At 64.7% G+C, this 50638-nt stretch carries 34 protein-coding genes, 1 tRNA gene, 2 rRNA genes, 1 pseudogene and 1 CRISPR repeat array (1 of these 39 only partly in view); of the genes and pseudogenes, 14 read left to right on the top strand and 24 right to left on the bottom strand.

Going from position 1 to position 50638, the window contains the following annotated elements; genetic code table 11:
* Positions 1-123: 123 nt before the first annotated feature.
* The 3 genes from RRU_RS12175 (at position 124) to RRU_RS12165 (ending at position 3280) form a co-directional block, all read left to right on the top strand.
* Positions 124-2865, top strand: a 23S ribosomal RNA gene (locus RRU_RS12175).
* 128 nt (positions 2866-2993) lie between these two features.
* A 5S ribosomal RNA gene (gene rrf, locus RRU_RS12170) occupies positions 2994-3108 on the top strand.
* Positions 3109-3203: 95 nt separating this feature from the next.
* A tRNA-Met gene (locus RRU_RS12165) sits at positions 3204-3280 on the top strand.
* Between the two features lie 449 nt (positions 3281-3729).
* On the opposite strand, the gene RRU_RS12160 is transcribed toward RRU_RS12165, so the two are convergent.
* A complete protein-coding gene (locus RRU_RS12160) occupies positions 3730-5403 on the bottom strand; it encodes a TylF/MycF/NovP-related O-methyltransferase (RefSeq protein WP_011390104.1) in 1674 nt (557 codons plus the stop codon).
* 33 nt (positions 5404-5436) lie between these two features.
* Between RRU_RS12160 and RRU_RS12155 the strand changes: the two genes are divergently transcribed.
* Positions 5437-6402 carry a class I SAM-dependent methyltransferase gene (locus tag RRU_RS12155; protein WP_011390103.1) on the top strand — a complete coding sequence of 322 codons (966 nt, stop codon included), beginning with the start codon at positions 5437-5439 and terminating at the stop codon, positions 6400-6402.
* On the opposite strand, the gene RRU_RS12150 is transcribed toward RRU_RS12155, so the two are convergent.
* Together RRU_RS12150 and RRU_RS12145 are read right to left on the bottom strand one after the other, a co-directional pair.
* The gene (locus RRU_RS12150; protein ID WP_011390102.1) at positions 6363-7226 is read right to left on the bottom strand and encodes a class I SAM-dependent methyltransferase; all 864 of its coding nucleotides are present in this window, start codon (positions 7224-7226) and stop codon (positions 6363-6365) included. The two genes, RRU_RS12155 and RRU_RS12150, sit on opposite strands and share 40 nt — an antisense overlap.
* Positions 7223-12736 (bottom strand): tetratricopeptide repeat protein, encoded by a 5514-nt coding sequence (locus tag RRU_RS12145; protein ID WP_011390101.1) that lies wholly within the window; start codon positions 12734-12736, stop codon positions 7223-7225. Before RRU_RS12145 ends, RRU_RS12150 begins: the two co-directional genes overlap by 4 nt.
* 220 nt (positions 12737-12956) lie before the next feature.
* Here RRU_RS12145 and RRU_RS12140 point away from each other — a divergent pair, with 220 nt between their 5' ends.
* Genes RRU_RS12140 through RRU_RS12125 form a run of 4 tightly spaced genes read left to right on the top strand, consistent with a single transcriptional unit; the run spans position 12957 to position 17270 of the window.
* Positions 12957-14333 carry a tetratricopeptide repeat protein gene (locus tag RRU_RS12140; RefSeq protein WP_011390100.1) on the top strand — a complete coding sequence of 459 codons (1377 nt, stop codon included), beginning with the start codon at positions 12957-12959 and terminating at the stop codon, positions 14331-14333.
* Positions 14334-14381: 48 nt separating this feature from the next.
* On the top strand, positions 14382-15284 hold the full coding sequence (locus tag RRU_RS12135; protein ID WP_011390099.1) for a FecR family protein: 903 nt from the start codon (positions 14382-14384) through the stop codon (positions 15282-15284).
* An 18-nt stretch (positions 15285-15302) separates the two neighbouring features.
* Positions 15303-16334: a glycosyltransferase gene (locus RRU_RS12130; protein WP_011390098.1), complete on the top strand. Its 1032-nt coding sequence runs from the start codon at positions 15303-15305 to the stop codon at positions 16332-16334.
* Between the two features lie 51 nt (positions 16335-16385).
* The gene (locus tag RRU_RS12125; RefSeq protein WP_011390097.1) at positions 16386-17270 is read left to right on the top strand and encodes a WcbI family polysaccharide biosynthesis putative acetyltransferase; all 885 of its coding nucleotides are present in this window, start codon (positions 16386-16388) and stop codon (positions 17268-17270) included.
* A 385-nt stretch (positions 17271-17655) separates the two neighbouring features.
* On the opposite strand, the pseudogene cas4 reads toward RRU_RS12125, so the two are convergent.
* The 3 genes and pseudogenes from cas4 to RRU_RS20025 all read right to left on the bottom strand — a co-directional run.
* Positions 17656-18438: pseudogene (cas4, locus tag RRU_RS12120) on the bottom strand (CRISPR-associated protein Cas4); the annotation flags it as partial.
* Positions 18439-18700: 262 nt separating this feature from the next.
* Positions 18701-19036: direct repeats of the CRISPR family, unit length 37 nt; unit sequence GTTTCAATGAGGCCGAGGCATTACTGCCTCGGGAGAC.
* 129 nt (positions 19037-19165) lie between these two features.
* A complete protein-coding gene (locus RRU_RS12115; RefSeq protein WP_011390095.1) occupies positions 19166-20023 on the bottom strand; it encodes a hypothetical protein in 858 nt (285 codons plus the stop codon).
* Positions 20024-20051: 28 nt separating this feature from the next.
* Entirely contained in the window at positions 20052-20297 is a 246-nt protein-coding gene (locus tag RRU_RS20025) for a hypothetical protein (RefSeq protein WP_237703762.1), read from the bottom strand.
* A gap of 590 nt (positions 20298-20887) precedes the next feature.
* On the opposite strand from RRU_RS20025, the gene RRU_RS12105 reads away from it, so the two are divergent.
* From RRU_RS12105 to RRU_RS12085, 5 genes are all read left to right on the top strand, one after another.
* Entirely contained in the window at positions 20888-22699 is a 1812-nt protein-coding gene (locus tag RRU_RS12105) for an ABC transporter ATP-binding protein (RefSeq protein WP_011390093.1), read from the top strand.
* Entirely contained in the window at positions 22696-24444 is a 1749-nt protein-coding gene (locus RRU_RS12100; protein WP_011390092.1) for an ABC transporter ATP-binding protein, read from the top strand. Before RRU_RS12105 ends, RRU_RS12100 begins: the two co-directional genes overlap by 4 nt.
* Positions 24445-24650: 206 nt before the next feature.
* Positions 24651-25529 carry a helix-turn-helix transcriptional regulator gene (locus RRU_RS12095; protein ID WP_014626358.1) on the top strand — a complete coding sequence of 293 codons (879 nt, stop codon included), beginning with the start codon at positions 24651-24653 and terminating at the stop codon, positions 25527-25529.
* A 702-nt stretch (positions 25530-26231) separates the two neighbouring features.
* Positions 26232-28361: a TonB-dependent receptor gene (locus tag RRU_RS12090; RefSeq protein WP_162470621.1), complete on the top strand. Its 2130-nt coding sequence runs from the start codon at positions 26232-26234 to the stop codon at positions 28359-28361.
* Positions 28362-28401: 40 nt separating this feature from the next.
* Positions 28402-29676 carry an MFS transporter gene (locus RRU_RS12085; protein WP_011390089.1) on the top strand — a complete coding sequence of 425 codons (1275 nt, stop codon included), beginning with the start codon at positions 28402-28404 and terminating at the stop codon, positions 29674-29676.
* Between the two features lie 143 nt (positions 29677-29819).
* Here RRU_RS12085 and RRU_RS12080 read toward each other — a convergent pair whose 3' ends face one another.
* Positions 29820-30656: an AraC family transcriptional regulator gene (locus tag RRU_RS12080; RefSeq protein ID WP_011390088.1), complete on the bottom strand. Its 837-nt coding sequence runs from the start codon at positions 30654-30656 to the stop codon at positions 29820-29822.
* Between the two features lie 77 nt (positions 30657-30733).
* Here RRU_RS12080 and RRU_RS12075 point away from each other — a divergent pair, with 77 nt between their 5' ends.
* Positions 30734-31672, top strand: a complete 939-nt coding sequence (locus RRU_RS12075) for an NmrA family NAD(P)-binding protein (RefSeq protein WP_011390087.1) — start codon at positions 30734-30736, stop codon at positions 31670-31672.
* 129 nt (positions 31673-31801) lie between these two features.
* On the opposite strand, the gene RRU_RS12070 is transcribed toward RRU_RS12075, so the two are convergent.
* The 17 genes from RRU_RS12070 to pyc all read right to left on the bottom strand — a co-directional run.
* On the bottom strand, positions 31802-33079 hold the full coding sequence (locus tag RRU_RS12070) for a methyl-accepting chemotaxis protein (protein ID WP_014626354.1): 1278 nt from the start codon (positions 33077-33079) through the stop codon (positions 31802-31804).
* Between the two features lie 203 nt (positions 33080-33282).
* Positions 33283-33663: a response regulator gene (locus RRU_RS12065; protein WP_011390085.1), complete on the bottom strand. Its 381-nt coding sequence runs from the start codon at positions 33661-33663 to the stop codon at positions 33283-33285.
* Complete coding sequence (locus RRU_RS12060) at positions 33660-34373, bottom strand: hypothetical protein (protein ID WP_011390084.1); 714 nt, start codon at positions 34371-34373, stop codon at positions 33660-33662. The genes RRU_RS12065 and RRU_RS12060 overlap by 4 nt, the downstream gene beginning before the upstream one ends.
* An 11-nt stretch (positions 34374-34384) precedes the next feature.
* Positions 34385-34759, bottom strand: coding sequence for a response regulator (locus tag RRU_RS12055; protein WP_011390083.1), 375 nt, complete (start codon positions 34757-34759; stop codon positions 34385-34387).
* A gap of 14 nt (positions 34760-34773) precedes the next feature.
* Positions 34774-35553 (bottom strand): ParA family protein, encoded by a 780-nt coding sequence (locus RRU_RS12050; protein WP_011390082.1) that lies wholly within the window; start codon positions 35551-35553, stop codon positions 34774-34776.
* Positions 35550-35795 (bottom strand): hypothetical protein, encoded by a 246-nt coding sequence (locus RRU_RS12045; RefSeq protein ID WP_011390081.1) that lies wholly within the window; start codon positions 35793-35795, stop codon positions 35550-35552. Before RRU_RS12045 ends, RRU_RS12050 begins: the two co-directional genes overlap by 4 nt.
* A gap of 1 nt (position 35796) precedes the next feature.
* Complete coding sequence (locus RRU_RS12040) at positions 35797-38385, bottom strand: chemotaxis protein CheA (RefSeq protein ID WP_011390080.1); 2589 nt, start codon at positions 38383-38385, stop codon at positions 35797-35799.
* A complete protein-coding gene (locus RRU_RS12035) occupies positions 38382-38780 on the bottom strand; it encodes a response regulator (RefSeq protein ID WP_011390079.1) in 399 nt (132 codons plus the stop codon). Before RRU_RS12035 ends, RRU_RS12040 begins: the two co-directional genes overlap by 4 nt.
* A 5-nt stretch (positions 38781-38785) precedes the next feature.
* Positions 38786-39655 (bottom strand): CheR family methyltransferase, encoded by an 870-nt coding sequence (locus RRU_RS12030; protein WP_042440146.1) that lies wholly within the window; start codon positions 39653-39655, stop codon positions 38786-38788.
* Entirely contained in the window at positions 39652-40272 is a 621-nt protein-coding gene (locus RRU_RS12025; RefSeq protein WP_014626352.1) for a HEAT repeat domain-containing protein, read from the bottom strand. The genes RRU_RS12030 and RRU_RS12025 overlap by 4 nt, the downstream gene beginning before the upstream one ends.
* Positions 40253-41365 carry a chemotaxis-specific protein-glutamate methyltransferase CheB gene (gene cheB, locus RRU_RS12020; RefSeq protein ID WP_011390076.1) on the bottom strand — a complete coding sequence of 371 codons (1113 nt, stop codon included), beginning with the start codon at positions 41363-41365 and terminating at the stop codon, positions 40253-40255. The genes RRU_RS12025 and cheB overlap by 20 nt, the downstream gene beginning before the upstream one ends.
* Before the next feature lie 138 nt (positions 41366-41503).
* Positions 41504-43105 carry a chemotaxis protein CheW gene (locus tag RRU_RS12015; protein WP_011390075.1) on the bottom strand — a complete coding sequence of 534 codons (1602 nt, stop codon included), beginning with the start codon at positions 43103-43105 and terminating at the stop codon, positions 41504-41506.
* Positions 43106-43135: 30 nt separating this feature from the next.
* The gene (locus RRU_RS12010) at positions 43136-45064 is read right to left on the bottom strand and encodes a methyl-accepting chemotaxis protein (RefSeq protein WP_011390074.1); all 1929 of its coding nucleotides are present in this window, start codon (positions 45062-45064) and stop codon (positions 43136-43138) included.
* A gap of 734 nt (positions 45065-45798) precedes the next feature.
* Positions 45799-46719 carry a methylisocitrate lyase gene (gene prpB / locus RRU_RS12005; protein WP_011390073.1) on the bottom strand — a complete coding sequence of 307 codons (921 nt, stop codon included), beginning with the start codon at positions 46717-46719 and terminating at the stop codon, positions 45799-45801.
* A gap of 9 nt (positions 46720-46728) precedes the next feature.
* Positions 46729-47889, bottom strand: a complete 1161-nt coding sequence (gene prpC, locus RRU_RS12000; protein WP_011390072.1) for a bifunctional 2-methylcitrate synthase/citrate synthase — start codon at positions 47887-47889, stop codon at positions 46729-46731.
* A 15-nt stretch (positions 47890-47904) separates the two neighbouring features.
* Complete coding sequence (locus RRU_RS11995) at positions 47905-49404, bottom strand: MmgE/PrpD family protein (protein ID WP_011390071.1); 1500 nt, start codon at positions 49402-49404, stop codon at positions 47905-47907.
* 167 nt (positions 49405-49571) lie between these two features.
* On the bottom strand, positions 49572-50638 hold the 3' end of the coding sequence (gene pyc, locus RRU_RS11990) for a pyruvate carboxylase (protein ID WP_011390070.1). 2374 nt of this gene lie beyond the right edge of the window; the window shows 1067 of its 3441 coding nt (coding positions 2375-3441); its start codon lies beyond the right edge, outside the window; its stop codon occupies positions 49572-49574.

Here is a 50638-nt window from a genome sequence, read left to right as displayed (position 1 = left end):
GACATCGAGCCCGATCAGAGGGTCTGAAACTTCTGGCAAAATACAAACTTTCTTCGAATATGCTGAAAGTACGAGCATGGACCGTCCAAGCCTTAGGGCCTGGGTTGATCCCTGCGCGTGGTTTCTCAAGCAAGAGAAGGGCATCTGGTGGATGCCTTGGCGTCAAGAGGCGATGAAGGACGTGGCACTCTGCGAAAAGCCATGGGGAGCTGAGAGCAAGCTTTGATCCATGGATATCCGAATGGGGAAACCCACCCCTTATGGGGTATCCGTAGCTGAATCCATAGGCTACGGAAGCGAACCCGGCGAACTGAAACATCTAAGTAGCCGGAGGAAAGGAAATCAACCGAGACTCCGTTAGTAGTGGCGAGCGAACGCGGATCAGCCCAGTGGTATTTATGTCTAAACCGGAACCGTCTGGAAAGTCGGGCCATAGCGGGTGACAGCCCCGTACGGGTAGATGGCATTTATATCCTCGAGTAGGGCGGGACACGTGAAATCCTGTCTGAACGTGGGGGGACCACCCTCCAAGGCTAAGTACTCCTTGACGACCGATAGTGCACCAGTACCGTGAGGGAAAGGTGAAAAGCACCCCGATGAGGGGAGTGAAACAGATCCTGAAACCGGATGCCTACAAGCAGTCGGAGCCTTTTCGGAGGTGACGGCGTACCTTTTGTATAATGGGTCAGCGACTTAATCTGGCGAGCAAGCTTAAGCCGATAGGTGTAGGCGCAGCGAAAGCGAGTCTTAATAGGGCGTCGAGTTCGTCGGATTAGACCCGAAACCGGGTGATCTAGCCATGGGCAGGTTGAAGGTGGAGTAACACCCACTGGAGGACCGAACCCACGTCTGTTGAAAAAGACGGGGATGACCTGTGGCTAGGGGTGAAAGGCCAATCAAACTCGGAAATAGCTGGTTCTCCGCGAAAGCTATTTAGGTAGCGCGTCGGATGATTACCACCGGGGGTAGAGCACTGGATGGGCTAGGGGGCCGCGAGGCCTACCAAACCTAACCAAACTCCGAATACCGGTGAGTACAGTCCGGCAGACAGACTCAGGGTGCTAACGTCCTGGGTCAAGAGGGAAACAACCCAGACCACCAGCTAAGGTCCCCAAGTCACGGCTAAGTGGGAAAGGATGTGGGACGGCCATAACAACCAGGAGGTTGGCTTAGAAGCAGCCATCCTTTAAAGAAAGCGTAACAGCTCACTGGTCTAATAGCTATCCTGCGCCGAAGATGTACCGGGGCTCAAGCCGTGCACCGAAGCTGTGGATTCTTTCTTCGGAAAGAGTGGTAGCGGAGCGTTCCGTAGGCCTGTGAAGGTGTCTCGTAAGGGATGCTGGAGGTATCGGAAGCGAGAATGCTGACATGAGTAGCGACAAGGAGTGTGAGAAACACTCCCGCCGAAAGCCCAAGGGTTCCTGCGCAAGGCTAATCCGCGCAGGGTGAGTCGGCCCCTAAGTCGAGGGCGAAAGCCGTAGACGATGGGAATCAGGTTAATATTCCTGAACTCGTGAGATGTGACGCCTTTCGGACGTTGTTCCTCCTTATCGGATTGGAGGGGCAGGCAGGAAAGGCCGGGAAATAACCTCACGTATGAACCGTACCCCAAACCGACACAGGTGGGCTGGTAGAGTATACCAAGGCGCTTGAGAGAATGGTGTTGAAGGAACTAGGCAAATTGCCCCCGTAACTTCGGGAGAAGGGGGCCCTCGTGGTGGGCAACCATCATGGGGGGGCACAGACCAGGGGGTGGCGACTGTTTACTAAAAACACAGGGCTCTGCGAAGTCGCAAGACGACGTATAGGGTCTGACGCCTGCCCGGTGCCGGAAGGTTAAGAGGAGAGGTGCAAGCTTTGAATCGAAGCCCCGGTAAACGGCGGCCGTAACTATAACGGTCCTAAGGTAGCGAAATTCCTTGTCGGGTAAGTTCCGACCTGCACGAATGGCGTAACGACTTCCCCGCTGTCTCCAACACCAACTCAGCGAAATTGAATTCTCCGTGAAGATGCGGAGTTCCCACGGCCAGACGGAAAGACCCCATGAACCTTTACTACAACTTCGCAGTGGCATTAGGCGATGGATGTGTAGGATAGGCGGGAGGCTTTGAAGCATAGGCGCCAGCTTGTGTGGAGCCACCCTTGAAATACCGCCCTTCCGTCTCCTGATGTCTAACCGCGGCCCGTGATCCGGGTCCGGGACCCTGCGTGGTGGGTAGTTTGACTGGGGCGGTCGCCTCCCAAAGAGTAACGGAGGCGCGCGATGGTGGGCTCAGGCCGGTCGGAAATCGGCTGATGAGTGCAATGGCAAAAGCCCGCCTGACTGCGAGAGCGACAGTTCGAGCAGAGTCGAAAGACGGTCATAGTGATCCGGTGGTCCCGCGTGGAAGGGCCATCGCTCAACGGATAAAAGGTACTCTGGGGATAACAGGCTGATACTGCCCAAGAGTCCACATCGACGGCAGTGTTTGGCACCTCGATGTCGGCTCATCACATCCTGGGGCTGGAGCAGGTCCCAAGGGTTCGGCTGTTCGCCGATTAAAGTGGTACGTGAGCTGGGTTTAGAACGTCGTGAGACAGTTCGGTCCCTATCTACCGTGGGTGTAGGATACTTGAGAGGAGCTGTCCCTAGTACGAGAGGACCGGGATGGACATACCTCTGGTGTACCAGTTGTCACGCCAGTGGCACCGCTGGGTAGCTAAGTATGGACGGGATAACCGCTGAAAGCATCTAAGCGGGAAGCCTCCCTCAAAACCAGGTATCCCTATCAGGACCGTGGAAGACCACCACGTTGATAGGCCGGGTGTGGAAGCGCAGTAATGCGTGAAGCTAACCGGTACTAATCGTCCGATCGGCTTGATTGACCACGCGCAGCGGTCAGCCCAGACCTTGGGCCCCATGCGCACCTTCAGCAAAGCTTCGAAGAACCAACCGCCAGAACGAACCAACACACAACACACTACCCGTACCCCCAAAGGGGCCGTTTCGATGGCCTGGTGGTCATTGCGGGCTCGAAACACCCGATCCCATCCCGAACTCGGCCGTGAAAGAGCCCTGCGCCAATGGTACTGCGTCTTAAGGCGTGGGAGAGTAGGTCGCCGCCAGGCCTTCCAAACGACCCCTAAAAGGGCACAACAACACCACAGCAGGTTCAGAAAAATCCCTCTCACAATGTCAGCTCAAACGGCCCGTCTCCCTTTATCGCGGGGTGGAGCAGCCCGGTAGCTCGTCAGGCTCATAACCTGAAGGCCGCAGGTTCAAATCCTGCCCCCGCAACCAGATATCAAGCCGTTGATTCCAGACCGGAATCAGCGGCTTTTTGTTTTGTCGACCCCACCGCTTCCAGGCCGCCGTGGACGCGTCGTGGAAGCGCCAGAGGGAAAGCCCTGGCGCAAAATCAGCGCACCATCCGTTAAAAATTTTGTCCCCATCCGGCATAAACCAGCATAGCTGGCTATCCCTGATTCGTCGTCCCCGTGAGCAATTACCGGCGGTCGGCACAATCACTTTGGCAAAGCTCGGGGCGCGAATTCCAGCAGATCCGGCCCCCTCCGGTCAGGGCCGCCTTACGATTTGATCTGAGGCAATTTGGCATCGCTGCATGGGTCACAACGAAATGATGCGGCAAGGACATGGACGCTGAGGCGTCGGCCCCCTGCACGAGGACGACATGCCGGAAAGCCGGGGTATCGGCTTGGGGAAGTCCTTTGGCTGGATTGCGGGGACACTCATCGCCCGGACCGGTCGCGATGGGCGACAACGGTGAACATCGGAAACAGGCTGTCTCCGGGGCCGCGTTGGTGATGGATGGTGACCTCGGCGCGGGGGAACCCCAGGCAGGCCAGGGCCTGGAGGAAGAAGCGCGGCGAGAAGGACCACCAAGTGTCCACCGCCGTTCCTTCGGGGTCGGGGATCAGGCGCATCACCGGAAGCTCGCCCAGGGCGCAATCATAAAGATCGGTCACGATGATCGTTTCCTCCACCCGCGCCGCCACGCTTTCCAGGATGGAAAACGGCGATCGCGTGTGAAGCAAGATGGCGGCGAGAACGCCAATATCAAAGCGTCCGACCTCGGCCGGAATGGCTTCGGGAACGGTTTCGATCAGGCGGGCCTTCGAGCCCTGATGATGGTGCATGTACCAAAAGGAATTGCGGATGCGGATGATGCTTTGCAAGAAGGAGGCGCGCCAAGCGTCCCGGTCGACGCCCTGATGGGGAAAGATATCCCACAGGCGTTTGAGCGGAGGTTCCACGGCGGTGACGGCGGCCCCGGCCCGTTCCATGTGGAAGGTCAGATAGCCGCTGGCCGGACCGATCTCGAGCACGGTCTTGCCGGCGAAATCGACCGCGCCAAGATAGGCGTCGGTGGTGTCGCGCAGATCCCACTGCCCGGTCATCAAGCCATCGGGCGTTTCCATGGTGTGATAAAAGGCGCAAGCCGAGATCGGCGGGCACGGCCGTTTGATCTCGGTGAAGGGGGCCGTGGAGCACGACCGGAGCGGGGGGAGGCGCTCCCCCTCCTTGCGCCACGCCATGCCGGTCCAGTCGATCCGCTCCAAGGGGGCGGAAATCCCCCGTTCGGCCCGGAAATCCTCCACCGCCCGCCGGCAGGGCGGCATGGCGCCGCAATCGTCAACGATGATGAAGCCTCCGGGCGCCACCTTGTCGTAGAGGGCGAGCAGGGCGTCCATGGTCGATTCGTAAAGATCGCCATCCAGGCGCAGCAGGGCGATCTTGTCGATGGGCGCTTGCGGCAGGGTCTCGCGGAACCACCCCGGCAGAAATAGAACCTGATCATCAAGCAGATCGTAGCGGGCGAACAAGGCTTTCACCCGCTCCTCGGATATGGCCAGAATGGGTTCGAGGCTTTGGCTCAGATCATAGCCCCGATCCTCCTCGACCGAGGGCTCGGGCAGGCCCCGGAAGGAATCGGCGACCCAAACGGCGCGGTCGGTCACGCCATGGGCGGCAAGATGGGCCCGCATGAAAATGGTCGCCCCGCCGCGCCAGACACCGGCTTCGATCAGGTCGCCGGGGATGCCCTCGGCCAGCAGGGTGTCAAGGCAATGGTGCAGATGGTCCAGGCGCCGGCGGCCGATCATGGTGTGGACGTGTTCGGAAATATTGTGGGGGTCGTAGACTTGGCCCCCCGTCTCCGGCCACAGCACCCTGCCGCCCTCGTCGCGGGCTTGGCGCAGGTGGGCGACGATATCGGGGCGGTGCGCGGCGATATCGCGGATTATTCCCGGGTCGGCTTCCTCGCCCCGGCGCCGGCACAGCACCAGATAATGAAGAATGGCTTCCAGTTCCAGGTAAAGGTCGTTGATCAGGGATCGCTTGATCAGCCTCAAATAGCGATCGGCGGAAGACGCGTCTGAGCCAAGAAAGGGATAAAGTGACATCGCGGCCTTTCATGACACCCTCGGGGGGCATGGATGGTTGGGCGGGACAATGTGGAGAACACGGCAATGGGCGAGGCGCTTTCCCCAAGCCAGATCAGCGGCAGGGTCGATGCGGTATGGGGCAATCCGATGGCCTGGGAAGCCGCGGGTTGGCAATGGGAACGGCTGCCGGCGATCAGGCGCATGGTAAACCGCCATGTCACCGGCGACGAGGCGATCGATCCGCTGAGTTGGTTCTTCCAGCGCGTCGCCAAGGACCAGACCTTGCCGGTGCGTCGGGCTTTGGTGCTGGCCTGCGGCGCCGGCGGCCTGGAACGCCAATTGATCAGCCAGGGCTGGGTCAGCGAAGTTGTCGCCGTCGATCTTTCGCCCGGAGCGCTCGCCGCGGCCAGGGACGCGGCGCGCCAAGCTGGCATAAGCGGTATCGACTACCGCCAAGCCGACATGAACGCGCTTGATGTCGAGGGCCCCTTCGATCTGGCCGTCGGCAGCAGCGCCCTGCATCACTGCGAAAACCTGGAAGGGATCTTCGCCGTTGTTCGCCGGGTTCTGGTGCCGGGCGGCTGGTTCTTCTTGAACGACTATATCGGCCCCAATCGCTTGCAATACGACGCCGCCCAGGTGCTGGAGGTCAATCGCCTGCTGCAATGCCTGCCCGATCCTTTGGTGATGAACGCGGCGGGCTTCAGCCGGCGCGGTTTTCGCCCCGCCAGCCTTGCCGAGGTGATCGCCTTCGATCCCAGCGAGGCTCCGCGCTCGGCCGATATTTTGCGGGTCATGGGCGAGGCCCTGGAGGTGGAAACGGTTCGGCCCTATGGCGGCAATCTTTTGTATCTGGTCTTGTCCAACCTCGCGCAGAACTTCGATCCCGCCCAGTCGGGCGACGCCGCCGCGCCGGACTACCTGCGGCTTCTTATCGAAGCCTCCGATCATTGGCGGGCGACGCGGCATGGCCAGGATCATTTCGCCGCCGCCATCGCTCGCCAGCCCATCAGCTGATCCAGCGCGCCCTGGTCGTTGGCGACAAGGGCAAGCCGGCTGGCGAGGGCCGGGGCATAGGGCAAGGCGGCGAAAGCCTCAATGATCGCCTCGAAGCGGTCGCCCAGGACGCTCGAGGCCGGGTCGAGCCCGGTGATCAGCGTTAGGCCGGTCGGCGCGGCGGGAAGGGTGAGCAGGCGCAGATCGGGCCGGATCGCCCGCAGGCAGGGCACGATCTTCCAGGCATCGGCGGTGTAGAAGCCCGTTTGCCGCGATCGGCTGGCGGTAAGCGGGTCAAGGGGCCATGTGTCGTGCAAGGCGATCACCCCGCCCGCCGCCATATGGGCCTCCAGGGCGATGAAATCATGTAAGACGCTGGCGAAGCGATGATCGCCGTCGATGAAGGCGAAATCGATGGGGCCGGGCAGTTCGGCCACCGCCTGGGGATCGGCGAAGAAATCCTGGCTGGTGCGGGCGATGACACGGGCGTTGGCGGGCAGGGCCGGGCAGGGCCCGGTGGGCGCGGCGGGATCAATGCCCAGGCAGCGGGTCTCGGCGCGGGCTAGGCCCAGGCTAAGCCCGCTTTCAACGCCGATCTCCACATAAAGTCCCGGTCGCAGAACCCGGTGCAGGCGGTGCAGCCAGTCCAGATAATCCGGGCCCGGCCTTTGGGCGAGGGCCAGCCCCAAATGGGCTTCGGGCAGATTGGCCTGCCGACGAAGGGCCCGGGTGAAGCACTCCGCCGCGCCCTCCCTGTCGCCCAGGCGCAGCGCCCGCCTGCCTTCGATAAGCAGGCGGCGGAGCGGCAAGGGCCAGGGATGGGTCAAATGCGGCGGCTCGATCATCCGATCCCCCTCCCCAGAACGGCCTCGCGCAGCGTGTCGCGGAAACGGTCGGGGGCGTTCTCGGTGCTCACCCGGGCCAGGGCGCCATCGCGGATGCGTCGCCACAGCGCGCCGTCCGTGTAAAGGGCCGCCATGGCGGCGGCGAAGCCCTCGGCATCGCCGGCGGCCAAGAGGTAATCCCCGGTGCTCCAGCCCAATTGCCGCGCCAGCAAGGGCGTCGCCACCACCGGCAGCCCGGCGGCGGCGGCCTCGATCACTTTGAGGGGGATGCCGGCGGCAAAGCGGGTCGGGGCGACGAAGACCGCCGCCTGATCATACCAGGGCGCCGGGTCTTCCACCCGTCCGACCAAGCGAACCTGTTCGCCGGCCAGGGCGGCGATGCGCGAGGAGCGGCATTCGCCGAGGATGCTAAGATGCGGCGGCGGTCGGGGTAGGCGTCGGGCCAGAGCCGGCAGAACGCTCTCGACCAGCCAAACAAGGCTATCCTCGTTGGGACTCCCCGGCGTCAGGGCGCCCAGGAACAGGAATCCCGAGCGTCCGTCCCGTCCCGGCGGGGCGGGATGGGCGGGCAGGGCGTGGCTGACGAGATGAACCTTGGCCGCTCCTCCGGCGGAAAACAGCCGGGCTTCGCGTCGGGAAACGGCGAGAACCGTATCGGCGCCGGCGGCAAGGTCGAGTTCGTCGCGCAGGCGCCGGCGGGCCTCGGTGCGGGGGAGCGGGCGGGCGGTGATCGCCGCCTGGGCGATGTCACGCAGGGCGAACAGCGCCTCGGCGTCATAAACCAGCCTCATCCCCTTCAACAGGTCGGGGCGGCGGCGGCCGATGGCCTTGACGATCGCCATGTTGGGCGGGCGGCTGACCACCAGCACATCATAGAGTCCCTGGCGGTGGTCGAGGAAGTCTTCCAGCGTGGTCGCATGCTGATCGAGCATAACCTCGACCTCGGCGCCAAGGGTCCGATAAACGGCCGCCCAGTCGCTTTCGCGGACCCACATGGGAAAGAAGGTGACATGACAGCCCGCCAGGGCCTCGATCATCAGGCGGGCCCGGGGATTGCCCGCGCCCCCGGCGCTATGGGGCACGCCGTTGTCGATGACCAGAACCCGGGGCGCCGGCGCGGGCGCCCAGCGATCGCGCAAGGGCCGCGCGGCCGCCGGTGACGGGCGGGAGCGCAAGGCCTCGGCGTGGCGGGCCAGGAAGGCGCCGCGGTTGCGGCGGATCATGGCGGCGGCGGCGTCCGAGGTGACGGTGCTGCCCCCCTCCACATGGGTGAGGACGACGGCGGGATCATAGACCACCCGGAAGCCGGCGCGATGAACCCTGAGGCACAGGTCGGTATCCTCGTAATAGGCTGGCGCCAAGGCTGGCTCGAAGCCGCCAAGCGCCCGCCACAGGGCCCGGGGCAGCATCAGGAAGGCCCCCGAGACGTAATCGACCTCGCGCAGGAAGCGGAATTCCGCAAGGTTGGGATCCTCGCCACGCCCATAGCCGGCGGTCGAGCCATCGTTGAAAACCATGCAGCCCGCCTCTTGAAGGCTGCCGTCGATCAGCACCACCCGGCCACCGACTACGCCGATGGAGGGGTCCGCGCGCAGGCGGCGCAGGGCGGCGGCGAGGGCGTCGCGATGGAGGAAGACGTCATTGTTCAAGAAGACGATGTGCTTGCCGCGCGCCACGGCCGCCCCCTGATTGGCCGCGCGCAGAAAGCCGATGTTGTCTTCGTTGCGCAAAAGGGTGGCGCCGCGCACCCGGGCCAGCAGGGCCGGCGTTTCATCCGTCGACGCGTTGTCGACGATGATGGTCTCGAAGCGAACCCCCTGCTGATCGGCCAGGGCGATCAGGGTTCGCAGACTAAGCCCCGCCTGATTGTAAAGGACGATGACCACCGAGAGATCGGGCGCGTCATCGGCGCCTTGCGAAGGTGGCAGAGTCAGCGAGCGCTCGCGCCCAAGCCAGACCGCCAGATCCCGCTTGGCAAGCGCCTGAGAGCGGCTTTTGAGATCGGGAGCGGCGGTGATCCCGGCCATGGCGTCGCGCGCCTTCAACCAAGCCGCTTCCAACTGGCTGGTGATGCGGCGCGCATCGAGCAAGGGCGAGGCGCCGAGCCGGTCGCGCAGGGTGTGCCGGATCAGGGCCAGGTCCTGTCGATCGCCGGCCAGCTTGCGGGCGATCGCCAGATAGTCGGCGGGGCTGCGGGCGATCCAGTCGCCACAATCCGCCGCGGCGAGAAGCGAGGCCCCCTGGCGTTCGGCCAGCAGACCCGTTCCGGCCAAGGTGACCACCGGCACGCCCATCCACAAGGCGTCGGCAAGGCACAGGCCGCCATTGGCCGGGAAGGTGTCAAGGGCGATGTCGATGCCGGCGAAGCTGTGCAGATGGTCGGCGTAAGCTTGCTGAAAGCGATAGACCACGCGCTCGGGCGCGATGCCGCACGCCTGGAGAAGACGGGAGAAGCCGGCGCGGAATTCCCAGTCATGGGCCTGACGCCCCAGAATCATCAGGCGCGCGTTGTCCATGCCGGCCAGCAGATCGGCCCAGGTTTCCAGGCAGCTTCGGCTGATGCGGAAGCCGCGCACCGCGCAGCCGAAGGTGATGATGCCGGTTTGCGCCGAGGGCAAAGGGCCGATGGCCGGGGCGACGGCGGGCGGCGTCCAGCTCCACTGGCCCCCGGCGAGGGCCAGGATATCCTCGTCGTGATGGTCGGCGGCGGCGGGCAGGGCGACGGTATCGGTGATCAGACCATCGAAAAGGCCGCTTCCCGGCCCCCAACCGCCAAACCAGCCCCATTGCGATGGCGCGAGGCGGCGGCGCAGGAAGCGCAGGACCTCGGCCTGCCCGTGAAAGGGGTGCAGGCCGACGGTATCGACGACGACATCGATGCCATTGGCGGCACAGGACGCCGCCAGATCGACACCGCCCAGCGGGTGGACGATGACCCGCGAGCGCAGATCGGGCGGTAGAGCCTCGGCGTCATCGGTATAGAGATGGGGCACGACAACGGCGCGATCATGCGTCGCGAGAATGCCGCTCAGCAGGGCATGGTGATAGCGCGAGGCGAGATAGGCGACGTGGAGGGGGCGACCGGGCGTGGCGGCCAGCCGGGGGCGGGGCGGCAGGGGGCCCCAGGACTGGGCGTGCTCCAGGCCCCACTGCCGCAATTGGCGGGCGGTGTCGGCGGCGGGCGCCTGTCCGGCCATGGTTTCCAGATAAAGGCAGGCGATGGTCAGGTCGCGATCTTCGGGAAAGGCCGCCCGGGTCGCCCGGGTCAGGCGCGTCGCCTCCCGGGCATTGCCAAAGCCGGTCACCCATTCCAGGCCTTCGCGCAGGACGCGGCGATGCAGGGCGCTTGGCAGCAGCGCCACCAGATCGGCGGCGCGCGGTTGGCCGGCGGCGGCCAGCCGTACGGCGACATGGGCGGCGGCGAGGTGGCTGGGGTCGCGGTAAAGCAAGGTGGCGGCGCACCGGGCGGCCTCTGCCCAAGCCGTATCGCCGTCGCCCGCCTCGATATGCCCCCGACTGAGGTGGATCCTGGCCAGCAAGGCTTGGGCGGCCAGCGGCGAGGGACCGAGATCCCGGGCCCGGGTGGCGGCGATGATCGCCTCGGCGGGGCGGCCGGCCAGGGCCAGCATCTCGGCCTGTTCCAGCGCCCGCTCGGCGCTCTCGGGCGTCAGGTCGCAGGCCTTGCGCATGACGATCAAGGCTTCGGGCAGGCGGTCGTCCATCACCAGAACCCAGGCGAGTTGCCCCAGCACGTCCCCGCGTCCGGGCGCCAGCGCGTGGGCGTTGTGCAAAGCCTCCTCGGCCTCGGCCAGCCGGTTCTGGTGATGGCGCAGATGGCCAAGGCACCTCCAGGCCTCCGCGTCCTTGGGGGCCAGGGCGATCGCCTGTTCGGCATGGCGCTCGGCCGCGACCAGCCGGCCCGAGGCTTGATGGGCGAAACCGGCCATGATGTGGGCGGCGGGCAAGGTCGGGGCCAGATGCAGCAACCGGTGGCACAGTTCCGACGTCGCCGAAAGATCGCCCGCCTCCAGTTCCAAAGCGGCGCCATGGCGCAGGGCGTCGCAGTCGGTTGGCGCGAGGCGTCTGGCCCGGCGGGCGGCAAGGCGGGCGGTGGTCAGCCGGCCCATCTGGTGGAGCGCCGTTGACAGGGCCGTCCACAACTCGGCGGCCCGCGGCGCGCTTTGCAACAAGATGTGGATCTGCGGACGGGCGATCGCGCCCTTGCGCTGGCCGATCAGGGCCCAGGCCAAGTGCTTGCGGGCGGCGGGATGGCCGGGCGCCTCGCGCAACAGATCCTCCATCAGCCCGGCCGCCGCCTCGGCCCGACCCAGCCGCAGCAACAGACGCGAGCGTTCCAAGATGGCGGCGATCAACGAGGGATCGCATGCCTGCGCCCGGGCGAAGCAGTCCAGCGCCTCTTCATCCTGGCCGTCGTCGCGCTTGATCTGGCCGCGCAGAAACCACCCTTCGCCCCAGTCCGGCCAGCGCTCGACGATCTGCGCGGCGATCAGGGCGGCCTGGGGATGGGCGCCGCCGTCGCGCAACAGCGTCGCCTGTCGCAGGGCCAGCCGGCGCTCGTCGGGAGCGGCGGCAAGGGCGGTTTCGATCAGGGTCAAGGCCTCCCTGCCACGGCCGGTGCGGCTAAGCGCGGTGGCGAGGTCGGCCGTCGCGGCCCAATCACCGGGCCTCTCCGCCGTGGCCCGGTCAAGCAGGACCAGGGCCGCCTCGTATTCCCCTTTTTGCGTCAGCAGCCGCCCAAGGTGGGCGAGGTGGCGCGGCGCGGGATCGCGTCGGGCGGTGTCGTGGGCGAGGGTCAGGGCCTCGTCAAGGCGCCCGAGATCAGCCAGCACCCAAGACAGGCTGGCGGCGATCTCGCCGTTGGGCGCGTCGGTGTCGGCCGCCAGGGCCAGGGCGTGGCGCAACAGGCGCTCGGCCTCGGCCAGTCGCCCCTGGCGGGCGCAGATATGCCCCAAATACCAATAAGCCGTCGCCTGTCGCGGGTGGCGGTCAACCGCCGCACACAGCGTCCGCGTCGCCGCCTCTCCCCGGCCGGCTTCCCAGTACAGCCAGCCGAGCGTGGTCGCGGCCTCGGCATCGTTGGGGGTCGCCTGGACCGCCCGTTCGGCCCGGTCCACGGCGCCGCAGCGGTCGCCCCGGGCGTAGCTGTCCCAGGCCAACGCCAGCGACGCCTCGGCGCATCTGGGGTCGAAGGCCAGGGCCGTGCGGTAGAGGTCCGCCGCCAGCGGGTCATTGCCGGCGGCCCGGGTCTCGCGGGCGATCTGACACAGGCGGGCAACGACGGCACTCGGGTCGCCCAGGCTTCTTTTCAGGGAATAGCTTGGCAAAAACGCTCCGCCCGGCGGGGGAGGGGTTTCGGGGCAGCGGCCCTCGGCCAAGGTTTGGGTGAGAAGGCTCGCGGGGGTTTCCTTTTGGGAAAGCGCCCGCCGAAGGGCGTCCCAGTCACCGGCTTCAAGGTGGGCGACAAGGGTGAATGCGGGCGTATCGGGCATAAGTCTTCGGAATCCTAGGGGGATGAGGGGATTTCTCAATGCCAGGGAAGACGAAAGCCTCCCAAAGTCGCGGGAGGTCTCTCCAATCGCGTTATCACCTTGACTCCGAAGCGGAGTATCTCGGATAAACTAATCTTCCAACAAGGGTAAATCCAGACGCGTCATGGACCGGCTGATGGAAAGCGGGATGGCGGACCGTCGGTAGGGGAGTACCTCGGTGATGCCGCGTCTTCGTCTCATGTCCAGCGCGCTGGTGGGTGGCCTCTTCCTGGGGGTGGCGCCCGTTTTGGCGCAGGAGGCACCGAGGGCCAATATCGACGCGCAGATCGATCAGGCCTTTGGCGCCGTGCTGGGCAATCCGGCCAACCTGCAGATCGGACGGACCTACGCCGGTCTTCTGGTCGAAGGCGGCAATTTCGAAGGCGCCATCGCCGCCCTGGAGCGGCTTCTGCTTGATCCGGCGGCCGATCCCTCCATCCGGGTGGAACTGGGTATTCTTTACTACCGCGTCGGCTCTTATGGCATGGCGGAAAGCTACCTGACCACGGCCCTGGCCGATCCCCGGGTGTCCGGGCAGGTGCGCGACGACGCCGAGAAGCTTCTGCGCGACGTGAAGCGGCGCAACGCCCCGGGGGGCAAGCTGAGCGGCGCCGTCTCGATCGGCCTGCGCGGACAAACCAATCCGACGGCCGCCTCATCGGCCGGAAGCCTGAGTTATGGCGGAACCCGGGTGGCGATCCCGGAGCAATCGCGCCGCAACGGCGACTTCGACGTTTTCCTCAACGCCGGGGCCAACCATGAATGGGATCTTGAAACCCAGAACAGCGCCACCGTGGTGACCACCGGCGCGTTGTTTGCCAATCACTACGGCAATGCCGAAGGCTATGACAGCGACAGCGTGAAGAACGACCCGCAGGATCTGGTGGCGCTCAACGCCACCACCGGCATCCGTTTCAAGCCGTCGCCGGCCGATGTGCCCGATCTGACCTTGCGGCCTTATATCGGCGCCTCCGAACTGCTGCTCAGCGGCAATCAGTACATGGCCTCAGCGGGGGGCGGTCTGGATATCGCCTATGCGTTCAATGGCGGCGCCACCCTTGTGGGCGCGACCTATGATATCCGCCGCACGTTTTTTGAAGAGCGGGCCGATATCTCGGAATCGGGCGGTCAAAGCGGCTATGAGCAGTATCTGCAACTGAACGCCGTGCAGGAAGTGGCGCCGCTCAACATCGTTTCGCTCAATCTCACCTTGCGCGACCATAACGCCGATCGGCCCTATTTCGACTATCAGGGGGTTGAAGCCCGGGTGAGCTATGGCCTGAGCTACCGCAATCCGCTTGGCTGGGACGAGGGGTTCTGGACCTCCAGCGTCTATGGCGGCCCGGTTTGGCGCGCCTACCAGGGCCCCGATCCCGTGGTCGATCCCGCCAGAACCCGCAAGGATGTGGAATGGCGGGTGGGGGCCAGTCAGGCCGTGCCGATTACCCAGGCGGTTTCTTTCTTGTTGGGCGTGGAATACACCACAACGGACTCTAATCTGCCGAACTACTCTTATAATAACTTTATGGCCTCGAGCAGTTTCGTTTTCAATTTCTGACGAAACGGCGCTTTCCGGTGGAAGCCGGAACCGGGTGGAGCAAAACAGATGACGCCGGCAGATTCCAAAGACTGGCTTTTCGCCGCGGTCGCCCTGACCACCGCCGCCACCCATCCGGCGGTGGCCGCCGAAGGTCCCAAGGTCGGGGTGGTCACCGGCGCGGTATCGTCGACCCGGGGGGTGAGCGGCGCGCCGACCAATACGACGGCGGTGGTTCTGGGTGATGGCGTTCAAGCCGGGGAGACCCTGCGCACCGGTCCCAACGGCATCATTCACATTTTGTTTCTCGACCAATCCTCGGTGACCCTCGGCCCGGGGTCCAGCCTGACCCTTGACAGTTTTTCCCATGATCCGTCCACGCGCAGCGGCAAGATCGCCATGACCCTGCACGAGGGCAGCTTGCGCGTCGTCGGGGGAATGAACAGCAAGTCCAACGAGACGGAAGTCCGCACGGCTGGCGGCACGGTTGGTATTCTCGGCGGCATCAGCATCGTTGAAAGCCGTGGGCAAAGCACCTCGGCGACCTTCCTCTTCGGCCAGCAGATGCGGGTGACCGACCAAAGCGGCGCCACCCAAACCGTGCTGCGCCCTGGATTCTCGGTGACGAGTTCCCAAAACGGCGTGGGATCGCCCCAAAGCGCCCCCCCCCAGCAGCTTTCCAGCCTGACCAGCCGCTTCGAGGGGACGACGGGGCAGGGGGGCGGTGCCCCTGCGTCAGCGGCGCCCCCCTCGGCGCCCTCGGCGCCGCAAGCGCCGCTGATCGCCACCAGCGACCGGCCGGCTGGCCAGGGTGTGCCGACCTCCGGCCTAGCGCAGGATCGTCTGAGCAACCCCAATTCCGCCCTGGTTGGCGCCGCCATGGGCTCCAGCCGGCCCGATGCCGTCGCCGATGTCGATAGCGCCCCGCCCATCAACGCCGTGCGGACGACGCCCCCGGTCGCCACCTCCTAGGGGGGGGTGGCGCCCTCCATGCGCATTCTTCTGTGTTCGTCCTATCCGCATCATCCGCAAACGCGCGGAGGCTTGCAAAGCACCACCGACGAGCTTTGTCTGGCGCTTCTCGACAAAGGGGTCGAGGTTATCGTGCTCTGCGGGGGCGGTGCGCCGGGGGCTCCGGGCGGGATCACCCATGACCGCGAGCTTGGGTATCGGGTGATCCGGGCGGCCGATCCGGTCGCCGCCCTGCCTTTGGTGGCGGGCTTGCTCGACCCCTCGGTTATCCTGGTGCAGAGCAGCCACCTGCTGGCGGCGCTTTTGGCCTCCGCCCTGGAAACGGCCATTCCCACGGCGGTTTATCTGCATAATGTGGAATTCCATCGGATCGGCGGCGTTCTGCCGGTGCATCCGGCCCTTTTATACTTCGCCAATTCGCTGTTCACCGCCCAACGATGGCGGGCGGTGTTCGGGATCGACTGCCGTATTCTGCCGCCGGTCATCGATGCCAAGCGCTATCTGGCGCCGTCCACCGGCGATCGCGTGCTGTTCGTCAACCCGGTCCCGGAAAAGGGGCTGGAGCGTTTGCTCGACCTGGCCCTGGCCAATCCCGATGTGCCGTTTCTCGCCGTCGAGGGCTGGGCCGCCGGAGAGTCCTGGCGCGACTGGCTGGACCAGCGCTTCCGCCGCTGCCCGAATATCGAGTGGCGGCCGGCGACCGCCGATATGCGCGCTCTCTACGCCGAGGCCCGCTTCGTGCTGATGCCAAGCGTTTGGGAAGAAGCCTATGGCCGCACGGTCATCGAAGCCCAGATCAACGGCCTGCCCATCCTCGCCAGCACACGGGGGGCCTTGCCCGCCACCGTCGGCGCCGGCGGACTGGTGCTCGATCTCGAGGCGCCGCCCGACCAGTGGAGCCAGGCGCTCCGCCGGCTTTATTTCGACATCACGCTTTGGCAGGCGCTTTCGGACGCGGCCAGGGCCAATGCCCAAAGCGTCATGCTCGACACCCAGCGGGCCCTTGATGATGCCCTGACGCGCCTGGGTCTGCATGCCCTTGGCCGTTAGCGACGAGGCGAAAACGGCCGCAGCCGCCCCTATCAAGGAAGGTCGTCATCCGTGACCCCCTTCGTTTTTGGCTCCCTCGCCGCCGAGGCCCCCCAGGTCGTTTTATACGGCAATTGTCAAATCCTGTGCATGGCGCCGCTGCTGGCGGCCGCCGACGACCGCTATCAATATGTCTGCCTGATGAGCTATAGCGCGCCCCATCAGCCCCTGCGGCTGCCCCAGCCCGAAGACCTGCGGCGGTGCGTGCTGTATCTGGAGCAATTCGACTCCAAGGAGGACGACCTGCTGCCGATACGGCGGGCGCTGCGCGCCTTGATGCCGCCGTCCTGCCCCCGTCTGATCTTTCCCAGCTTCATTTTCCGGGGATTCTGGCCTTTTGAGACCAAAGATCCCCGCGTAACTTCGGAAGAAGGCTACCTGTGGGGGCGTTATCCCTATGGCGATCGCCTTGTGCAGAAAATGGCGGGAACCGGCCTGAGCGGCGGGGCCGCCTTCAAGGAGTATCTGCATCGCTCGATGGTCGCCATGCCCGATATGGCCGGCAAACTCGCCCAAGAAGAGCAGCGGATCCTCCGGCGTGACCAAGCCTGCGACGTCGCCATCGGCGATTATGTGCTCGACGTCGTCCGCCGCCGTCATTTTTTCTGGACGAGCGGCCATATCACCCCCGATGGCCTGGGCGTTCTCGCCTCCCGCCTTTATGGGGCGGCCCAGGCTTTCCTGGGCGGCGAGCCGCGGCGGGGGCAAGGGCGGCTTCAGGCGATGGCGGCGGATTTGCCGCCGATGGGACCGCTGCAGGTCCCCATCCACCCCTATGTCGCCGAGGCCGCCGGTCTGGCCTTCTGGCATCCCGAGATGCGCTATCGTTGGTACGACAACCTTTGGACCTTCGAGGAGTATATCACCCGCTATCTCGCCTATGACCGGTCCTGGTGACGGACGACGCGCGCCTTGACGACAACGCGCCGGGCCGGGCTGAACAAGCGGGTGCGGCTGAAACTGAGCCGGCCCCGGCCGAAGCCGGAGCGGCCGTACCCCGTTCCCCGCCTGACCGCTGTTTCTTTCCGGTAGCTCGCTAGGACGCGCCAGCGTGCGGGCAGGGTCATCGGGCGGCGTAGCACGGGAGAGAGCGACGAACAGGCCGTCTGAAGGCGGTCGGAAGACGGAAAGATCGCGCACTGGCCCCGCCATCGGCATGTCGCGCGACGGATGGGTGGGATGCCCCGGAGGCGGTGTTGAGCATCCCGATGGCGGCGTAACAAGGAACCGGGCGAGAGCTTAACCAAGCCGCCATTCTGTCCAAACAGACGGAGCCTCCTCTGTCTTTCTTGCCGATGCGGGCCCCGGGGGTCTGTCCGTAAAGCGGCAAGGCCGGAGAAGCCGGGGGCGGAGGGGTGCGCGCGATCGATCCCTTGCGGAACCAAGCGATTTCATCGGGCAGGCAGATCGGCAAAAGCGAACAGCGGGGGCATTTGGCCGAATGATCCAAAGGCGGTGGCAGCCGGCCGCTGGCCACGGTCAAGCGCAGATCCGATGTGGCGACCAGGGTGGCGGTGACCAACGCCTCGGTCAGATCCACCGTTACACGCTCGCGGCTTTCGGCGAACCACAGCGCTCCTTCAAGGCAGGTGTAGCCCGCCTCGCGGAGCAAAAGGGCCTGGGCGCAAACCTGGGCGCGTTCGGGCAGATAAGCCCCCTCGTCGACGGAGGGGCGTTTGCCGACCTTGATCTCGACCGGGATCACCACCCCCTCTTCGACATCGAGAAGATCAAGCTCGGCCGTCAGCCCAAGGCGCTCCGAAGACAGCGATAATTTGCGGGTTTTCAGGCTTTGGTCTTCTCGCAGGACCATGGGATCGGGGAGGGCGGGAGTCGGGCCGCTTTCCGTGGCTTGATGGGCGCGCAGGCCGGCGATGAGATCCACACTGCGGGCCTTTTCGCCACGCCCCCATTCCAAAACAGCCAGCCGGGGACAATAGATCCAGGCGTTGACCATGCTGGCGGGCACCAGGGCATCCTCGGCGGTCGCCGGTGGGGCGAACAGGGCCAATTCGCCCTGGGAGGGGAGATCTTCCGCAGAAGGCGGTGTGTCGGAGGGGGCCATCGGGGCGTCTCTCCAAAACCGATCTGGTGGGGTTAAAGGCAGACAGGGATCTGGATACCTTGAAGCAAATGGGGACGCCGCTTTTAGAGAGAACCCCCCATGAGTAAAAAATCCCGGAAAGGAGAGCTTTTAACGGCGTAACCAGTTCCGATCTTCCCGGCTGTGGCAGCGCTGCTTCAATCAGCCGAGGCATCAAAGAGATAAAAAGGGGTTTAACCCCTTTAATCTCGGCAAGGCGGAGACAGCGGCGCGGGTCAGAGGAGTTTCAATGAGGCTGAGGCATTACTGCCTAGGGAGACCCCGTCGCCTCGCTCGAAGAGGCGAAAGAAATCGCGGTGTTTCAATGAGGCCGAGGCATTACTGCCTCGGGAGACGGGTACGAGAGTGCCCTGAAGTATCTGAAGCTGCCCGTCCGGTTTCAATGAGGCCGAGGCATTACTGCCTCGGGAGACCCTTACGACCACGGGTAAGATCTATGGGAATACGAAGTTTCAATGAGGCCGAGGCATTACTGCCTCGGGAGACCCCACAACCCCAGTCGTTGAGACTCCTGTAACACCTGTTTCAATGAGGCCGAGGCATTACTGCCTCGGGAGACGGCCCCCTAAAATAGCATAATGGGGGCGGGGGGATAGGGGGTGATTTGCGAGGGGTCGAAAAAAATGGCTTGAAAAGGGCTGTCCTCAAGCCGGCCATTCGAGGGGCGGTGTCAAAAAGAACGGGAAAATCAAATGATTGGTTCATTGCGAGCGCTCCGCGAGTCGTTTGAGTCAGCGGACCCCTCGCGCGAGGGGAGGCCCTCTTCGGCCAGGGGCCGCCGCACCGCCCCAAGGAGGAAGACACCGCCCCCCCGGTGGGCGTCCCGGCCAAGCAGGATCGGTCCGCTTACCGGCTTGGGGAAGGTCAAATGGGCCAGGGCGGCCAGACCATCGCGGGCGCCGCGGCGCAGCGAGATGATCTTGATGGCGGGGAGGGGCAGGGCGCGGGCCAAGCACTCCTTGGCGATCAAGGCGGTTAGGAAGGCTTGGGGATCATCGCCGCGCTTGGGGTGGCGGGGCGGATGAAAGGCTGTCGCCGATCGCCAATAAAGGCCGGATCCGAGCACGGGGTCGGCAGGCGACGGCCGATCCTGGGTGTGGAGGGTGAAAACGCCATCGGCCCCGGCGATCAGGTGGGTCATTCCGGCCAGGGCCTTGACCAGGGTTTCGCGATGGCCGCATTCCTCGGGCGACGGCGGGCGATGTTCGGCATGGCTGGGGGGAACGATCAGCACCCGCGCCGGCGGGCCGGGATCGGCCAGGAAAAACAGGTGGTCATGGTGCCCCGGCCGCACCGGGGCGCCATCGCTCTGATGACCACAGAAAAAGGCGGGCAGGCCATCCTGGGGGCCTAGCCCCAGGGTATCGCGCACCCGCGCCATCACCGCCCGACGCAGGGCGCCGGCCAAGCGCAGGCATAGGGCGGGGGCAAGCGCCGGGCCGTCCAGGATGAAGCCATGGACAGCGGGAGGGGTGGCTATCGTCGCAGGGAGGGGTGTCGCGCCTTTTGCCGTCGGCGCGTGCCCTATCGTTTCGCTTCGTTCCATCGGTGGGGCTCCCCCAGGTCGCCAGAGATTATAGGGGCGGATCGCCTTTGGCGAAGCGCTCGTGGTTGGTTTTGCCCAAAGCCGCGAAAATCCGTGTTGCGTCAAGGGGGGCCGGGTAGCCCCAAAAGCCCTGGGAGGGGAGGGCGCCGCCGAACCAGCCACCGGGAATGGCGTGATTCAAAGCCTGGATCAGGGGGGCGGCGCCATAAAAATTCGTTTCCTCCGGAGAAAGGATCAGCACATTGGCTGGCGATCCCGGTGGTAAACGATCCATGACCACGGCCGTGCGATTATGGGGTAGGTGCACCAAAAGAAGGTCGTCAAACGGCCGCTCGGCGCGGGATAGCGCGTCGCGGCCCGCCGCCTCTTCGGCTGGGGAAAGCGGTCGCCCATCGTTGCCGCTTTTATCGGGACAGCTTTCGCGCAAAACGACGAGGCTTCGGCTCGGAGATCTCGAAAAATTCCGAATAGGTTAAAGACAATGCCGCTGCGGGGAGCCGGTGCGCGCGACCGCTTGTAAAGTCCGCTCGGGATTTTAAGCGATAATCCGACGCACTCTCAAACTCCGGGGGCCAGGGATGAAGGCCGATGGAGGGGAGGGTCTGGCGGGGGCGGCTGGGTCTTCAGCCGTCTCGCTTCATGGGTTGACTGGAGGCATGCCCCTATGAGCGCCGCGATTCTGGTGAGGACTTTCGAAAAACGGGCTAGGGAGCGGATTTCCGGTCTCCATCGGGTCGGTGAATTCCGGGGGCCGGTCGGCTATTTCCGGGAGGGTGACGTACCGGGGAACCACTTCGGCGCCGTTGATCCATCCCCCGTGCGGACCCTGATCGCCCCTTCGGGCGCCCTCTGGTGGGGCAAGGCATGACCATGCCGGGAACAGCCGAACTCGCCCGACTGCGTCACCCGGTGCGCAGGCTGATCGGCGTGGGGGTCTGTCTGGGCGGTCTGGGCGCCCTCGGGACGCTGGTGCCCTTCATCGGACTTGCCGAACTGGGGCGGATCCTGCTCGCCGGCGGACCCGTTGACAGCCTGGGCATCGTCGCCGTCGTGGCGGCCGTGATCCTGGGTCTGATCCTGTCTTGGGTCCTTACCGGGGCGGCGCTGTGGGTGACTCATATCGCCGACCACCGGCTGCAAGCCACGCTGCGTCGGGCTCTTGTTCGGAAACTCGGCCGCGTGCCCCTGGGATGGTATTCTGATAAGACTTCCGGATTGATCCGCAAGGCGGTCCAGGGGGATCTCAAGGATCTCCACCATCTGGTGGCCCACCACGATGTGGACTTGGCCGCGGCGATCGTCCTGCCGATCGGCGGGCTGGCCTATGTGATCTGGTTGGACTGGCGGCTTGGGCTGCTGGCGGTCGCCACGCTGCCGGTCTACCTGATCGCCTATGCCTGGATGATGCGCGGCTTCGCTGACAAGATGACCGAACTGGACACGACCTTCGCCCGGGTGAACGCGGCTATCGTCGAATTCGTTCAGGGGATCGCCGTGGTCAAGGCCTTCGGACGGGTGGGGAAGGCCCACGAGGGATACCGCCAAGCCGTCACCGCGTTCAGCGACCGCTATACCGCCTGGGTCCGCCCGCTGCTGCGGCTGGAGGCCTTGACCTCCATGGCCGTGTCGGCGCCGGTGATCTTGCTCGTCAGCCTGTCCGGGGGCGCTTGGTTCATCTCCCGGGGCTGGGTCGCGCCCATCGATGTCCTGGCCGAGGCTCTGGTCGCGGTGGTGTTGCCCCAAACCCTGTTGACCCTGACTCAGGGCCTGACGGCGCACCGCAAGGCGGTCGCCGCCGCCGGACGCATACTGGACCTGCTCGACGCCCAGGACCTGCCGGTGGCCGACCGGCCGCGCCGGCCCGAAGGCGGCACGGTGAGCTTCGATCATGTGTCCTTCGGTTACGCCGCGGACCGCCCGGTGCTGCGCGATGTGACCCTGACCTGCCGACCCGGAACCGTGACCGCCCTGGTGGGGCCGTCCGGGGCGGGCAAGTCGACCTTGGCCAAACTGGTGCCCCGCTTCCACGACGTGACCGCCGGAAGCCTGCGGGTCGGTGGCGTGGATGTGCGCGAGATCGCCCCCGATGTCCTTTACCGGCATGTGGGGTTCGTTTTGCAAGACGTGCAACTGCTGCATGGAACGGTGGCCGACAACATCCGTTTGGGACGCCCCGACGCCAGCTTCGACGCGGTGGTCGCCGCCGCCCGCGCCGCCCGCATCCACGATCGCGTCATGGCCCTGCCGCGACAGTATGACTCGGTGCTCGACGAGGATGCCGTCTTCTCGGGAGGGGAGGCGCAGCGGATCTCCATCGCCCGCGCCCTGCTCGCCGACACGCCGGTGCTGATCCTCGACGAGGCGACGGCCCACGCCGATCCGGACTCCGAGGCGCGGGTTCAAGAGGCCCTGTCGACGGTGGCCCGGGGGCGGACCGTCCTGGTGATCGCCCATCGGCTGGCGACCATCACGGCGGTCGATCAAATCGTCGTGGTGGACGACGGCCGGGTGAGCGAGGTCGGAACCCATGACCATTTGGTGAGGGCGGGCGGTCTCTATGCCCGCCTGTGGAAGGAGGCGACGGGGGAGGCCGAACCTTGGGGCAGGGAGCCTCCGGCGGGCTCTGCCCGGCGGGCGGCCGCCGGTTTCCAGGGCGCGGCGGAGGTGATGCGATGATCAGGGACTTGGCGACGATCCTGGGGCCACGGCATGCCGGCGCATTGCGTCTTTACTTGGCTTGGCTGGTGGCTTACGCGGTCTTGGAGGGGGTGGCCATCGCCTTCCTGGCGCCGGTTCTGGCGGCCTTGCTGACCGGTGACGGAACCGGCGCCTCGGTTTGGTTGCTAGGCATGGCCGGGGCTGTGCTGATGGCTTGCGTCGCCCGCTACCAGCAAGCGATGAAGGGGTTTTCCCTCGCCCTGGTGGTCCTCACCACCGTGCACGAGCGCTTGGGGGACCACGTGGCCTCGCTCCCGCTGGGCTGGTTCTCGTCCGAAAAGATCGGTCGCCTGTCCCAAAGCGCGACCGATGGCACGACCATGGTCACCAATGTCTTCGCCCATTTTCTGACCCCGGTGGTTACCGGGGTGCTGACGCCGGCGACCCTTGCCGTGGTCATCGCGCTGACCGACTGGCGCCTGGGCTTGGCGGTGGCGGTTTGGGCGCCGTTCATCTATTGGGCCCACCGTTGGTCGTCCACCTGGATCGGGCGGACGGAGGAGGCGGTGGACGCCGCCGGCGCCACCGCCAGCGCCCGGGTCGTGGAGTTCGCCCGGGCCCAACCCGTGCTGCGGGCCTTCGGCCGGACGACGGACGCCGGCTACCAGCCGCTGGAGGACGCCATCGAGGCCCAGCGGCGCGCCAATGGATCGGTTCTGAGCACGACGTTTCCCCGTCTCCTGGTTGGTGGCCTCTCCGTTCAGGTCGCCTTCGTCACGCTGATCTCCGTTGGCGTCCTGCTGGTCCTGGGCGGGACCCTGGACGCGGTCGCTTTGGTCGCCCTGCTGGCGCTGGCCGCCCGTTTGGCCGGTCCCCTGGCCGAAGCCGCGGCGCGGAGCGGTTTGCTGCGCATGGCCAATAACGACCTGCGGCGGCTGGCGGCCCTCTTCGCCGAAAAGGGGTTGCCCGAGCCGATACAGCCGGCGCCTTTGACGGAACCCGGTCGCATTGAATTCGATCAGGTGGCGTTTGGCTACCGGCCGGGGGCGCCGGTGCTGCGCGATGTCTCCTTCCGCGTCGATCCCCGGACGATGACGGCGATCATCGGGGACTCCGGATCGGGCAAGACGACCATTATCCGCCTGATCATGCGCTTCTTCGACGTGGATGGGGGAAGCGTGCGGGTCGGCGGCCGCGACGTTCGTGAGCTGGACGGGACAACGCTCATGGGCCAACTCTCCCCGGTCATGCAGGATGTCTATCTGTTCAACGATACCTTGGAGGCGAATATCCGCGTTGGGCGGCCGGACGCCACCGCCGAGGAGGTTCGCGAGGCGGCCCGTCTCGCCGGGGTGGAGGATATCGTCGCGCGCCTGCCGGAGGGGTGGAACACCCCGGTGGGCGAGGGCGGCGCCCTGTTGTCGGGAGGCGAGCGCCAGCGGGTTTCGGTGGCGCGGGCCGTTCTGAAGAACGCGCCCATCGTGCTGCTCGATGAAGCCACGGCGGCGCTCGATCCGGCGAATGAACGCTTTATCGAGCAAACGATGCGCGGCCTCAAGGCGCGGTCGACGCTTTTGGTCGTCGCCCACAGGCCGCGAACGATCGTCGCCGCCGATCAGATCCTATTCCTCCGGGGCGGTCGCATCATCGACGTCGGCACACATGACGGGCTGCTGGCGCGGAACGCGGAGTACGCGCGGTTTTGGCACGATCGTCATCGGGCGCAAGGGTGGCGCCTGATGGCGAAGGAGGAGATCGCATGACGATCGCCATCCTGGAGGGAGGGGGCGAGGGAGGGGCGCTTGTCGGGCGCATTTCAGCCGTGCGCGGGCTGTGTATTGAAAATAAGACTTAGTTTCATATAGACTGCCCCTTGTTCAGTGGGTTTCTTCTGTCGTTTTAGGGAGGGGTGGGGATGGAGAGGATACGCCCATCGAGTGGACACCCCACGGGCGAGGCGACGACGCGGATGTTGGGTCTTTGCGAGGACGAGCGCGAAGCGGTGGGGACACTCTCGGGACTGCGGTCCCGCTGTTTCGATCTCCGTCCGGGACTGGCGGTCACGTTGTATGGCGGGAATGGGCGCGACGAGATCCGGGCGACTTTGCGCAATACCAGCGAGAACATCCACTTCTGCTGTCTCCTGCGCGGAGCATCGGAAGCGGTCATCCGCAATCACCTAGCGGCTCCCGCCGTGGGCGAGGGCTATGTCGTCTTCGCTCCCGGCGAGGACTTCTCGGCCCGCTATGGTCCCACCTACCGCCATATCGATCTGATGGTGGCGCCGGACGTTCTCGCCGACCTCGTCGGCGATGATTTCGACCAAATCCGGCCGGAGGTGGAAAACGGTTTCATCATGCGGGCGCTGCATGCGGGGCACCGAACCGTGGGAGCCGCCGCGGAGCTCGCCAGCCAGTTGGAGGAAGAGCACTCCGAGCGGCTGTTTCTCTATGCGGCGGCCCTGAAATTCCTCGGGGCGCACTTTTGCGGCACCAGGGGGGGGGCCCTCAAGCCAACCCTGTCCCCGCGCGAACGACAACGGTTGCTCGCCGCGCGCGACCGTCTTTTGCTCGATCTGAGCGCGCCGCCCACCATCGCCGAATTGGCCCGCGAGATAGGATTGAACCAGCTCAAGCTCAAACAGGGGTTTAAGACCCTGTTCGGAACCAGCATCTACGCCCTGTTTCAACGGCACCGCATGGAGCGTGCCTGCGCTCTTTTGCGTACGCATAGCGTGACCGAAACGGCCCTGACGCTGGGCTACAGTAATCTGAGCCATTTCAGCACGGCCTATCGCAAACAGTTCGGCGATCTGCCCCGGAACGAACGTAAAAAATACGTCGCATAGGGTTTTGCCGCCGCGAGGATCGGCGCCGGACGAGCCTGCTCCAGGCCTTCCTCCGCGGTCCCGACGGCCCTCCCATGGGGATGTCCATGGGCTTTCTTCCCGGTTTTCCCGTCAGTTCCCGACGCGCCCTCTCCTCTGCATGGGGAGAGCGCGGCTGGTCGCCCTTGGTGAGTCCCCCGGCACGCCCCCCGCCTTCAGAAGCTCCCGATGGGGGTGTTTTTTTATACCGAAGCGGGGGGCGGTCTGTCCCAAAAGTAATAATGATACTCACTATCACGTTGCGGCGATCGGTCGTGTTTTGGCGGGCGAGGACGGAGCAGGGCCGAACAAGGGAGCGTGCGGGCTCATGGAACGGATGGGGCGGCGGTGGTCCGACTTTTGGTCGGGGTGGACGGACCGCTGCCCGCCGCGTGGTCCTCCAGTCCCTATGGATATCGGCTCAGCCACCGGGCTTGCCGGGGTGGCTCGGTCTCCGTGCCCGGCGGTCCGACACCGTCGAAGGGGGAGGCCGGCGGGGTTTCCCGGACGGCGGCGCCTTCGAAAGGGGATCGATCTGATCGGCACGGTTCTCGGATTCCAATCCTTCGCACCAATCGGAGAGTAAACATGCCCTCTTGTTACCCTGTGTCTTCCGGTCGCTCCGACGGCCATGCCGAACCCCATCCCCTTTATCGCAAACCCCGGACGACCGGGATGGTCGCCATGGCGCTTTCCCTGGGGGTGTCCCTGCAGGCTGGTCTGGCGTCGGAGGCCAAGGCGCAGCAAAACCAAGGCGGTTCGGCTTCGGAGGACTTGGTTGGAACGCAAGGGCGGGCGATCGCCTTGCCGACGATGACGGTCACCGCGCGGCGAATCGAGGAGGATCCCAAGGACATTCCCTTCTCGGTCACGGTCCTGGACGGCAAGGAGATCGAACAGAAGGGAAATTACAGCCTTGAGGAAGTGCTGCGCAGCACCCCCGGGGTGAGCGTCAACACCTCGGGCGGGGCCAATGTGTCGTCCATCTCCATTCGCGGTGTCGGCGCCCTCTATCCGCTGAGCATGGATGATGCTTCGGTCGTGGTGAACTTGGACGGCAGTCCGGTTAATCCGCGTAACCTCTCCCTGGGAATTCTCGACCTGGAACAGGTCGAGGTGCTCAAGGGGCCGCAAGGAACACTCTTCGGCGGCCTGGGCGGCGCCGGCGCGATCAATCTGACCACCCGCAAGCCGACCCGCCATGTGGAGGGCTATGTTCAAGGCGAGTACGGCGAGGATCATCAGCATCGGATGGCCGCGGCCGTCGGCGGCCCCTTGTCCGAGCAGTTCAGCGGGCGGTTGGCCGTTCAACAGTCCGCCTATGATTATCCGATTACCAACCGGCAGACCGGCGAGCCCCTGTCCGAGCCGGATTTCCTGGGGGTCCGGGGCAGTCTGCTTTGGGATATCCAACCGGAAACATCCGCGTTGTTTTCCGTCGAATACGATCACAGTCGCCACATGGGCGAGAACATCGTTCTGAAGCCCTATGGCGACGACCCGGAAATCGATCTCACCCCCGGTGTGTACGACTATAGCAAAAAAAATATGAAGCGGTACTCCCTGGAGGTTAATCACGAATTCGAGAACAGTCAGATCACGTCTGTCACCTCCTATTCCGATACGTATAATATCTCTCCCGTTTTCTTTGATCGGATGGTTTATCAGTCGATGATGGGCGTGCCGTCGGAGTATTGGCGGGATCAGGAAGTATCGGAGAATGTTTTTACCCAGGACCTGCGGGTCTCGTCTCTGCCCGGAGCGAATTTGTTCTGGGTCGCCGGGGCGAGCGCGCTTTATTCGGAGCGCGGCTACGATCATCCCCGCGTCGGGGGAGCCTCGGGTATCGTTTATCCCGGCACCTCCCAGTACCGGGACTTCACGACCCAGCGCTATGGCGTGTATGGCGAGGTGACGGTTCCCGTCATCGAGGATTTGAAGGTGACGGCGGGGGTTCGCCATACCTTGGATCTTAAGACCTACGATGCGACCTATACCGCCAGGGGCGTGAGCGTCCAGGACAGTGGGGACTTGAGCGACAATTTCACCACGGGCCGCCTGGGCGTGAGCTATGCCGTGACTCCCGAGGCGAATATCTACGCGACGTTCTCGCGAGGGTACAATCCCGGCGGATACCAGGACTATGCCGAGACCGCGGGAGACGCCGAGTACAAGGCCGGGAGCATCTATTCCGGAGAGGTCGGCATGAAATCGGAGTTCCTGAACAAACGGCTGCGGTTGGACGCCTCGGCCTTCGTGACGAAGGTTCAGGATAATTACATGATCGATAGCAAGGGCGTGTCCTCCTTCGTCCTGAACGCCGACACGCGCAGCGTGGGCGGCGAACTGGCGGCGAGTTGGCGGGTGGCCGACGCCCTGACCCTGGAGGGGGGCGTGAGTTACATCAGCGCGGTCATCCAGGATGACGTGAACGCGACGCAAGGCGGCGCCGTCAAGGCGGGCAACCATGTGCCCGACGTGCCGGAATGGTCGGGCAAGGTGTCGGCGATTTTCAACAAGTCCCTGCCGAGAATCGGCTTCCTGCCCTCCCCGGAATTGAACGCCCGTCTCGACTACACGTATGTCGGTGAGCGGCCGGCGGACGTGCAGAACCACTACGACCTTGATGCCTACCACAAGGTCGATACGCGCATCGGAATCGCCCAGAGCGGTGTCGAACTATACGTCTGGGGCCGGAATCTGGTGGGTGACCACTATGATCTGTATGGATTTTACGATGTCGCCTCGGCGACGAAATACGGCGCTCCGGCGCCCGGCCGCGCCTTTGGTCTCGGTTTTAGCGCCACGTTCTGATCGTCGTCCTCGGCGTCCGGGGGCTTGAAGGGTCATTTCCATGACACACATGCCGCGTTCCACCTGGCTGTTGCTGGGCAGCCTCTACACGACCCAGTTTCTTGGCCTGGGATTCCTGGTCGTCGCCCTGGTCGCGATCATGCGCGACCAGGGGGCGACCCTGGACCAAGTGGGCATGGTCTACATGCTGGGCATGGTCTGGCCCTTCAAGGTCCTGTGGGCGCCGATGATCGACAAGATTCGGTTCGGCCGGTACGGCCACTACCGTGTGTGGTTGTTGCTCATGCAGGGCGGTCTGGCGCTGGTGCTGCTCGCCATGGGCTTTTTGGACGTGATCGGGGATTTCCCGATCATCTACCTTCTGGGGGCCCTGATCGCCTTCCTGTCCGCCTCCCAGGACATCGCCGTCGATGGTCTCGCCTGTCGGCTGTTGTCGCCCGATCAGCGGGGGATGGGAAATGGCATTCAGATCGCCGGTGGTTTGCTGGGCAACATGCTTGGCGGGGGCGTGGTGCTTCTGACGTATCCTTGGCTGGGCTGGCAGGGCAGCCTGCTCCTCCTTGCCGCGGGCACGTCGGTCTCCTTTCTTCAGGTGCTGTGGTACGACGAACCGGCGCGGGCCATCGTGCGGGCCGAGGGCGCCACGCTGTTTCGATGCGTCGCCGGGTTCTGGACGCGGGCCGGCGGGCGGTACTGGCTGATGCTCCTCATGCTCAATCCCATCGGGTGTGGCTTGGCCTATGCGGTGACCATTCCCGTTCTCGTCGATCGCGGTTGGGGCATGGATCGGATCGGTCTGATGGTCAACGTGTTCGGTTCGATCGCCGGTATCGTCGCGGCCTTTGTGACGGGGAGCCTTCTCCATCGCTTCTCGCGCCGCGCGGTCCTGGTCGGCGCCGCATTCTTCCAGGTGCCGGGAATCGCCGTGATCTTGGTGCCGGCGGTCTGGGGCTTTGGCGACGGTGTCGCGACCCTGGCGGTTATCCTCTACTTCCTTTGCTACAACCCGGCCGCCACGGTTCTGGCTACGTTGATGATGGACCACGCTTCGCCCCGGCGACCGGCCACCGACTATACCTTCCAATACAGCCTGAACATGGGGTTCGCCATGGGGGCGATGTCGCTCGCCGCCGCCTTGGCACAGAGGATCGGCTATGGGGGCGTGGTGATCTTGGGCGCCGCCGTCGCGGTGCTGGTCGCCTTGCTCTCCATGGGCTATCGCTCGCCCTCGTCTGATCGGGAAGGGGAGGGGGCGGCGGGATCGCTTGGCGTGGCCGCCGCCCCCATGGCCCTGGCCCGGGAGAAGGGGGCGTGACGGCGAAGGGTCTCGCCCCGGCCCCCCCATCCGCGCGCCTGCATGCGGCTGCTTTGTCTGCCCCAAGCCGGCCCGTTTCTCGCTGTCTAGCCGAGTTTCTGAAATCGCTCCCGCCAGACCTTATCGGCAGGATCGATCCTGTTTCAGCCGTCACCCAGACCTTCCTGATCGGGACTGCGATTGGGAAGATATCGGGCCGGTGTTGTTCCTAGCGCCTTTTTGAACATCACAATGAATGCCGTGGCGGACTCATATCCCAGGGAGAGCGAAACACTTTGCACCGAAGCGCCGCTGGCCAGTTCGCGTAACGCGACGATCAGATGGAGTTGCCGTCTCCACCGACCAAAGCTCAGTCCGGTTTCTTGGATCATCAACCGCTTCAAGGATCTCTCGCTCATGGCGACGTGGCTTGCCCACTCCATCAAGGTGCGACGATCTCCCGGCTGGGCCGCCAAGGCGGACGCGATCATCGCAATCTTGGGATGATGGGAGACGGGTAGCTTAAGCCCCCCTGTTGGCATCAACGCGAGTTCGTCCAGCATGACCCGCACAAGGCGGCCACGATGGTCCTTCGGCTCATCGTGGCCCGATGCGTCGGCGAGACGCAGAATCATTTCACGAAGCATCGGCGAGACGGAGAGCGTACAGCAGTCCTGCGGCAGCAGCGCGGCTTCGGGTTCGACGAACAGGTAGGACAGCCGAGCGTTGGCGGTGACCTGATTGCTGTGTGAAACGCCCCCGGGGATCCAGACCGCGGAGCCTGGCGGCACGATCCAAAGACCGTTGGCAGCCGTACACGTCACCGCCCCATGCAAGGCCATAATGAGTTGTCCTTGCCGATGCCGATGGTGTGGCACTTCGGCTTCGTAGTCGCTGAAGTCGACATGCAGCGCGACCGCCGGGCCGTCCCAGTGATCCGGATCGAAGTCGGAGCTGCAGGGACGGACGCTCTTTTTGGATTGGCCCAATTTAGAGATCATTAGGCATTATATCCAAATGCGCCGAAGCCACAATCCGCTACCGTTGGCGATCGATCATAACGACATTGGAGATTGTCATGCGGATTGCTGTTGTCGGCGCGACCGGAAGGATCGGCTCAAAGCTTACTCGAACCCTCCTCGGCGCGGGTCATCAGGTGAAGGCTCTGTCGAGAGGCGGGGCCGCCCTTGAGGCGCTGGTGGAGGCCGGCGCCGAACCATTCCTTGGCAGCTTTGATACGGGGGCCGGGGCGCTCGACACCTTCTTCCAGGATGTCGAAGCCGCCTTCCTGATGGTAAAGACCGATTGGAACAACATCGAAGGCCATTATCCGGCGGTCGCGCAGCGCTTCGTGGACGCGCTGCGCGGCTCCCCGGTCAAGCTGGCCGTCAGCCTGTCGGCGATGGGGTCGGACGTGGACGGGAAAACTGGCCACTTCGAGTTGTTCCATCATCTCGACCAAAGGCTCAATGAACTGAACGACATCGACATGGTGCACCTTCGTGCCGCCTGGTTCATGGAGAACACGCTGGCGTGGACGGCTTCGGTCGCGAAGTATGGACGCCTCGCCTGGTTTTACGAGCCGGACCTGAAGATGCCTTGGGTCGCAACCGACGATATCGCCGGGCTGGCCGCCAAGGAACTGACCAATCCGACCGGCGACCATCGCGTGATCCGGGAAACGGGCTCCGAAGATCTTACGATGAACGAACTGGCCGCGATGATCGGTCGCGAGATCGGCAAGCCCGTCGAATACCGTTTCATCGACCGAGGCCGAAAGGAGATCGAAAACGAGTATCTCGCCCGGTTCGGTACGCCGGAACATTGGCTGGACGATAGCCGATCGGCTGACGCATTGAATCACGGCGTGGTCAGGTTTCAGGGCGGCGATGACGTGCGGCCGGTACTGCCGACCACGATGGAGGCATTCCTCAAAACCATATGGACGCCTCGCTACCTTGAAGCGCTGGCCAGCGAAGGTAAGCCCGAGACTTTTGAAATGTGGTGCGCCCGTTAGGGCCTTTATTTCCTGTGACAGCGCCACAGCTACGCGAGCGACGGCCGCGCCGCTGTGGCGGACAGGTAAAAGCCGCCGAGGGCATCGACACCCTCATCAGGACTGTCTTGTCCGGTCGCTCTCGGTTCTTCAGAAAAGCTCGATCAACGACGGGGTTTTTGCCGATTTCGCGGTGTGTTCGTCGTGGCTGTTTTCCAGCTGATCGATGGCGAAGCTGACCATTTCATCCATCTGGCGCCGGGATCGCCTGTTCATTTCGTCAAGGCTGGAGATCGATGGATCGGATATCTCGGTGGCCGAGGAGGCGATGGCGTCGGAGATATGGCCAAAACAGGTCACCAGGGCCTCCATGCGCCGCTTCACCACGTCCTGGAACTGGATCGAGCCGATCATCTGCAAGATCGGCGTGGCCAATCGCTCGTTTTCATAGCGCACCTTGGTCAGGGTGTCGTGTTGCTGGCTGATCAGGGTCTGCAGATTTTCGGTCAGCTCCGTGACCGCTTCGGACATGACGGCGAAACCGCTTTCCTCCTTGGCGATGCGTTCGCCGACGATGGTGTCGAGGCTGGTTTGCACCGCTGTTTCCAGCCGGGAAATCCCCTCGCCGATGGCGATCGCCGCCTGATCCGATCGCAGAGACAGGTCCTTGACCTCGGCGGCGACGATGGCGAAGCCGCGACCGGCCTCGCCGGCGCGGACCGCCTCGATGGTGGCGTTCAAGGCCAGCATGCGGGTTTGGCGGGCGATGCCGCGGATGGTTTGAACGGTCTTGCTGAGTTCGGACACCACCTGTCCGATGTCGCCCATGCCGGCCTTGACCTTGATCGTGTCCTCTTCGCGGTCGCGGGAGAAATCGGCGATCAGCGTCTGGCTCCGCACAAGCTGGCTCTCGGTTCGATCGATGATCTGGACAACCCGCTCGTTCGACCCGGTCGCGGTGATGAACTCAAGGAGCGCTTCAAGGCCGTTTTCGACCTCGCGTAAATGCGTCATCAGGTCAACGGCGTTCCGGTCGGTGTCATGGATGATTGCGGTGGTTTCTTTTTTCATCCTCTCGGAAAAATCGGCGAAGCCCGCCATCGTGTCGGAAAGGCATCGTCCATAGTTCAGGGCGTCGAACGCGGCGGGCGGCGCCTCCACCGTCGCCGGCGGATGATCGGGGCCGCTTGGCGCGGCGGGGGAGGCTGGCGCGGCGGGCCGTCGCTTTCGAGAGGCGGCGACGAACAGCACCGTCGCCACCGACAGCGCGACCATCAGACGAAGAAGCAAGGGGGGAGGACCGTTCAGCGAGGGCAGCAGGAAAACCAGCCCCTCGCCCAGCAAAACCGCGACGATGACCAGGGCCGGTCCGACGAGGGCGGCGAGCGGAAAACGCCTCCCCGGTTGTCCGCGACGTCGCCGCTTCACGGGATCGATTCTGGAATGGGTCCGCGTGACAGGATCCCCGTTTAACGGCGGGTGCTCTCGGCGACGGGACGCGGTCGATCCGCTGGATCCGCCCGGAGTCTTTGTCATCGCTTCCTCCATACCCGCGGGGTCTTTCTTTTGGCGAGGCGATGAACGCCTGCGCGGTTGGTTTTCACGGTCTCTGCCACCGCCGATCCCTTCGCTCATCGCCCGGCCTCGGCCAGCGACCGCTCGATCGCGTCAAGCAGGTCGGCCTTCTCGATCGGCTTGGTCAGAACGATCACCCCCTCGACCGCGCCGGCGGCGGCCAGCGAGGCCCCCAGGCTGGTGTGGGGGGTTCCCCCGCTCATCGCGATGCGGGCGATGCGGGGATGGCCGGATTTGATCCGGCCCAGCAAGGCGATCCCGTCGCCTTCCGGCATCCACAAGTCGGTCAACAGCACCTCGATCGGGCGGTGGGCGACGATATCCAAGGCCTCGACGCCGCTTCCCGCCTCGTACACACTATGGCCGGCCTTTTTGAGGATCCGGGCGAGGACAAGGCGGACCACCGGAACGTCATCGACAATCAGGATCGCGCTCATGGCGGCGCTCCGTCGGTGAACAACTCGACCGCCGGACCGCTGGCCTCGACCACATCCACTCCACTCGCGCCGTGATGGTCGTTGCGTTGCGAGGTCATCACCGTGTCTTCGAGGGCTTGGTCGAAGAGGTCTTTGAAGCGGGGGGCGTGGTCGACCGATCGGCGATCGCCCAGCACCTCCGCCATGTCCTCCACATGCCGGTCGAGCAGGATCGAAAGCCGCGATAGAAACATTAATTGCTGGCGGGTCACATCCTGGAATTGCAGCGTGCCCAGCATCGGAACGAGCGGGCGGGCGATGGCGGCGACCTCATCGCGAAGCTGGACGGGGTCGGCCCCGCCCTCGATCCCGGCGAGGGCCGCGCTCACCCCGGCGTCCATCTCCTGCAGGCCGGACCCCAGGGTCAGGGCCGCCTTTTCGGTCATGTCCGAGATGCGCAGCCCCTGATCGCGCAATACCTTGGTAAAGGTGCGGTACTGGAGCACTTCTTCGGCGACGCGCGCCTGTTTGCGCTGATGGAGGCGGGCCTGCTGCTGCGCCGAGTGACGGTGAGCGTAGAAAAAGGCGGCGGCCGCGGCGATCCCGGCGCACAGCGGTCCGAACGGGCCGGCCACCGCGGTCGCCAAGGCCGCGACGCACCCGGCCGCCAGGGCGATCCTGGGGAACGGCGTGGACGGCGAACCTTCGCGCGGCGGCTTGGACTGATCCATGTCTGGCGCTTTCAACCGTTGGGAAGGATCTGCTTGACCACCTTCAACAGATCGTCCGGCTGAACCGGTTTGACCAGCCAGCCGGTGGCCTTGGCCGCGCGCGCCTCATCGCGCTTCGATTGCTGGGATTCGGTGGTCACCACCAGAATCGGAATGAACTGGAAGCCGGCCATGGTGCGGACCTTGCGGATCAGATCGATGCCGTTCATGCCCGGCATATGGATATCGGTGATGATCAAGGCCGGCTTCAGTCCCTTTTCCAACTGGGCGAGGGCATCCTCGCCGCTGCTGGCCTGGGCGATGGTGAACCCGGCCCGGCGCAGGATCGTCTCCATGCTCATGAGGACGGTGGCCGAATCATCGACCAGGAATATCGTGCTCGTCATTTGAAACCCTTTTCTTATGAAGCGGCCAACGATCCCGGCCACAGCTGGGGAAGTTCGTCGGCAAGGAGGAAATAATCCATCGCGCCGCGCGATCGCGGCGCGTGAACCCGGGCCGGCTTTCCGGCGGCGAACGCTTCGGCCAGGGCGATGTCGGTGCGGATGCCGCGCAGAACCCGCTCCGGACCGAACTGGCGGGTTACCTCATCGAGGACGGACTGGTGATGGTTGATGCGGGAATTGAGGGTCACCGGCAGCAGGCCGACCAATCTCAGGCCGGGATTGGCGGTGGTGGCGATGCGGTAGAGCAGCCGGGTCAATTGCTTGACCCCCTCGGCCGACAGCGCGTGCGGCAGCATCGGGATCACCACGCCATCGGCGGCGGCCAGGGCGTTCATCAAGAGGAAATCGAGCGAGGGCGGCGTATCAAGGATGACCACATCGAAGGCCTCGGCGATTGCCGGGCGCCGGAGCTGCCGGGCCAGGACGTCGAGGCCGTGAGGACCTTCGGCCTGGAACAGGGGATCGGCCGGGGCGCAGGCGAGGCCGGCCCAGGCGCTTTCCACCACCGCCGTTGACAGATCGAAGGTCGGGTCGCGGAAGATATGGTGGGCGGTCGGGGCGCCTTTGGCCACGCTGATCCCCAGCCCCAACCCGGCATGGCCCTGGGTATCGAGGTCGACGACCAGGACGCGCCGATGCCGGGCCGCCCATTCGGCGGCGAGGTTGACCACCGTGGTGCTCTTGCCGCTGCCCCCCTTGCGGTTGGAAACGGAGAGGACGAAGGGGGCGGTCATCGCCCGTCCGCTTTCAGCGCCGGCGCAATCCAGCGGGCGAGGAAGGGCTCCTCGGGCAGCGAGAGGAGGGGCGGTCGCAGCGCCAGCAACACCTGCAAGGCGGCGCTGTGCAGATGGGTGCAGGTTTTCAGCGCCACCTTGGCCTTGGGGGTCGCCTGCAACGCTTCGAGCAGAGGCAGGGCGTCCTCGACGGTGCAGGCGCCTTCGATCGTGATGGTGGTCTTGCTGGTCCGGATCGGCATCTCAAAACAGCTCCTTCAGATTGAGCACCAGCAAGACCCGGCCATCGCCGAGCAGCGCGGTGCCCGAATACCCGGGAAGGCCGGCCAGGATGCCATCGAAGGGCTTCAAAATGATATCCATTCCCTCGCGGAAATGGTCGACGACCAAACCGGTCAGGGCATTGCCGACCCGCACGACCAAGACCGCGTCCTCTTGCGACTCATCGCCGAACCAGACAGGGGGGGCGAGGCCGAGCAGGGTGTCGAGCCGCACCAGTGGCACGATGGCGTCGCGCAGGACGAAGGCTTCCGACTGCTTGATCCGGCGGACCGCCTTGCGCGGGATCCGCACCGTTTGGGCGATATGGTCCATGGGGATGCCAAACAGCATGCCGCCGCCGGCCTCGACCATCATCACCCGGGTCACCGCCATGCTCAGCGGCAGCGACAGGCGGACGGTGGTGCCGAGGCCCGGGGTCGAGGACAGGCTGACCACGCCGTTGGCCTTGTCCATCGTGGAGACCACCACGTCCATGCCGACGCCGCGCCCCGACAGGTCGGAGACCTGGCCGGCGGTTGAGAAGCCGGGAAGGAACACCAGATTGACCGCCTCCTGGTCGCTCAGCCGGGCGGCTCGCTCGGCCTCGATCACGCCCTTGGCGACCGCCGCGGCGCGGATCTTGACCGGGTCGATGCCGCGGCCATCGTCGGAAACCTCGATCACCACCTGATCACTGTCGTGGAACGCCTTGACCAGGACGCGGGCCGTCGGCGGCTTGCCGGCGGCCTCGCGCTCCTCCGGCGATTCAATGCCGTGATCAAGGGAATTGCGGATGATGTGGAGCAACGGGTCTCCCAGCATCTCGACGATCGTCTTGTCGGCGGCGGTATCCTCCCCCTCGATCACCAAGTCGATGTGCTTGCCCAGCTTGCGGGCGATGTCGCGCACCAGCCGGGGGAAGCGTTCGAAGACCTCCGAGACCGGCAGCATGCGGACGGCCATGATGGCGGCCTGCATCTCCTGGGCCAAGCGGTCGACCACGGCGAAGGTGTCCTTGATCTCGCGCCCCATCTCGCGTGAACCATGGACTTCCTCGGCCCGCCGCGCCAGGAACGGCAGGCTGTTCTTCGACACCACCAATTCGCCGATCAAGGCCATCAGGGTGTCGATCTTGGCCTGATCAACTTTCAGCACGCGGTTGGCCGGCCGCTGGTCGGCGAGGACCGGGCCGAGCGCCTCCCCCCCCTCGGGAGGCGGGGCGCCCACCGTTTCGCTCGCCGTTTCGCTCGCCGTTTCGTTCGTCGTTTCGGAGGTCTCGAAAAGGGCGGCGAGAAAGGCCAGCATCGGCGCGGCCGACCCGCTTTGGCCCGCCGCCGCCGTCGCCCCGGTCCACGGCGCGGTGTCATGGCCAGCGGCGCGCAGAACATTGTCGACCGTGCGCGCCACCGAGGCCAGACGACCGGGGAGCCCCTCGTCCCGGGGCATCTCGAGGATCACCCGCTGGCCGTCAAGGATCGACAGGATGGTGGCCGACAGGGCGGCGCTGGAGCGGGCGGAGGCCGCGCCCGTGCCGGCCGGCGGCAAGACCACCGCGTTGCCGTGGGCGACCGCCGCGATCAGTGCCTCGACCCACCCCGGATCGGGCGTCGGGACCGACAAGACCGCGTCGAGCCACCTCAGGGCCGAGGCGACGAACAACGGGCGGGCGGTGAGGTCTAGCAAGGCGCCGACCGCCCGGCGCAAAGCCGGCCAGTCGGCCTTGGCGAGATGGGTCGAGGCCTCCTCGACGAAATCGCCGTAGACCGGGCCGTCATTGCGCTCCCCTTGGGGGATCACCAGCAGATGGGCCGGCACCGTATGGACCGTCACCTGTTCGATGACATAGCGAAAAAGCTGCTCGATCGCGGTCTTGTTCCCGCCGCAGAGAGCCCGCAGGCGCAGCAGGCAGCAATAGGGATCGACCGTTTCGACGCTTTGCCAGGGGGTTCGCGGCTCGATCACCAGAGAGAACAGGTCTGGTATCTGGCGGAACAGATTGACCGGGTCCTCACCGCTGAAAAAGCAATCCTCGGCGGGAGCGTAGTCCAAAGACAGCAAGGGGGCTCCGCAGAGGGCCGCCCGGAACGCGGCCAGCCGATCCGCCTCCGGCAGGAGGGCGAGGTGATCGATGGAGACCGGTGCTTCCGTCGGCTCGGGCGCGGAGGTCGGCTCGGCGCCGTGTTCCCGGGGCAGGGTCGCCCGCAGGCTGGTGGTCAGGGCGAGAGAGAGGCCCTCGGCGCCATCGGGCAGGAGCCCGGAGCGCTCGATCGCATCGACCCAGGCTCCGACCTGATCGAGGGTATCGAGCAGCAGATCGACCAGTTCGGAGGTCAGCGCCACCTGTCCGGCGCGCACCGCGCTCAGAACATCTTCGCCGGCATGAACCAGTTTGGTGAAGGCCGGGTAGTCGAACAGCCCGACCGATCCCTTCAAGGTGTGAACCGAGCGAAACACCTCGTTGAGGGCGGCGTCGTCGCCCGGCGTCTTTTCGAGCGCCAGCAAGCCGCTGGCGGCGGTCTGCAACAGGTCGCGGGCCTCGGAGAGGAAGCGGAGCAGCAGCGGCGTGCTCATCGACCGACCCCCGCCAGCAATTGAGCGACCTCGGTCAGCATCGCCGGAGCGACCGGCTTGACCAGATAATAATTCGCCCCGGCCTCGAAGGCCTTGAGGGCGTCGGCGTCGCCCGATTCCATGCTGATGGTGAGAGCGGGCACCCCCAAAACGGCGCTGTCGCGGCGGATGGCGCGCAGCATCGAATAGCCGTCCATCTTCGGCATGTTGATATCGACGATCAGCAAGTCGAAATCGTTCGACAAAACCTTCTCGTAGCCTTCGACCCCGTTGATCGCCTCTTCGACTTCGAAGCCGGCGGCCTCCAGCACCGACCGGTAAAACAACCGCATGGTTATGCTGTCATCGATCACCAGGACGCGCGGCGTGACGCAGGGAGCGGAGAGAGGGGACATGGCGCTCATTCCTGGGGTTTTTGATAAACAATGGTGTCGCCGAACTTGCGCGGGATGAATAAAGACGTCATCCGGCTCATGCTTTCGGAGTGTCCTAGGCAGACAAATCCGCCGGGAGCCATGTTCTGATAGAACATCTCGACCGTTTCTCGTCGGGTTATGTCGTCAAAATATATAAGAAGATTGCGACAAAATATAACATCGATCCCGGTTATGTTTTTTGTTTGCTTGGTGTCGATAATGTTGACCAGGGAAAAATCGATCGATCCGCGCAATCCTTCGCAGATCTGATAAGAACCCTCGGAGCGTGGGGTGAAATACTTCAATAAAATCGCAGGAGGGACCCGCGCGAGCGAACGGGCCCCGAATATCCCCGCCCGCGCTTCGGCCAAAATCTTGCTATCGATGTCCGAGGCGTGGATCTCAATGTCCCAATTATCGGCCTGATCCCATTTTTCGAGGATCGTGATGGCGATGGAATAGGGCTCCTCGCCAGACGAACAGGGCACCGACCAGATGCGGATCGGCATCGACCGACGTTTGGTTTTGATGATCGCCGGCAGGATATTGGCGACCAGAGCGTTGAATTGATAATCTTCGCGAAAGAAATAGGTCTCGTTAACCGTCATGGAATTAACCAGGACCTGCATCTCTTCTCCGGACATATCGAAGCGGAGAAATGTAAAATATTCTCTGAAGTCGCAAGATCCTGTTTTTATCGCTCGGTCTATTATCCTTCTTTCAACATAATATTTTTTGCTTAATTGAAAACTTATCCCTGTTTTGCGATAGAAAAAGTCACAAAATTTCGTGTATTCCTCATCGGAAATGGCCAATGTCCCCTTCCCAGGGGTTGGGGGGCGAATAACGGTCATTGGCCCCGTATCCGGCGGATCGTTGTTTCAATCGCGAATTTCATAAACGAGTCTCCGGGGAAGCGGTCCAGCAAGGCTTCCAGATCCTCGATGGCCTCGGGACCGCCGATTTCCGCCAGGGCATCGACGGCGGCGGAGCAGACGTTGATATGGGACTCGCGGCGGATCACCTCGACCAGCCAGTCCGGCGCGCAGGTCAAGCGCAGCGTTCCCAGGATGGTGACGGCGAAGATCCGGATGTCGCTATCGTCATCGGTCAGCAGCTCTTGAAGATGCGGAGCGATGGCGGCGGGCATCTCCTGAAGCGCTTCGATGGCGGCGTTGCGGAGTTGGGCGTCGTCGCTGCGAAGAAAACGGGCGAGCCGTCTGGCGACGGCCGGGGTCTGGAGCTTGATCAGGGCGGTGAAAATCATCGCCCGCACGCTGGGCGCCGTCTCGACCTCCAGGCGCTCGCACAGGGCCATCGCCGCCTCGGGATGGTCGGCGAGATCCCGCGCCGCGGCCCGACGGGTGCCCGGGGCCGGCGCCGCCAAATCGCTGAGCAAATCAGTGAGGTGGCGGTTATCGGCGGGCCCGGACGAGCCGTCGCGCGCTGTTTCAGCTCTGACCAGTCCCATAGACCGTCTCCTTGGTTCGTGACATCCACGCATTGAGCTGACCGGCGATGCGGCTGGCCGGCAGCACCAGATTGGCGCCGCCGCGTTTGACCAGCTCTCCGGGCATGCCAAAGATGACGGAGCTGGCTTCGTCCTGGGCGATGGTGCGCCCGCCGCGCCGCTTCACCTCGGCCATCGCCTCGGCGCCGTCATCTCCCATGCCGGTCAACAACACGCCGATGATGCGCTCGGGCGGCAGGGCGCGCAGCGCGCTCTCGACAAGGCGGGTGACGCTGGGATGCCACAGATAATGGGGGCCGGCGGGCATCGGATTGACGACAAAACGGGTGGCGCGATGGCCGATCACCACGTCGGCGTCGCCCTTGGCGATGTAGATCACCCCGGGTTCCAGCGGCATCTGCGCCGAGGCCTCGATCACCGTCAACGGACATAGGTCATTGAGGCGGCGGGCGAACACCGGGGTGAAGCTGCCTGGCATGTGCTGGGCCACCACCACCGGCCAGGGAAAGCCGGCGGACAGACCGGGCAGAACCTCTTCCAGGGTTCCCGGTCCACCGGTTGAAACCCCGATCAGCACCACGCCGATCTCGGTGAGGGACAGGGTGGGGAGGGGGGAGGAGTCGGCGGGACGGGTCCGCTTGGCGGCGCCGCGGTCGCTGGCCGTGCGCAAGCGGCTCGACAATCCGAGCGAGCGGCGAATACGGGCCTTGGCGGCGGCGGTGACCTTGTCGAGGATTTCGCGCTCGATGCGCGAGACATTGAGGGAAATGGTGCCATCGGGTTTGTGGATGAAATCGACCGCCCCCAAGGCCAGGGCCTCGAGGGTGACCTCGGCGCCGGTTTCGGTCAAAGACGACACCATCACCACCGGTTTTGGCTTGGTCGCCATGATCCGCGACAGGCAGGTCAGGCCATCCATCTCGGGCATGTTGATATCAAGGGTGATGACATCGGGGTCGAAGCTTTCCAGGCCGGCCAGCGCCTCGATGCCATTGCGCGCCACCATCACCTCGAAGCCGCCGTGGACTTCGAGGATTTCCTTCAGATGACGCCGCATGAGCGCCGAGTCATCGACAATCAGAACTTTGGTCATGTCCGCGGGCCTTTATGAAAGCCGGGTCTGGAGGGGCGAGCGGAAAAATAGCCGGTGTCGGCGATTTTCCCGCTGTAACCCAGTCAATGCAGATCAGAATCTCGGCTTTAAAGAAATCTTCGCCAAAGCGGTCCTGATTTAGGGGATCACCGAGCCGACGACGGCCAATTCCTTTCCATCGAGCAACTGTTCGACATCGAGCAGCAGGATCATCCGTTTTTGTTTCTCGATATTGGCCACCCGACGGATCAGGCGCTGTTGCTCGTCCGATAGAACCGGAGCCGGGCCGATCAACGAGGCCGGGATGCGGATCACCTCGGACACCGAATCAACGATGAAGCCGGTCCGCACCCCCCGGATGGTGTAGACCATGATCCGCTGGCGGTCGTTGCGCTCCATCCCCGGCAGGCCGAAGCGGCGGCGTTGATCGACCACCGGCAGCACCACGCCGCGCAGGTTGACCACGCCTTCGATGAAGTCGGGGGTTTTGGGCACCCGGGTCAGTTCCTCGGGCACCCGGACGATTTCCTGAACCGAATCGATCGGCACGCCATATTCCTCGTTCATCAACCGGAAGGCGACGAACTGCTCCTCGTCATCGGTCGTGCCAAGGTATCCAGGGGTCTCTTCGTCGGCCACCGCGTCCTCCTCTCCCAGCGCATTCGCCGCCACGGCGCGAATTTCGTCGCTGTTGAACATCGCGTCGGCCGACAGGATCGACACCAGCCGGTTGCCGCCCTGCAGCCGGCAGATGGCTTCGATTTCGCCCAGGTTTCCCGTGCGGGCGAGCAGCGCCGGCATCGGATCGATCAGGGCGTGGCCGACCCGCAGGACCTCCTTGACGCTGTCCATCACCACGCCGACCGAGCGTCCGCTTCCCCCTGCGCCCCCCTCGAGCGAGACCACGACGATCTTGTTGGTCTCGGTTAGGGCGAGCGTGGGCAGGCCGAACATCTCGCGCAGGCCGACCAGCGGCAGCAGCCGGTTGCGCAGCGTCATCACCCCCAAGACATGGGCCGGGGTGTTGGGGACGTCGGTGATCAGGCCGGGGATCTGGACGATCTCCTGCACCCGCTCGATCGGCAGGGCGTATTCCTGGCCGGCCACCTCGAAACTGACCAGTTGGCTTTCGTCATCGCCGTCGGTCGCGGCCTGGACGCGGCCATCCTCGGCGCGCCCGGCCTCGCCCAGGGACGGCGCCAGGGGGGCGGAGCCAATCGCCTGGAACTCGCGCGCCACCACTTTGGCGGCGTCGAGAATCATCACCATCGCCCGGTCGCCATCGCCCTTGATCATGCCGGTCAGCAAGTCGGTGTCGACCGTGCCGCCGATCGCCCCCGACGGCTCGATATGATCGGCCTCGACCGAGACGACATTGGCCACCCGGTCGACCACCAGTCCCACCGGCCGCCCCTGATCAAGCACCACGACCCGGGTCGCGTCGTCATGGACAACCGGGGCCATGCCGAAGACATGGCGCAGTCGAATGACCGGCAAGACCGATCCCCGCAGGTTGGCCAATCCCTCCAGCGCCGCCGGGCTGAGGGGCACGCACACCACATCGGGCATGCGGATGATCTCTTGAACTTCCGACAAAGGCACGGCGAACAAGTCGTTATCGACATGGAAGATGACGAATTGGCGGGCGTTTCCGGCTTGGAGGGCGCCGGCCGCCGCGCCACCGGTGACCTGCGACGGATCCGGGCCCGAGTCCAGCGCCGCCTGCGTGATTTCGGACATTAGGTCCTCCTTACACCTCAAGGGCGGGGATCAGGCGCCAGCCTGCAATTCGTCGGCGAGCGAGGCGATCTCCTCGATGGCGGCGGCCAGTTCCTCGGCGCCCTGCGACTGCTCTCGCGCCGCGTTTCCGGCTTCGAGGGTGGCGCGGGTGGTCTGCTGGGCGGCCGCCGCGATCTGTTCGACGCCGGTCTGCACCTCCTTGACCACCTGGACGATCTCGTCCGAGCTGGCCAGGATTTCCCGGCCGCCGATCAGCACCTGATCGATGTCGCGGGAAATGGTTTCCAGATCCACGGTGATGGCCTTGTTCTTTTCCCCCTCAAGGGTGGCGGCGGCCGATATTTCGTCGAGGTCGCGACGGACCGAGCCGATCTGGTCCTGAATCGACTTGATGGTGTCCTTGATACGGTCGGCGTTCTCGGCCGAATCGCGGGCAAGATTGCGGATATCGGTGGAAACCACGGCGAAGCCCTTGCCGAATTCACCCGCCCGCGCGGCTTCGACCGACCCGTTGACCGCCAGCATATTGGTCTGGATCGATACGGTGGTGATGGCGTCGACGATCTTGTCGATCCGACGGCTGACCTGTTCCAGGGCGGTCATCTGCTCGCGGCTGCGCTTGCCGGCCTCGACCGAGTCCAAGACGCCGGCGATCATTTCATTGATCAACTCGCTGGCGGAAAGGAGCAGTTGGGCGGTCGTCTCGCTTTTTTCCACCGTGGTCGTCGCCCGATTGGCCGAGACCTGGGCGCCGCGTTCGATCTGGGCGATCGCCGCCGAGGCTTGCTGGGTCGCCGCCGCCTGCTGCTGGGCGCCCTTCTGGATCTGGTCGAGGGCGACCTGGATCTGGGTGGCGGCGCGGTTGATTTCCTCGACCGCCGAGGACAGTTCCTCGGCCGCCGAGGCGACCTCTTCGCTGCTCTTTGAGATGTCCGTGGAATTCTTCAGTTCGTCGGCCAGTTCGGACAGTTCCTGCGAGGCTTGTTCCGATTGCGCGAGGGCGGCGGTTTGCTGGTCGATGGTCTTAAGCGTTTCCTGACAGGCGGCGCTTTGCTCCTCGGCGGCCGCCGCGATCAGTTCGGAGCCTTTCTGCACCTCCTTGACGGCGGCGGTCGATTCCTCATTGGCCTTGACGATGTCCCGGCAGCCGGCCGAGACGGCGACCATGTCCGTGCGAATGCGCTCCAACTGAACGCTGATCTGCGCGCCTTTCTCCACCTCCCTGCGGGCGGTGGCGGCCGAGGCGGTGATACCCTCGGCGATCGCCTTGACGTCGGTCTGGATCTGGGTGATCAGGTCCTGGATTTCCCGGGCGCTTTTTTCCGAGGTTTCAGCCAGGGTACGCACCTCGTCGGCGACCACGGCGAAGCCCTTGCCGTGCTGCCCGGCCCGGGCCGCCTCGATCGCGGCATTGAGCGCCAGCAGGTTGGTCTGGTCGGCGATGCGGGCGACGGCCTTGACCACCTCCGAGATGGCGGCCGCTTGGCTTTCCAGCTCCTCGACCATGCGAACCGAATTGGTTTGACGCTCGGCCGCCCGGCCGATCGCCTGGATCGAATTGCCGATCTGCGCCGAGATCGAGAAGATCATCGTTTGAAGGGCTTCGGTCTTGATCAGGGCGGAATCGGCGCTTTCCTTGCCCTTGATGATCAGTCCGGCGCCGTGGCCGACCGCCTTCATCGATTGCTGGGCGGCCCCGGCCGCCTCCTCGGCGCCCGAGGCGATCTGTTCGGAGGCCTTCCTCAATTCCTCGGCGGCCGAGGCGGCCTCGGCCAGGCCGCTGGCAAGCTGCGAGGTGGCGGCGGCGACACGCTCGGCCGCTTTTTGCTGGCGGGCAAAGGTTCGCGCCTTGCGCTTTTGCGCCTCGGCGAGAAGCCGGCCGCCACCACTGACATCATCGGTGGTGGCCGTTTTAGCGGATGCGGCTCCGCCAACTTGATTTTTTTTGACAAGAGCCATAGCATTCCCCTTCATTTCATTTCCGGGATGTCTTAGAGAATCGATATTCAATAGCATTAATTCAATGAATAGTTGCCATACGGTAAGTTTTTATTCTAAGTATGGGACGTTGTTATTTGCGATCTCATGGAAAAGTCTCCTTACCCGCTCCCTTTCGGCAGGCTCTGCGATCAATCGCTTTTCCGAAGATTCTTTTCGAAGGATCGGCCAAGTATGGACTTTTGGATTGATTCGCAAAACCAAAATCAAGCCAGAATGCGAATCTAAGGCTAGATACCTAGACAAGAATATATATACTAAGAGTCTCGTCTGAACGTCAATGGGCAGTTGACCGCCGCCGCGCCCTTTATGGGTTGACGGGCTGTCTGAATGCTCGCTCAAGTATTCAATCGGTGATCGTCGGGGGGGCTGTGGCCCGCCGAACGAGGGCGGCGAGGCCGGCTTGGCGCGGGAGAGGATCGGTCAAGGCCGGGGGCGTGAGCGCTCTTCCCGAGAGGCGGAAGCAAGATCCGCGGAGGGGCGGGGAGGGTGAGAGACCGGGCCGGTCCCTGAGCGGATCGGGCGCGCGCTATCCCGGGGATCTGACCGCCGGGGATAGGGCCCTCCGGGCGCGGCGGGCCCTCCGCTGGCATCGCGCCGATGCCGATGCCGGGGCGGGGAGGGGCCGGGGAGGACGGCCGGCCATGCCCGCCCCTGTTGGGGAACGGGATGGCCGGACCGGAGGATGGACGGGATCAGCGGTGGGGAGAGCCTTGCGGGATCAGCGTCTGGACGATTGAGGCGTCGAGCGCCTCGTAATCATGCAGGCCGATGGTGGCGTAAAGCTCCGCACGGGTCTGCATGCGCTCGACCATGCGGTGGGCCCCCCCATCCCGGGCGATGGCGGCGTAAAGCTCGGCCTGCGCCTTGTTGGCGACGCGCAGGGAAGAGACCGGCCAGATGACCATGGCATAGCCCATCTCGGCGAATTCGGTGGCGGTGAAAAAGGGCGTCTTGCCGAATTCGGTCATATTGGCCAACAGGGGAACGCCGGGCATCCGCTCGGCGAAGGCCCGGAACATCTCTTGCGTATTGAGCGCCTCGGGGAAAATCGCGTCGGCGCCGGCTTCCACGTATAATCTGGCGCGGGCGATCGCGCCCTCCAGCCCCTCGCTGGCGGCCGCGTCGGTGCGGGCGATGATCACGATGTCGCGGGCGGCTTTCCTGGCCGCCGCCACTTTGGCCGCCATGTCGTCGGCTTTGGCCAGTTTCTTGTCGTTGAGGTGCCCGCATTTCTTGGGAAGGAGTTGGTCCTCCAGGTGGACCGCCCCGGCGCCGGCCTCTTCAAAGGTGCGGACCATGTGCATGACGTTGAGCGCTTCGCCATAGCCGGTATCGCCATCGACCAGCAGCGGCAAGCCGGCGGAGCGGACGATCTGGCGGATGAAGAAGGCGACGTCTTCGATGGTGAGGATGCCGAGATCGGGCAGCCCCATGGAGGCGCTCATCGCCGCGCCCGAAAGATACACCCCCTCGAAGCCCGCCGCGCGGGCCTGCAAGGCGGCATGTCCGTTATGGGCGCCGGGAAGTCTGAGGATCTCCGGGCGGTTCAAAAGCGCCCGGAAGCGGGTGCCCGCGCTTTCCTTTGGCAAGGTGTCGGCAATCAGATAGGGCATCTGTGTTCCTCACATCGAAACATGGTCGCTTCTGGCCGACATGGGCACGAAGGCGAGGTTTTCCGGGCCGGTGTAATTGGCCGAGGGGCGGATGATCTTGTTGTCCTGGCGCTGTTCGATAACGTGGGCGGCCCAGCCGCAGGTGCGGGCGATGACGAACAAGGGCGTGAACATCGAGGTGGGGACGCCCATCAGGTGATAGGAGACGGCGCTGTACCAATCGAGGTTGGGAAACATCGCCTTGGTATCCCACATCACCTGTTCGATGCGCTCGGCCACGTCATATTGCAGATGGGAGCGCACCTCGTCGGCCAATCCCTTGGCGACCCGTTTGATCACGGCGTTGCGCGGATCGGCCGTGGTGTAGACCGGGTGACCAAAACCGATGACGACTTCCTTGGCCTCGACCCGGCGGCGGATGTCCTCTTCGGCATGCTGTAACGAGGCGTAGCGTTTCTGGATGCCAAAGGCGACCTCGTTGGCGCCGCCGTGCTTTGGCCCGCGTAGGGCGCCGATGGCGCCGGAGATGCAGCTGTACATATCCGAGCCGGTGCCGGCGATCACCCGCGCGGTGAAGGTCGAGGCGTTGAACTCGTGTTCGGCATAGAGAATCAGCGAGGTGTGCATGGCCTGCACGAAGTCGTCGCTGGGGGGCTTGCCGTGGAGCAGGCGCAGGAAATGGCCGCCGATGCTGTCCTCATCGGTTTCCACCTCGATCCGGCGGCCGTGGTGGGCATAGTGGTACCAATACAGCAGCATCGATCCCAAAGAGGCGATCAGGCGGTCGGCGATGTCGCGCGCGTCGACCGGATGGTGGTCGTAGGCCTCGGGCAGGGCGCAGCCAAGCGCCGAGACGCCCGAGCGCATCACATCCATGGGATGGGCGGCGGCCGGGATCGTCTCCAAGGCCTCCTTCACCGAGCGCGGCAGGCCGCGCGACACCTTGAGCTTGGCTTTATAGGAGGCGTATTGGGCGGCGGTCGGCAGGCCGCCGTGGATCAACAGGTGGGCGATCTCCTCGAATTCGCAGGTCTCCGCGATATCGAGGATGTTATAGCCCCGGTAATGGAGGTCATTGCCGCTCCGGCCCACGGTGCACAGCGCCGTATTGCCGGCGGCGATACCCGAAAGCGCCACGGACTTCTTGGGCTTGAATGTGGTTTCGGTCATCGGACGGTCCCCTTTTTAGAAAATGCCGGGCGGCGTGGCCGGCCCCAGGGTGTCAGGCGAGACGACGAAGCTCAGGTGGGCGACCTCGTCCGCGGTCAGCTCGGGCAGTCTCTCGACCAGGGCGATAAAACGGTCCTGCTCGGCGGGGGCGATGACGCCCTCGGCCAGGGTGCGGAATTTTCCAATGTAGTCGGGGCGGGCGAAGGGTCGGGTTCCGGCGGGGTGGGCATCGGCCACGGCCAGTTCGTCGACGATCTGGCGCCCCCCCTTCAAGGTGATGATCACCTTGCCGCCAAACGCCTTGTCGGCGCCCTTGGCGTGGTAGCGGGCGGTCCAGGCGGGGTCTTCCTCGGTCGTGATCTTGTGCCAGAGGTCGATGGTGTCGGGCCGTCCCGCCCGCTCGGGGGCATAGCTTTTGACGTGATGCCAGCCGCCGTCCTGCAGGGCGACGGCGAAGATGTACATGATCGAGTGGTCAAGGGTTTCCCGGCTGGCGCGGGGATCGAGCTTCTGGGGATCATTGGCGCCGGTGCCGATCACGTAATGGGTGTGATGGCTGGTCTGGATGACGATCCGCTCGACCTGCGAGAGGTCGCCGACTTTCGGCCCCATGCGCTTGGCCAGATCGATCAGGGCCTGGCTTTGATATTCTGCCGAATATTCCTTGGTGTAGGTGTCGAGGATCGCCCGCTTGGCCTCGCCGGGCTCGGGCAGCGGCACCTGGTAGACATGGCCGGGGCCCGACAGCAGCCAAGCGATGAAGCCGTCCTCGCCCTCGTAAGCCGGCGCGGGCGCGCCTTCGCCCCGCATGGCGCGGTCGACCGCCTCGATCGCCATTTTCCCGGCGAAGGCGGGGGCATAGGCCTTCCAGCTCGAAATCTCGCCCTTGCGGGATTGGCGGGTCGTCGTCGTGGTGTGAAGGGCCTGCCCGATGGCCTGATAGGTGACTTCGGTGGACAGCCCCAGCAGGGCGCCGATGCCACCGGCGGCGCTTGGCCCGAGATGGGCGATATGATCGATCTTGTGCTCGTGCAGGCAGATGCCTTTGACCAGATCGACCTGGATCTCGTAGCCGGCGGCCAGACCGCGCACCAGCGCCGCGCCGTCGCATCCCAGGGATTGCGCCACGGCAAGGATCGGCGGGATGTTGTCGCCGGGATGGCTGTATTCGGCGGCCAGGAAGGTGTCGTGAAAATCCAGCTCGCGCACCGCCACGCCGTTGGCCCAGGCGGCCCATTCCGGGCTGACCTTTCCGCCTTCGGCCAAGCCGAAGATCGGCGCCCCCCGCTCCGACCGATGACCCAGGGCCTGGGCGCGGGCCGAACGGACCGGGCCGCGGGCGAGAGAGGCGGCGGCGACCGCGGCGTTGTCGAGGATGCGGTTGCCGATCATCTCGGTGACGTCGGGGGGAACGGGCACCCGATCCGTGGCGACGGCGGCGAGTTTCCACGCCAATTGATTTTCGCGCGGTAGCGGTTCGGCGGATTTATAGGTGCGAACGTCGTGAAGCTTCATGTCCTGGACTTCCGTTTTTTTTGAAGTGGGCAACCAAAGGGCCGCGAAGGCAGTGTCGCATCATCGGCAAGGGGCGATGCGTGGGACAGGGCTGAAACCGTGAAGTCTTGAAGAGGCCGTTCTGCGAATCTGCGAAGATTGCGAAGTTCCGGTTTTTTGCCGGGGAATTACTGAAGCAGAAGCAGAAGGTCTTTGCTTTCCACGGTTTCTTGAACCTGGACCAGCAGATCGGCGACGATTCCGTCGCGGGGGGCGTGAAGGGTCGTTTCCATCTTCATCGCCTCCAGGGTCAGCAGGGGATCGCCCGCCGCGACGGCCTGTCCCTTGTGGGCGAGGATCGAGGAGACGGCCCCGGCCATTGGCGCGGCGACCTGCCGATCGTCGCCCTCGATGGCTTTGGGGCGGGGGGGAGCGGCCACCCGGCTGCGGTCGGCGACGCGGATCACCCGGGGCTGGCCGTTCAACTCGAAGAACAGCTTGACCTTGCCGTCCGGCTCGGCGGCGCCAATCGCCTGAAGCACGATGATCAGGGATTTGCCCGGTTCGATCTCGACGACGATTTCTTCGCCGACTTTCATGCCGCCAAAGAAGGTGGGCGTGGGCAGGACGGCCACCGGGCCCCAGGTCTCGGTGGCGCGGGCGAAATCGGCGAAGACCTTGGGGTACATCAGCGCCGAGGCGAGATCGCGGTTATCGACCGGACGGCCGATCTCGGCCGCGGTTTTGGCGCGCAGGGCCCCCAGATCGGCCGTTCCCAGCAAGGCGCCGGGGCGGACGGTCAAGGGGGCTTGGCCTTTGAGGACCTTTTTGCGCAGGGCTTCGGGCCAGCCGCCATAAGGCTGCCCCAGGTCTCCCTTGAGCATGTCGACGACCGAGGCCGGAAAGGCGATGTCGCGGTCGGGATTGAGCACGTCTTCGGGAGTAAGCCCCTGCGACACCATCATCAGCGCCATGTCGCCAACGACCTTGGACGAGGGCGTGACCTTGACGATATCGCCAAACAGATCATTGGCCTGTCGGTAAGCCGCCGCCACGTCGTGCCAGCGGTTGGCCAAGCCCAGCGCCCGGGCCTGCTCTTTCAGATTGGTGAACTGGCCGCCCGGCATCTCGTGGAGATAGACTTCCGAGGCTCCGGCGCGCAGGTCGCTTTCAAAGGCGCCATAAAGGGCGCGGACGTCTTCCCAATACAGGCTCATCCGACGGATCGCCTCGGCATCGAGGCCGCTGTCGCGGT

The sequence above is a fragment of the Rhodospirillum rubrum ATCC 11170 genome (assembly GCF_000013085.1).
Taxonomy (GTDB): domain Bacteria; phylum Pseudomonadota; class Alphaproteobacteria; order Rhodospirillales; family Rhodospirillaceae; genus Rhodospirillum; species Rhodospirillum rubrum.
The sequence above is the reverse complement of the archived record's forward strand: the minus strand, read 5'-3'. Positions and strand labels throughout refer to the sequence as shown.

What these genes read in the sequence shown, in the direction of transcription:
- RRU_RS12045 (WP_011390081.1), bottom strand. Translation starts at nt 35,795, where the DNA reads ATGCCGATCCGGACCAGCAAGACCACCATCACGATCGAAGGCGCCTGC.
- RRU_RS12040 (WP_011390080.1), bottom strand. Translation starts at nt 38,385, where the DNA reads ATGAGCACGCCGCTGCTGCTCCGCTTCCTCTCCGAGGCCCGCGACCTG.
- prpB (WP_011390073.1), bottom strand. Translation starts at nt 46,719, where the DNA reads ATGCCCTATCTGATTGCCGACACCTTGCCAAAGGAAAGCGCGGGCACC.
- RRU_RS12100 (WP_011390092.1), top strand. Translation starts at nt 22,696, where the DNA reads ATGATCAGGGACTTGGCGACGATCCTGGGGCCACGGCATGCCGGCGCA.
- RRU_RS12145 (WP_011390101.1), bottom strand. Translation starts at nt 12,736, where the DNA reads ATGCCCGATACGCCCGCATTCACCCTTGTCGCCCACCTTGAAGCCGGT.
- RRU_RS12115 (WP_011390095.1), bottom strand. Translation starts at nt 20,023, where the DNA reads ATGGAACGAAGCGAAACGATAGGGCACGCGCCGACGGCAAAAGGCGCG.
- RRU_RS12160 (WP_011390104.1), bottom strand. Translation starts at nt 5,403, where the DNA reads ATGTCACTTTATCCCTTTCTTGGCTCAGACGCGTCTTCCGCCGATCGC.
- RRU_RS12090 (WP_162470621.1), top strand. Translation starts at nt 26,232, where the DNA reads ATGGCGCTTTCCCTGGGGGTGTCCCTGCAGGCTGGTCTGGCGTCGGAG.
- RRU_RS12080 (WP_011390088.1), bottom strand. Translation starts at nt 30,656, where the DNA reads ATGATCTCTAAATTGGGCCAATCCAAAAAGAGCGTCCGTCCCTGCAGC.
- RRU_RS12150 (WP_011390102.1), bottom strand. Translation starts at nt 7,226, where the DNA reads ATGATCGAGCCGCCGCATTTGACCCATCCCTGGCCCTTGCCGCTCCGC.
- RRU_RS12065 (WP_011390085.1), bottom strand. Translation starts at nt 33,663, where the DNA reads ATGAGCGCGATCCTGATTGTCGATGACGTTCCGGTGGTCCGCCTTGTC.
- RRU_RS12035 (WP_011390079.1), bottom strand. Translation starts at nt 38,780, where the DNA reads ATGTCCCCTCTCTCCGCTCCCTGCGTCACGCCGCGCGTCCTGGTGATC.
- RRU_RS12015 (WP_011390075.1), bottom strand. Translation starts at nt 43,105, where the DNA reads ATGTCCGAAATCACGCAGGCGGCGCTGGACTCGGGCCCGGATCCGTCG.
- RRU_RS12135 (WP_011390099.1), top strand. Translation starts at nt 14,382, where the DNA reads ATGACGCCGGCAGATTCCAAAGACTGGCTTTTCGCCGCGGTCGCCCTG.
- RRU_RS12105 (WP_011390093.1), top strand. Translation starts at nt 20,888, where the DNA reads ATGACCATGCCGGGAACAGCCGAACTCGCCCGACTGCGTCACCCGGTG.
- RRU_RS12060 (WP_011390084.1), bottom strand. Translation starts at nt 34,373, where the DNA reads ATGGATCAGTCCAAGCCGCCGCGCGAAGGTTCGCCGTCCACGCCGTTC.
- RRU_RS12075 (WP_011390087.1), top strand. Translation starts at nt 30,734, where the DNA reads ATGCGGATTGCTGTTGTCGGCGCGACCGGAAGGATCGGCTCAAAGCTT.
- RRU_RS11995 (WP_011390071.1), bottom strand. Translation starts at nt 49,404, where the DNA reads ATGAAGCTTCACGACGTTCGCACCTATAAATCCGCCGAACCGCTACCG.
- RRU_RS12140 (WP_011390100.1), top strand. Translation starts at nt 12,957, where the DNA reads ATGCCGCGTCTTCGTCTCATGTCCAGCGCGCTGGTGGGTGGCCTCTTC.
- cheB (WP_011390076.1), bottom strand. Translation starts at nt 41,365, where the DNA reads ATGACCAAAGTTCTGATTGTCGATGACTCGGCGCTCATGCGGCGTCAT.
- RRU_RS12030 (WP_042440146.1), bottom strand. Translation starts at nt 39,655, where the DNA reads ATGACCGTTATTCGCCCCCCAACCCCTGGGAAGGGGACATTGGCCATT.
- RRU_RS12055 (WP_011390083.1), bottom strand. Translation starts at nt 34,759, where the DNA reads ATGACGAGCACGATATTCCTGGTCGATGATTCGGCCACCGTCCTCATG.
- RRU_RS12085 (WP_011390089.1), top strand. Translation starts at nt 28,402, where the DNA reads ATGACACACATGCCGCGTTCCACCTGGCTGTTGCTGGGCAGCCTCTAC.
- RRU_RS12025 (WP_014626352.1), bottom strand. Translation starts at nt 40,272, where the DNA reads ATGGGACTGGTCAGAGCTGAAACAGCGCGCGACGGCTCGTCCGGGCCC.
- RRU_RS12130 (WP_011390098.1), top strand. Translation starts at nt 15,303, where the DNA reads ATGCGCATTCTTCTGTGTTCGTCCTATCCGCATCATCCGCAAACGCGC.
- RRU_RS20025 (WP_237703762.1), bottom strand. Translation starts at nt 20,297, where the DNA reads ATGGATCGTTTACCACCGGGATCGCCAGCCAATGTGCTGATCCTTTCT.
- RRU_RS12095 (WP_014626358.1), top strand. Translation starts at nt 24,651, where the DNA reads ATGTTGGGTCTTTGCGAGGACGAGCGCGAAGCGGTGGGGACACTCTCG.
- RRU_RS12155 (WP_011390103.1), top strand. Translation starts at nt 5,437, where the DNA reads ATGGTTGGGCGGGACAATGTGGAGAACACGGCAATGGGCGAGGCGCTT.
- RRU_RS12050 (WP_011390082.1), bottom strand. Translation starts at nt 35,553, where the DNA reads ATGACCGCCCCCTTCGTCCTCTCCGTTTCCAACCGCAAGGGGGGCAGC.
- RRU_RS12010 (WP_011390074.1), bottom strand. Translation starts at nt 45,064, where the DNA reads ATGGCTCTTGTCAAAAAAAATCAAGTTGGCGGAGCCGCATCCGCTAAA.
- prpC (WP_011390072.1), bottom strand. Translation starts at nt 47,889, where the DNA reads ATGACCGAAACCACATTCAAGCCCAAGAAGTCCGTGGCGCTTTCGGGT.